General features: G+C 43.2%; 40 protein-coding genes, 1 tRNA gene and 1 pseudogene. 18 read left to right on the top strand and 24 right to left on the bottom strand.

The window, feature by feature from the left end:
* Together MSG38_RS23415 and orn are read right to left on the bottom strand one after the other, a co-directional pair.
* Nucleotides 1–76 (bottom strand) — tRNA-Gly (locus MSG38_RS23415).
* A 180-nt stretch (nucleotides 77–256) separates the two neighbouring features.
* The gene (gene orn, locus MSG38_RS23420) at nucleotides 257–802 is read right to left on the bottom strand and encodes an oligoribonuclease (protein WP_010434065.1); all 546 of its coding nucleotides are present in this window, start codon (nucleotides 800–802) and stop codon (nucleotides 257–259) included.
* A 150-nt stretch (nucleotides 803–952) separates the two neighbouring features.
* Here orn and rsgA point away from each other — a divergent pair, with 150 nt between their 5' ends.
* From rsgA to MSG38_RS23445, 5 genes are all read left to right on the top strand, one after another.
* Entirely contained in the window at nucleotides 953–2,008 is a 1,056-nt protein-coding gene (gene rsgA / locus MSG38_RS23425; RefSeq protein WP_017061306.1) for a small ribosomal subunit biogenesis GTPase RsgA, read from the top strand.
* 125 nt (nucleotides 2,009–2,133) lie between these two features.
* Nucleotides 2,134–3,054: an archaetidylserine decarboxylase gene (asd, locus tag MSG38_RS23430; RefSeq protein ID WP_050633683.1), complete on the top strand. Its 921-nt coding sequence runs from the start codon at nucleotides 2,134–2,136 to the stop codon at nucleotides 3,052–3,054.
* A 308-nt stretch (nucleotides 3,055–3,362) separates the two neighbouring features.
* A complete protein-coding gene (locus MSG38_RS23435) occupies nucleotides 3,363–4,778 on the top strand; it encodes an SLC13 family permease (protein WP_017061303.1) in 1,416 nt (471 codons plus the stop codon).
* Nucleotides 4,779–5,070: 292 nt separating this feature from the next.
* The gene (locus MSG38_RS23440) at nucleotides 5,071–6,951 is read left to right on the top strand and encodes a methyl-accepting chemotaxis protein (protein ID WP_248402748.1); all 1,881 of its coding nucleotides are present in this window, start codon (nucleotides 5,071–5,073) and stop codon (nucleotides 6,949–6,951) included.
* Between the two features lie 162 nt (nucleotides 6,952–7,113).
* Entirely contained in the window at nucleotides 7,114–8,001 is an 888-nt protein-coding gene (locus MSG38_RS23445) for a DMT family transporter (protein ID WP_248402749.1), read from the top strand.
* A gap of 109 nt (nucleotides 8,002–8,110) precedes the next feature.
* Here the strand turns inward: MSG38_RS23445 and epmA are convergent, their stop codons facing one another.
* Nucleotides 8,111–9,082: an elongation factor P--(R)-beta-lysine ligase gene (gene epmA, locus MSG38_RS23450; RefSeq protein WP_248402750.1), complete on the bottom strand. Its 972-nt coding sequence runs from the start codon at nucleotides 9,080–9,082 to the stop codon at nucleotides 8,111–8,113.
* Nucleotides 9,083–9,533: 451 nt separating this feature from the next.
* Between epmA and frdA the strand changes: the two genes are divergently transcribed.
* The 4 genes from frdA to frdD are packed head-to-tail and all read left to right on the top strand — an operon-like array spanning nucleotide 9,534 to nucleotide 12,905.
* Nucleotides 9,534–11,357, top strand: coding sequence for a fumarate reductase (quinol) flavoprotein subunit (gene frdA / locus MSG38_RS23455; protein WP_065677188.1), 1,824 nt, complete (start codon nucleotides 9,534–9,536; stop codon nucleotides 11,355–11,357).
* Complete coding sequence (locus MSG38_RS23460; protein WP_009847917.1) at nucleotides 11,357–12,121, top strand: succinate dehydrogenase/fumarate reductase iron-sulfur subunit; 765 nt, start codon at nucleotides 11,357–11,359, stop codon at nucleotides 12,119–12,121. The genes frdA and MSG38_RS23460 overlap by 1 nt, the downstream gene beginning before the upstream one ends.
* A 1-nt stretch (nucleotide 12,122) precedes the next feature.
* Nucleotides 12,123–12,506 carry a fumarate reductase subunit FrdC gene (frdC, locus tag MSG38_RS23465; protein WP_248368721.1) on the top strand — a complete coding sequence of 128 codons (384 nt, stop codon included), beginning with the start codon at nucleotides 12,123–12,125 and terminating at the stop codon, nucleotides 12,504–12,506.
* A gap of 12 nt (nucleotides 12,507–12,518) precedes the next feature.
* Nucleotides 12,519–12,905 carry a fumarate reductase subunit FrdD gene (gene frdD / locus MSG38_RS23470; RefSeq protein WP_059021694.1) on the top strand — a complete coding sequence of 129 codons (387 nt, stop codon included), beginning with the start codon at nucleotides 12,519–12,521 and terminating at the stop codon, nucleotides 12,903–12,905.
* Nucleotides 12,906–13,394: 489 nt separating this feature from the next.
* Here the strand turns inward: frdD and efp are convergent, their stop codons facing one another.
* Nucleotides 13,395–13,961 (bottom strand): elongation factor P, encoded by a 567-nt coding sequence (efp, locus tag MSG38_RS23475; RefSeq protein WP_019822013.1) that lies wholly within the window; start codon nucleotides 13,959–13,961, stop codon nucleotides 13,395–13,397.
* Nucleotides 13,962–13,994: 33 nt separating this feature from the next.
* Here efp and epmB point away from each other — a divergent pair, with 33 nt between their 5' ends.
* From epmB to MSG38_RS23490, 3 genes are all read left to right on the top strand, one after another.
* Nucleotides 13,995–15,017: an EF-P beta-lysylation protein EpmB gene (gene epmB / locus MSG38_RS23480; RefSeq protein WP_248402751.1), complete on the top strand. Its 1,023-nt coding sequence runs from the start codon at nucleotides 13,995–13,997 to the stop codon at nucleotides 15,015–15,017.
* Nucleotides 15,018–15,030: 13 nt separating this feature from the next.
* A complete protein-coding gene (locus MSG38_RS23485) occupies nucleotides 15,031–15,576 on the top strand; it encodes a prepilin-type N-terminal cleavage/methylation domain-containing protein (RefSeq protein ID WP_052880184.1) in 546 nt (181 codons plus the stop codon).
* A gap of 105 nt (nucleotides 15,577–15,681) precedes the next feature.
* Entirely contained in the window at nucleotides 15,682–16,170 is a 489-nt protein-coding gene (locus MSG38_RS23490) for an MgtC/SapB family protein (protein ID WP_059021701.1), read from the top strand.
* Nucleotides 16,171–16,235: 65 nt separating this feature from the next.
* On the opposite strand, the gene MSG38_RS23495 is transcribed toward MSG38_RS23490, so the two are convergent.
* The 6 genes from MSG38_RS23495 to MSG38_RS23520 form a co-directional block, all read right to left on the bottom strand.
* Complete coding sequence (locus MSG38_RS23495) at nucleotides 16,236–17,714, bottom strand: sensor domain-containing diguanylate cyclase (RefSeq protein ID WP_248402752.1); 1,479 nt, start codon at nucleotides 17,712–17,714, stop codon at nucleotides 16,236–16,238.
* A gap of 192 nt (nucleotides 17,715–17,906) precedes the next feature.
* Nucleotides 17,907–18,464: a hypothetical protein gene (locus MSG38_RS23500; protein ID WP_017068001.1), complete on the bottom strand. Its 558-nt coding sequence runs from the start codon at nucleotides 18,462–18,464 to the stop codon at nucleotides 17,907–17,909.
* Between the two features lie 457 nt (nucleotides 18,465–18,921).
* Complete coding sequence (locus MSG38_RS23505; RefSeq protein ID WP_086972024.1) at nucleotides 18,922–19,263, bottom strand: four helix bundle protein; 342 nt, start codon at nucleotides 19,261–19,263, stop codon at nucleotides 18,922–18,924.
* Between the two features lie 281 nt (nucleotides 19,264–19,544).
* A complete protein-coding gene (groL, locus tag MSG38_RS23510) occupies nucleotides 19,545–21,182 on the bottom strand; it encodes a chaperonin GroEL (RefSeq protein WP_248402754.1) in 1,638 nt (545 codons plus the stop codon).
* Nucleotides 21,183–21,233: 51 nt separating this feature from the next.
* Nucleotides 21,234–21,524, bottom strand: coding sequence for a co-chaperone GroES (locus MSG38_RS23515; protein WP_017061289.1), 291 nt, complete (start codon nucleotides 21,522–21,524; stop codon nucleotides 21,234–21,236).
* Between the two features lie 162 nt (nucleotides 21,525–21,686).
* Nucleotides 21,687–21,926 carry a hypothetical protein gene (locus MSG38_RS23520; protein WP_248402755.1) on the bottom strand — a complete coding sequence of 80 codons (240 nt, stop codon included), beginning with the start codon at nucleotides 21,924–21,926 and terminating at the stop codon, nucleotides 21,687–21,689.
* A gap of 39 nt (nucleotides 21,927–21,965) precedes the next feature.
* Here MSG38_RS23520 and MSG38_RS23525 point away from each other — a divergent pair, with 39 nt between their 5' ends.
* Both MSG38_RS23525 and MSG38_RS23530 read left to right on the top strand, forming a co-directional pair.
* Nucleotides 21,966–23,309 carry an MATE family efflux transporter gene (locus MSG38_RS23525; protein WP_248402756.1) on the top strand — a complete coding sequence of 448 codons (1,344 nt, stop codon included), beginning with the start codon at nucleotides 21,966–21,968 and terminating at the stop codon, nucleotides 23,307–23,309.
* Nucleotides 23,310–23,447: 138 nt separating this feature from the next.
* Complete coding sequence (locus tag MSG38_RS23530; RefSeq protein ID WP_248402757.1) at nucleotides 23,448–23,930, top strand: methylated-DNA--[protein]-cysteine S-methyltransferase; 483 nt, start codon at nucleotides 23,448–23,450, stop codon at nucleotides 23,928–23,930.
* Between the two features lie 1,166 nt (nucleotides 23,931–25,096).
* Here MSG38_RS23530 and gpmM read toward each other — a convergent pair.
* On the bottom strand, nucleotides 25,097–26,629 hold the full coding sequence (gene gpmM / locus MSG38_RS23535) for a 2,3-bisphosphoglycerate-independent phosphoglycerate mutase (RefSeq protein WP_248402758.1): 1,533 nt from the start codon (nucleotides 26,627–26,629) through the stop codon (nucleotides 25,097–25,099).
* A 350-nt stretch (nucleotides 26,630–26,979) separates the two neighbouring features.
* On the opposite strand from gpmM, the gene wecA (MSG38_RS23540) reads away from it, so the two are divergent.
* A complete protein-coding gene (gene wecA / locus MSG38_RS23540) occupies nucleotides 26,980–28,044 on the top strand; it encodes a UDP-N-acetylglucosamine--undecaprenyl-phosphate N-acetylglucosaminephosphotransferase (RefSeq protein WP_248402759.1) in 1,065 nt (354 codons plus the stop codon).
* Nucleotides 28,045–28,332: 288 nt separating this feature from the next.
* On the opposite strand, the gene wecA (MSG38_RS23545) is transcribed toward wecA (MSG38_RS23540), so the two are convergent.
* The 13 genes and pseudogenes from wecA (MSG38_RS23545) to MSG38_RS23605 form a co-directional block, all read right to left on the bottom strand.
* The gene (gene wecA, locus MSG38_RS23545; RefSeq protein WP_248402760.1) at nucleotides 28,333–29,436 is read right to left on the bottom strand and encodes a UDP-N-acetylglucosamine--undecaprenyl-phosphate N-acetylglucosaminephosphotransferase; all 1,104 of its coding nucleotides are present in this window, start codon (nucleotides 29,434–29,436) and stop codon (nucleotides 28,333–28,335) included.
* Nucleotides 29,437–29,538: 102 nt separating this feature from the next.
* A complete protein-coding gene (galU, locus tag MSG38_RS23550) occupies nucleotides 29,539–30,405 on the bottom strand; it encodes a UTP--glucose-1-phosphate uridylyltransferase GalU (protein ID WP_248402761.1) in 867 nt (288 codons plus the stop codon).
* A 188-nt stretch (nucleotides 30,406–30,593) separates the two neighbouring features.
* Nucleotides 30,594–31,760: a nucleotide sugar dehydrogenase gene (locus MSG38_RS23555; protein WP_248402762.1), complete on the bottom strand. Its 1,167-nt coding sequence runs from the start codon at nucleotides 31,758–31,760 to the stop codon at nucleotides 30,594–30,596.
* Between the two features lie 46 nt (nucleotides 31,761–31,806).
* Nucleotides 31,807–32,625: a glycosyltransferase gene (locus MSG38_RS23560; protein WP_248402763.1), complete on the bottom strand. Its 819-nt coding sequence runs from the start codon at nucleotides 32,623–32,625 to the stop codon at nucleotides 31,807–31,809.
* Between the two features lie 38 nt (nucleotides 32,626–32,663).
* Entirely contained in the window at nucleotides 32,664–33,734 is a 1,071-nt protein-coding gene (locus tag MSG38_RS23565) for a polysaccharide pyruvyl transferase family protein (RefSeq protein WP_248402764.1), read from the bottom strand.
* A gap of 23 nt (nucleotides 33,735–33,757) precedes the next feature.
* Nucleotides 33,758–34,657, bottom strand: coding sequence for a glycosyltransferase family A protein (locus MSG38_RS23570; protein ID WP_248402765.1), 900 nt, complete (start codon nucleotides 34,655–34,657; stop codon nucleotides 33,758–33,760).
* A gap of 39 nt (nucleotides 34,658–34,696) precedes the next feature.
* Nucleotides 34,697–35,710 (bottom strand): glycosyltransferase family 2 protein, encoded by a 1,014-nt coding sequence (locus tag MSG38_RS23575; RefSeq protein ID WP_248402766.1) that lies wholly within the window; start codon nucleotides 35,708–35,710, stop codon nucleotides 34,697–34,699.
* Nucleotides 35,711–35,832: 122 nt separating this feature from the next.
* Complete coding sequence (locus tag MSG38_RS23580) at nucleotides 35,833–36,558, bottom strand: O-antigen ligase family protein (RefSeq protein ID WP_248402767.1); 726 nt, start codon at nucleotides 36,556–36,558, stop codon at nucleotides 35,833–35,835.
* A gap of 430 nt (nucleotides 36,559–36,988) precedes the next feature.
* Nucleotides 36,989–38,212 carry a glycosyltransferase family 4 protein gene (locus MSG38_RS23585; protein WP_248402768.1) on the bottom strand — a complete coding sequence of 408 codons (1,224 nt, stop codon included), beginning with the start codon at nucleotides 38,210–38,212 and terminating at the stop codon, nucleotides 36,989–36,991.
* Nucleotides 38,213–38,214: 2 nt separating this feature from the next.
* Complete coding sequence (locus tag MSG38_RS23590) at nucleotides 38,215–39,588, bottom strand: oligosaccharide flippase family protein (RefSeq protein ID WP_248402769.1); 1,374 nt, start codon at nucleotides 39,586–39,588, stop codon at nucleotides 38,215–38,217.
* Complete coding sequence (gene wecB, locus MSG38_RS23595; RefSeq protein WP_248402770.1) at nucleotides 39,585–40,703, bottom strand: UDP-N-acetylglucosamine 2-epimerase (non-hydrolyzing); 1,119 nt, start codon at nucleotides 40,701–40,703, stop codon at nucleotides 39,585–39,587. Before wecB ends, MSG38_RS23590 begins: the two co-directional genes overlap by 4 nt.
* Before the next feature lie 423 nt (nucleotides 40,704–41,126).
* Nucleotides 41,127–41,376, bottom strand: a pseudogene (locus MSG38_RS23600) (hypothetical protein).
* A gap of 163 nt (nucleotides 41,377–41,539) precedes the next feature.
* Complete coding sequence (locus MSG38_RS23605) at nucleotides 41,540–42,616, bottom strand: helix-turn-helix domain-containing protein (RefSeq protein ID WP_248402771.1); 1,077 nt, start codon at nucleotides 42,614–42,616, stop codon at nucleotides 41,540–41,542.
* Nucleotides 42,617–42,902: 286 nt separating this feature from the next.
* On the opposite strand from MSG38_RS23605, the gene MSG38_RS23610 reads away from it, so the two are divergent.
* From MSG38_RS23610 to MSG38_RS23620, 3 genes are all read left to right on the top strand, one after another.
* Complete coding sequence (locus MSG38_RS23610) at nucleotides 42,903–43,376, top strand: hypothetical protein (RefSeq protein WP_248402772.1); 474 nt, start codon at nucleotides 42,903–42,905, stop codon at nucleotides 43,374–43,376.
* Nucleotides 43,328–43,936 (top strand): N-acetylmuramoyl-L-alanine amidase, encoded by a 609-nt coding sequence (locus MSG38_RS23615; protein WP_248402773.1) that lies wholly within the window; start codon nucleotides 43,328–43,330, stop codon nucleotides 43,934–43,936. The genes MSG38_RS23610 and MSG38_RS23615 overlap by 49 nt, the downstream gene beginning before the upstream one ends.
* 127 nt (nucleotides 43,937–44,063) lie before the next feature.
* Nucleotides 44,064–44,399 carry a hypothetical protein gene (locus MSG38_RS23620; protein ID WP_016784030.1) on the top strand — a complete coding sequence of 112 codons (336 nt, stop codon included), beginning with the start codon at nucleotides 44,064–44,066 and terminating at the stop codon, nucleotides 44,397–44,399.
* The last annotated feature ends 188 nt before the right edge of the window (nucleotides 44,400–44,587 follow it).

Here is a 44,587-nt window from a genome sequence, read left to right on the forward strand (position 1 = left end):
TGGAGCGATACATCGGGTTCGAACCGATGACCTCAACCTTGGCAAGGTTGCGCTCTACCAACTGAGCTAGTATCGCAATCTGAAAACGTCTTTCGCCGTTCAGGGCTGCGAATTATAAGAGCATTTTTTTGTGATGCAAGTCCTTAATGCAAAATTACGAAACTTTTTACTCAACTGCTGTAAAAGCACACAAATTTGCAAAAAAAACGGCTCTTATGTCCCTGAAAAGTTAGATAAACGTGATCATTTTATTCGACTAGATGTTAATAATCGTTTTTCGGTAGTACTGCAGCTCGGCGATCGACTCTCGAATATCGTCTAACGCAAGGTGACTTCCCGACTTAGAAAAACCATCTAACACTTCAGGTTTCCAGCGACGAGTCAGCTCTTTCAGAGTGCTTACGTCAACATAGCGGTAGTGGAAGTACTCTTCTAACTCTGGCATGTGCTTGTATAGGAAACGGCGGTCTTGACCAATGCTGTTGCCACAAATTGGTGACTTACCTTTTGGTACCCATTTTTCAAGAAACTCAATCGTTTGTTGGATGGCATCTTGCTCTGAAACCGTACTTTCTTGAATTCGCTTCACCAGGCCGCTGCCAGTGTGCGTCGTTGTGCACCACTCGTCCATCTTGTCCAATTCACTCTGAGGTTGGTGAATAGCCAAAACAGGTCCTTCAGCCAGGATGTTAAGCTCACTATCAGTAACGATAGTAGCAATTTCAATGATTTTATGAGTTTCAGGATCAAGTCCTGTCATCTCTAGATCAACCCAAATAAGGTTCTGATCGCTAAAGGACATAAGGCGTCGCCTATTTGTTTATGTGTAAAAGAGGTACTATACCCAAATAACTATACTCAAACTAGCATTAGGACCATCGAAATCACGTGGTACCAACAACATCCTGTTTGAGTCCCCAATCATCAAGTTAGATGTGTTAAGTGAAAAATTGTGGCTAAAAAAAAGAAGTTAACCAAAGGTCAAGTACGTCGTGTACGTAGCAACCAGAACAAGCGACTCAAGAAAGAAGATTCTATCCAATGGGATGAGAACATGCTTGGCGGAACCAAAAGCGGACTCGTGATTACGCGCTTTGGCCAACATGCTGATATCGAAGATCTTGAAACTAACGAAGTTCATCGTTGTAACTTACGCCGTAGTATCGAGACTTTAGTTTCTGGTGACCGAGTGACTTGGCGCGCAGGCTTAGAATCCATGGCCGGCATTTCTGGCGTTGTGGAAGCGGTTGAGCCGAGAACTTCAATGCTGACTCGCCCTGATTACTACGATGGCTTAAAGCCGGTAGCTGCAAACGTCGACCAAATGGTTATCGTTTCGGCAGTGCTACCAGAGCTATCACTTAATATTATCGACCGTTACCTAATTGCTTCAGAAACAGTGAACATCGCGCCACTTGTTGTACTGAACAAGGTCGATCTACTGACTGATGAGCAGATTGCTGAATATCGTGAAACACTTAAAGAGTACGAGAAGATCGGCTATAAAGTGATGTTCGTGAGTAAAGAGTCTGGCTACGGCATCAAAGAGCTGGAAGCTGAACTCAAAGACCGTATCAACATCTTTGTTGGTCAATCGGGTGTGGGTAAATCAAGCCTAGTGAATGCATTAATGCCTACGCTAGACATTGAAGAAGGCGAAGTCTCTGAGAACTCAGGTCTTGGTCAGCACACAACCACGGCAGCTCGTTTATACCACTTCCCTTCTGGTGGTGATCTGATTGATTCACCAGGAGTACGTGAATTCGGCCTATGGCATTTAGAAGCTGACGAAATCACTGAAGCCTTTATCGAGTTTAAGCCTTACCTTGGCGGTTGTAAGTTCCGTGACTGTAAACACATTGATGACCCAGGCTGTATCCTGCGCGAAGCCGTAGAAAACGGAAAGATCAGTCGATTACGTTTCGACAACTACCACCGCATCATTGAAAGCATGGCGAGTAACAAAGATAACCGTCAGTATTCACGCAACAAAAAAGCCGATCTCTAATCGCGTTTTTGTGAACAAATGTGTGCATTTACTGACAATTGGCGCGAATTTAAGTAACATCTCGCGCCCTAAACCGTCATCGACAGGTTTAATTGAAAAACAATTAGCATTGGAAAATTAATACAATGGATAAGATTAAAGTTGGATTGCAGTACTGGATTCCACAACATGGATTAACTCGCCTAGTCGGCAAACTTGCGTCTGCTAAAGCGGGCGGCTTAACGACAGCGATCATCAACTGGTTCATCAAGCAATACAAAGTGAACATGGATGAAGCTCTGCATAGCGATCCAAAACACTTTAAAACATTCAATGAATTCTTCGTGCGTGAATTGAAAGAAGGCATGCGTCCTATCGCTGAAGGGGAGTCTGTTATTGTTCACCCTGCAGATGCACGTGTAAGCCAATTTGGCCCAATTACTGACGGTCAACTGATTCAAGCGAAAGGCCATAACTACTCAGCTCGCGAGCTATTGGGTGGTGATGCTGCGCTAGCGGATGAGTTTACAGACGGTGAATTCGCAACGCTTTACCTGTCTCCAAGTGATTACCACCGCGTGCACATGCCATGCGACGGCACACTGCGCCAGATGATCTACGTTCCAGGTGACCTTTTCTCAGTTAACCCGTTAACGGCAGAAAACGTTCCAAACCTATTCGCACGTAACGAGCGTGTGGTTTGTATCTTTGATACTGAGTTTGGCCCAATGGCACAAGTGCTGGTTGGCGCAACTATCGTTGGCAGCATCGAGCAAGTATGGGCTGGTACCATTACTCCACCTCGTGGTAACTCAGTTTACAAATGGGATTACCCTGCACAAGGTGACAAAGCAATCATCTTGAAGAAAGGCGAAGAGATGGGCCGCTTTAAGCTTGGTTCAACCGTTATCAACCTGTTCGCTAAAGATGCGATCAAGTTTGACGACACGATGAAAAATGGTGAGAAAACGGTTCTTGGTACACCTTTCGCGCACATTGCAGGCAAAGAAGCACAAGCAACTGATAATGCTGCTGCCGACTCTACTGAGAACACAGACCAAGCGTAACTCTCAGAGTTAATTCATTAAGCTTTCAAGGCGCGTTACTTTTTCTATTTCAGAGAAGAACGCGCCTTTTTCTTAGCTCCACCGATTCGTTTGCTACTCAAGCTCTAACAACCCAAGCTTTCAAACCTCAAGCCCAGACACCTGTTGCTTCTCACTCTTGCTTCTAACTGCCTAGAAAAAGATTGACCAAAAACAAAACAGTTGCCGAAACCTTAAACAACTTTTTGATTTTCCAACCCGTCTCCAAGTACCAGAAATCCAGATAACTTACTCTATTTGAAGATATTTTATTTATAGGGTCTTTGTACATGCCTAAACTCAATGTTGGCGTTCTGGTCAAGCTGTTGATTTGTTTTGCGATTCCCTTAGGCGTGTTATTCATGCCGATAGATTCAATACCAATCGATGATCTCACGCTGATTCAACATCGCTTGTTGGCAATATTCTTGTTGGCCGCTCTACTGTGGGTGCTTGAACCTGTTCCGGTATTCGCCACTTCAATTTTGATCATTGCGCTTGAACTGGTGATGATATCTGACAAAGGTTTACACCTATTTAGAAATCCACCAGCGGGGCACGATCTCGGTGAGTTAATCAAATATACCGACATCTTCGGTGCATTTTCGTCACCGATCATCATCCTTTTCATGGGTGGTTTTGCTCTTGCGATATCCGCATCCAAGTATGAACTCGATAACAACCTAGCGCGAGTATTACTCAAACCATTTGGCACAGAGCCGCGCTTCATTATGCTAGGTTTAATGCTGATCACCGCCGTGTTCTCAATGTTCATGTCAAATACCGCAACGACGGTAATGATGCTTGCGCTGTTAGGCCCGATCGTAGCTTCTGCACCAAAAGGTGATATGGGGATTAAGGCGCTCGTATTGTGTATTCCAATTGCTGCCAACACCGGTGGTATTGCGACACCCATCGGTACACCACCCAATGCCATCGCGCTGCAATACCTAACCGGTGAAAACACCATCGACTTCCTCAGCTGGATGATGATGGGCTTACCCTTTGTGATCATCCAACTCACCATCGCTTGGTTTCTTCTACAAAAACTCTTCCCTTCTAAAGAAAGAAACATGGTGCTCAAGCTCGATGGACAATTTAGAAAAAGCTGGCGAGCGATTGTGGTTTACATCACCTTCGCTGCGACAATCTTATTGTGGATGACCACCAAACTGCATGGCATGAACACCTATGTGGTCTCTATTATTCCACTGGCTGTGTTTACGCTCACAGGCATCATGGGCAAAGAAGAGCTCAAGCTGATCAACTGGGATGTGTTGTGGCTGGTCGCAGGTGGTATCGCGATTGGTATCGGCCTTGATAAAACAGGCTTAGCCGCTGCACTCGCACACGCGATTGACTATGAGTCACTGTCACCGGCGGCTGTGGTACTGACGTTATCTATTGTGTGTTGGTTAATGGCGAACTTCATGTCAAACACTGCGACTGCCAACTTGCTGATGCCGATAGCCGCTGCAATTGGTGCATCCATGGAAAGCCTAGTTGCGATTGGTGGCCTGCAAGGCTTGCTGGTTGTGGTCGCCTTCTCTGCGTCACTTGGTATGATTTTACCCGTATCGACACCACCAAACTCACTGGCCTACTCGACCGGGCTTATCGAAAGCAAAGATATGGCGAAGATGGGCATCATCTTAGGTATTGTTGGCTTGCTGATGGTTTACCTCGCCTTGTTTATCATCACCTAGTAAGCGTTAACGCTCACCTTTAATCCTAACTAAAGCGCTGAATGTAGATTTAGCGCTTTTTTCGATCTATACCACTCCATCTCAAGCAATTAACTGACATTTCAATCAATAGTTAACTGTGATATTACTTCACTGTTTTACAAAAATCAGAGTAAATATATTTAGAATTTATGATTTTAAACACAGTCATTCATCCTAAGACAGCGGCACTATACGCCTATCAGAGACACACCAATTCACCATCAAGTACGTCACTGTCGTTAGCATTTGTCTAATAAGAGAGGAATAAGCTGTGAGACATACTATTAAGTTTAAAATTCAGATCGCAATTGCGGTCATTATTGCCGTCGTGAGTGGCGCTCAAGCCTGGATATCTGTTAATCAGCTGACTCAAGAGACTGAAGTCGCGATCAACCAAGAAATGAAAAATGTCAGTGCTGGCACGACGAATTATATTGCCGATTGGCTCTCGACTCGCAGTGATATGATGCTTGCCAATGAATCGACTATTTCAAGCAACAGTAACTCTGACCGCGAGTTATTGATCACTAAACAAGCCGGGCAATTCTTGTCTGTTTATGCGGGATTCAGCGATGGCACTATCGCGTATGGCGACAAAGGTGAAGATTGGCCAGCAGGCTACGACCCACGCACCCGCCCTTGGTATAAAGATGCCAACGCAACATCAGACCTCGTCATTACTGAACCTTATCAAGACTTTGACGGCAGCATTGTCATCAGCTTTGCAAAAGCATTCAACGGTGAAAGACAAGGTGTCCTCGCGGCAGATTTAACTGTGACCAGCATTATCGACACCGTACTCAACGTGAAACTGGATAACGATGGCTTTGCGTTTTTAGTTGACGGTAACAACAACATCGTTGCCTACAGTGATGAAGAGCTAAGTCAGAAACCACTAACCAGTTTGAATCCGGAACTAACAGCCAACAAAGTGTCACAACTGATCCAAGGCCAAATGATCACTACGCTAACTTGGCCTGGCCAAGAGGATAAAATGGTCTACATTGCCAACGTCCCGAATACCGATTGGTCACTGGGTATTGTTATCGATAAAGAAATGGCGTTTTCCGCGGTATCTGACGCGATTCAGTTCATCTCCCTGACTTCTTTAATTTTGTACATCGTCATTTCGATTGCGAGCACAATGGTGATCAACCGCCTACTTTCCCCATTACAAACCTTATCAGAAGCACTGACTCAGCTTGCTCAAGGCAGAGGCGACCTCACTCAACGCATTGATATCACACGCATGGATGAGATAGGTAAGCTTGCTGAGCTTGTAAACCAGTTCTTAAGCCAAATGCAAAGCATGTTAAAGGGCGTTATTGAACACAGCCACGATTTAAACAATCATGCAGAGAAAGCCAATCAACTGGCGACCCAATCATCCATTCGAGTTGAGAATCAGCAAAACGATATCAATCAAATAGCGACCGCGATTCATGAGATGTCAGCCACGGCAGCTGAAGTGGCTAGCCATGCCGAACTCACGGCATCCGCTTCTCAAGCGTCAGCCACCGCTTGTAACGAAGGCCAAGAGGTTATTCAACAAAACCGCGATGCGATTACTGGCCTTGCAACTCAAGTTGAAGACGCTGCCAATGTTATTCGAGAACTGGAAAACAACGCGCAAAGCATCAATCAGATCCTATCCACCATTCAAGGCATTGCCGAACAAACCAACTTGTTGGCATTGAATGCCGCGATTGAAGCGGCGCGTGCGGGAGAGCAAGGTCGTGGATTTGCGGTTGTAGCCGATGAAGTTCGAGTGCTCAGCCAACGAACGCATGGCTCGACCGAAGAAATCCGCGTGATGATTGATACGCTGCAGAAGAATACCGAACATGCCGTTGAAAGCATGACCACCAGCACTAAACTGGCAGAAAACAGCGTTGGCTTCGCAGAGCAAGCTCATGGCAGCCTGACTAAAATCACTCAGGCAATCTCTGAAATCAACGATATGGCGCTGCAAATAGCGAGTGCTGCGGAAGAGCAACGCGCAGTAAGCGAAGATATCAGTCGCAATACGCAAGGGATCAAAGATGCCTCCGACGATCTTGCACAACAAGCTGAAAGCAGCCGCAATAGCTCAAATGAAATGAGTAGCGCTGCTGAGTCGATGCGCCGAGATGTGGAGCGCTTTAAGGTATAACTCATCTCAAGCAACATAAGTTAAACCTCACCATCGAGCGGCCGGTGACGTAAACCGATAACTGAAACAAAGTGGTTCTTTTCATAAGAATCACTTTGTTCTCAGTCCGGTTTAATGCATATTGATGAGCTTATTTATCCCAGACACAAGGATGTTATTCAGATGGGATTCGAATGGTTGGCTCTTGCTGCCGCTTTTCTTTGGGCCATCGCGAGCCTGATGTCAGTAAAGCCTGCTCAACACTTAGGTTCTTTCGCCTATAGCCGATGGCGCATGGGTTGCACTGCTATCATCTTATCGAGCATGGCTTGGTTTACTGGCGGTTGGTCAACGGTCGAAGCAGACCTCGTCACGCCGATGATGCTGTCTGGGCTAATTGGCATCTTCATTGGTGATACCGCCCTATTTGCTTGTTTGAACAGAATGGGACCGCGCCAAGCAGGTTTGCTGTTCTCTTGTCACGCTGTGTTCTCGGCGATTCTTGGTTACTTCCTGTTTAGCGAAAGTATGACTTCGGTGGAGCTGATTGGCTCAGCTTTGGTGTTCAGTGGTGTATTAACCGCGATATTCTTTGGTCGTCGAGGACAAGCCAACAACCAACTCGAAACCATCAAGGGCACTGTGTGGATTGGTGTTGCACTGGGAATTACAGCTGCGATTTGCCAAGCACTGGGTGGCATCATCGCAAAACCCGTGATGCAAACCAGCATAGACCCTGTTGCCGCTTCAGCAATTCGTATGATCACCGCTTTTGTTGCTCACTCCGCATTTCGCTTAACGGGCGCCAAGCTCTCACGCGCAATCAACCCGATGAATGGTCAAATATTTGCGATTACCGCAGTGAACGGATTTTTAGCGATGGCGGTGGGAATGACGCTGATCTTGTATGCGCTTCAGGAAGGCAATGTCGGCATGGTTGCTCTGTTATCTTCAACCACACCAATCATGTTGTTACCAATACTTTGGCTGTACACCAAACAGAGACCAAATGCCTACGCTTGGATAGGTGCCATTGTTGCAGTGGTCGGCACTGGTATTCTTGTTAGATAGTGGTACTGGTATTCTAGTCAGCTAGCTAGTGAAGTTAATTGGCAGCTGATTGGAAACTGAGAATTAATAGCTAATGACTATTCACTCTCAGTAAAACAAAATCAAAAAGCTAAGAGCGCGGGAACGGAAAAGCCGTCACATCATCGATATGGTCATAACCTAATGCCAGCATGATCAGACGATCAATACCTAAAGCAACACCCGCACAGTCTGGTAAGCCCGCTTTTAATGCCTCAATCAAGTGATGGTCAATCGGTTGAGGCGATAAGCCCATCTCAATACGTTTGGCATTGTCATCTTCAAAGCGCTTGAGCTGCTCTTGTGGCTTGTCTAGTTCATGGAAGCCGTTTGCCAATTCAATGCCTTTGAAATACACCTCAAAGCGATCGGCTACTCGCGAATCATTCGGGTTAATCTTGGCTAATGCCGCTTGTGAAGCCGGAAAGTCATAAACAAACGCAGGGACTTGTTGTCCTATTTTGGCTTCAACCCCAATACTAAACAGCAACTGCAGCAAGGTATCACGATCTTCTTCAGGGTCAGCTATATCGCTGAGCCCAAGTTTTGCTGCGGCTTGCTTTAGCGTAGCCATCGAATCTTCCAGGGGACACACACCTAACACGTCAATAAAGGCTTGTTGGTAAGTCATTCGCTCTGCTGAGCCCGATTTAAGTACCTGCTGTAACAGCAGATCCATTTCATCCATCAGGTCATGATGATCAAAGCCAACTCGATACCACTCCAACATAGTGAACTCAGGGTTGTGATAACGGCCATTTTCTTCGTTACGGAAAGATTTACAGATTTGGTAGATACAGCCACTGCCCGCCGCTAATAGACGTTTCATATGAAACTCAGGGCTGGTCATAAAGAACAGTGGCTGACCGTGTGCATAACCCGGTCCTACGAATTCAGTTTTGAACGTATGCAAATGCACGTCAGTCACCGTGGCGTGGCTCATCGCCGGCGTATCCACTTCCATCACGTTTCGCTCAGCAAAGAACTGACGAATTTGATTAAGGATATCAGCACGTTGCTTTAACTGTTTAATGGTTGCGGCCGGTTGCCATGTAGAGTGCATTATTGAGTTCCATATTACTGAATTCTAGGCGACGAAAATTACCACCTTTCATCGCTTTTGTAAGCTTCTATCTTTCTATTCGTGAAAGCAAAATGTTGTTTTAATGAAGCCAGAAAATTACGTTCTACAATACAATTATCGATACAGATTTCACATCGACATTGATAACAAAAATCATACTCAACAAGCCGTTAACACCCGTCCTGTGGGTTAATCGTTATCAACAATTCATTGCCGTGATTGCAGTCACATAACCTATAATTTCTATGCCTCCATATGCATTACCGACCTAAAAACCCAAATGCATCAACTTTTCGAATACCTTCCTCTCTTACACTGAACCTACCACTTAAGGCTTAGGGGCGCTAAATGGTTCCTACGATTTAGAACCTCCTAAATAGGCTTTTTATAATTACAAGCGGAATACTCCGCATCACACTGGAGAATAACTGTGAAGACAATTACCACAGATATCGCAGTCATCGGCGCAGGCGGCGCTGGTCTTCGTACAGCTATTGCTGCGGCTGAAGCTAATCCTGAACTGGAAGTAGCACTGATTTCTAAAGTTTACCCAATGCGTTCGCACACGGTAGCGGCAGAAGGCGGTTCAGCAGCGGTAATTAAAGACGAAGATAGCCTAGATAACCACTTCAACGATACTGTTGGTGGTGGCGACTGGCTATGTGAACAGGATGTTGTTGAATACTTTGTTGAAAACTCGACTCGCGAAATGATCCAAATGGAACAATGGGGCTGCCCATGGAGTCGTAAAGAAAACGGTGAAGTAAACGTACGCCGATTCGGCGGTATGAAGGTAGAGAGAACGTGGTTCGCAGCGGATAAAACCGGCTTCCACATGCTTCATACTCTGTTCCAGACTTCGATGAAGTACGACACAATCAAACGATTTGATGAGTACTTTGTGGTGGATTTGCTCGTTGAAGATGGCGAAGTACAAGGCCTAATCGCGATTCACATGTCTGAAGGTGAGCTTGTTACCATCAAAGCAAAATCTGTTGTTCTAGCAACCGGTGGCGCAGGTCGTGTTTACCACTGTAATACCAACGGCGGCATCGTAACTGGTGACGGTATGGCAATGGCTTATCGCCACGGTGTACCACTGCGTGATATGGAGTTCGTTCAATACCACCCAACAGGCCTACCGGGCACTGGCATCTTGATGACCGAAGGTTGTCGTGGTGAAGGCGGTATCATCGTCAACAAGAACGGCTACCGTTACCTGCAAGATTACGGCATGGGCCCTGAAACTCCAGTGGGCGAGCCGAAAAACAAATACATGGAACTGGGTCCTCGTGACAAAGTTTCTCAAGCATTCTGGCACGAGCAGCAGAAAGGCAACACCATCAAGCACCCACTTGGTGATGTCGTACACCTTGACCTTCGCCACCTTGGTGAAGAGTACCTGCAAGAGCGTCTTCCGTTCATCTGTGAGCTGGCAAAAGCGTACGTAAACGTAGACCCAGCAAAAGAGCCAATCCCAATTCGCCCTACCGTTCACTACACCATGGGTGGTATTGAAACTAACGGTACCTGTGAAACTCGTATTAAAGGCCTATTCGCCGTTGGTGAATGTGCTTCAGTTGGCCTACACGGTGCAAACCGCCTAGGTTCTAACTCTCTGGCTGAGTTCGTAGTATTTGGTCGCGTAGCCGGTGAAGAAGCCGTGAAACGTGCAGCTGAATTCAAAGGCTGGAATGAAGAGTCTATCGCTAAGCAAGTTAAAGCGGTTGAAGATCGCATAGCCGGTCTACTAAACCAAGAAGGTGATGAGAACTGGGCTGATATCCGTACTGAAATGGGTCACACCATGGAAGCGGGTTGTGGTATCTACCGTCAAGAAGACTTGATGCAAAAGACCATCGACAAAATCACTGAACTGAAAGCGCGCTACAAGAAGATCAGCATTAAAGACAAAGGCAAAGTGTTCAACACAGACCTACTTTACGCTATCGAAGTGGGTTACGGCCTTGAAGTTGCAGAAGCGATGGTTCACTCAGCGATCCTTCGTAAAGAGTCTCGCGGTGCACACCAACGTCTAGACGACAACTGCACAGAACGTGATGACGTGAACTTCCTGAAACACTCTCTATCTTTCTACAACGAAGATGCAGCACCAACCATCGACTACAGCGGCGTTAAGATTACTAAATCTCAACCTAAAGCTCGTCTATACGGTGAAGCAGCCGAGAAAGCCGCTGCCGCTGAAAAAGCAGCAGAAGAGAATGCGAAGAAGAGCGAAGAGGAGCAAGCATAATGTCAGCGAATCGAATCCAAAAAATTGAAATCCTGCGTTATGACCCTGAGCACGATGCAGAACCTCACTTTCAAACCTTTGAAGTTCCGTTTGATGAAACCATGTCAGTGCTTGATGCGATCGGTTACATCAAAGATAACCTAGATAAAGACCTGTCTTACCGTTGGTCTTGTCGTATGGCGATTTGTGGTTCTTGCGGCATCATGGTTGATGGCGTGCCAAAACTGGCATGTAAGAGCTTCTTACGTGACTACCCGAATGGCTTCAAGATTGAGCCTTTGGCTAACTTCCCAATCGAAAAAGATTTGATTGTCGACATGACGCCGTTCATCGAACGCCTTGAAGCAATCAAGCCTTACATCATTGGTAACGACCGTAAGCCAGAAGACGGCACTAACATTCAGACTCCTGAGCAAATGGCGAAGTACAAACAGTTCGCTGGCTGCATCAACTGTGGTTTGTGTTACGCAGCGTGTCCTCAGTTTGGTCTAAACCCTGAGTTCATTGGTCCTGCGGCACTTGCTCTTGCTCACCGCTACAACCTAGATAGCCGTGACAATGGTAAAGCTGAGCGCATGAAGCTTATCAATGGCGACAACGGCGCTTGGGGCTGTACGTTTGTAGGTTACTGTTCTGACGTTTGTCCGAAGAAAGTAGACCCAGCAGCAGCTGTAAACCAAGGCAAAGTTGAGTCTTCAATGGACTTCGTTATCTCGATGTTCAAGCCAGACGGATCGCAAGTAAAAACAGCAGAGGAGGCATAATATGAGCAATCGTAAGCCTTATGTTCGTGAGATGAAGAGAACGTGGTGGAGCAACCATCCGTTCTACCGCTTCTACATGCTACGTGAAGCGACTGTACTGCCTTTGATTCTATTCACTCTGTTCCTAACCTTCGGTTTGGGTTCGCTAGTGAAAGGTCCTGAAGCGTGGGAAGGTTGGTTGAGCTTTATGGCTAACCCTGTCGTTGTTGGTATCAACATCGTGGCACTGCTAGGCAGCTTGCTGCACGCTCAAACCTTCTTCAGCATGATGCCTCAAGTGATGCCAATCCGTCTTAAAGGCAAATTGGTTGATAAAAGAATCATCGTACTGACTCAGTGGGCAGCGGTGGCTTTTATTTCTTTAATCGTTCTTGTTGTGGTGTAAGGAGCTTTCGTTATGAACACAAATTACAAAGTAAAACCTGTTAACCACAATCCGAAGCGCTCTGATGAACCAATCTGGTGGGGCCTATTCGGCGCTGGCGGTACTTGGTTCGCGATGATCACACCAATCACGATTTTAGTGCTGGGTATCTTAGTGCCTATGGGCATTATCGATGCAGATGCAATGAGCTACGAGCGTGTTTCTGAATTCGCCACCAGCATTATCGGTGCGTTATTCATCATCGGTACGCTAGCACTGCCAATGTGGCACGCAATGCACCGTCTTCACCACGGCATGCACGACCTTAAGTTCCACGTCGGCGTTGCGGGTAAAGTGGGTTGCTACTTCGTTGCAGGCCTAATCAGCGCGTTATCTGTTATTTTCATCTTTATGATCTAAAAGCAGATACGGGATTCGAGCAATCGAGTATCGAAGAGCTAAAAGCAGATGCGAGATTCGAGTAATCGAGTATCGAAGAGCTTAAAAGCAGATGCGGGATTCGAGTAATCGAGTATCGAAGAGCTTAAGAGCAGATGCGGGATTCGAGTAATCGAGATTCGAAGAGCTTAAAAGCAGATGCGGGATTCGAGTAAACGAGTATCGAAGAGCTTAAAAGCAAATGCGGGATTCGAGTAATCGAGTATCGAAGAGCTTAAAAGCAGATGCGGGATTCGAGTAATCGAGATTCGAAGAGCTTAAGAGCAGAAAATAGAAAGCAGAGCTAGGTTATCCAGCTCTGCTTTTTTATTGTTTGTCGAATATCTCGCATCCCGTTTACTCGTATCTGCTCTTCCCGCTCTTCGTATCCCGCATCTCGTTTACGCGCATCTGTTCTTAAGGTACAAAAAAAGGCCGCATAAGCGACCTTTTTCAGATACTTGAAGTAAATTACTTCACACGACCAACGTATTCGCCAGTACGAGTATCAACTTTAACAACTTCACCGATAGCGATGAATAGAGGTACGCGAACTACCGCGCCTGTTGCTAGAGTTGCAGGCTTACCGCCAGTACCTTGTGTGTCGCCTTTAAGGCCAGGATCGGTTTCAGTTACTTCGATCTCAACAAAGTTTGGCGGAGTAACAGTGATAGGGTTATCATTCCACAACGTTAGAGTACAAACATCATTTTCAACTAACCATTTTGCTGAGTCAGCGACTGCTTTTACGTCTGCTGCAATTTGCTCAAATGTTTCGTTGTTCATGAAGTGGTAGAATTCGCCATCGTTGTATAGGTAGCCTAGTTCAACGTCAACAACATCTGCAAGCTCAAAGCTTTCGCCTGATTTGAATGTTTTCTCTAACACTTTGCCTGACAGCAGTTTACGAAGTTTTACACGGTTAAACGCTTGGCCTTTACCTGGCTTAACGTATTCATTGTCGATAATTGAGCAAGGCTCGTTATCTAACATGAATTTTAAACCGCCTTTGAATTCATTGGTGCTTACTGACGCCATGATTTTCTCTTCCACATCTTTGAGTTAATTTCAATGCCGCATATCATAACCCGAAAAGTCGAATCTGTTGAGCAAAACTGGCTCAAACAACTATCGAATGCGATCTCTGACCCGACAAAACTGCTTGAGGCATTGGAAATAGACCCAACACCGTGGCAAGCAGGCTTCGCTGCTCGTGAGTTATTTGCACTTCGGGTACCTCTTAGCTTTGTCGAACGAATGGAAAAAGGCAACCCACACGATCCATTGCTACGACAGGTTTTACCGCTAAGCGAAGAGTTTGAGGTACACCAAGGCTATTCCGCTGATCCACTGGAAGAGCAAGAGAACGCAATTCCGGGCTTACTGCACAAATACAAAAATCGTGCACTGATGATTGTGAAAGGCGGTTGCGCAATTAACTGCCGCTACTGCTTCCGTCGTCATTTCCCTTACCAAGATAACAAGGGCTCGAAGTCTGTTTGGCAAACCAGCCTCGACTATGTGGCGGCTCACCCAGAGATCAACGAGGTTATCTTGTCAGGTGGCGATCCACTGATGGCCAAAGACAGCGAACTAGAGTGGCTGATTCATGCCATCGAACAGATTCCACATGTAAAGACCGCTCGAATTCATAGCCGATTACCGGTTGTGATTCCCGCTCGAGTAACGGATGAACTGTGCCAATTGTTAGCTCAAACTCGCCTTAATGTGATGATGGTCAGCCACATTAACCATGCTAACGAAATCAACTTAGAGCTCAAACAAGCCTTCCACAAGCTTAAGTTAAGCGGTGCTACTCTGCTCAACCAAGGCGTGATGCTTAAAGGCGTAAATAACAGCGCTAACTCATTGAAAGAATTAAGCGAAAAGCTATTCGACGCCGGTGTTTTACCTTACTATATGCATGTGCTTGATAAAGTTCAGGGCGCCGCTCATTTCTATATTTCTGATGAAGAAGCCAAGCGTCACTTTAAGGGATTAATCTCTGAGGTTTCTGGCTACCTCGTACCTAAGTTAACTCGTGAAATTGGCGGACGCAGCAGCAAGACACCGCTCGATCTACACATTGAATAGAGAAGTTGTATCAATGAAACACAATACCTCAGTGACTCCACCAGCAATCACATCTCAACCAGCGCTTAAGTTCAGCTCAAGAGGTTTCACCATCATCGAGCTGGTCGTGGTGATCGTAATTCTAGGTATTGTGTCGGTCACTGCTGCTTCTAAGTTCCTCAACCTGCAAACTGATGCGCGCATCTCGACATTAAACGGCCTTAAAGGCGGAATGGAGGGTGCAAGTGCTATGCTTTATGGTAAGACATCAGCACTAGGCTTGGATAAGGCTGTCAGCGCATCGATTAACGTTGAGGGTGACGATATATTGGTCGCTTACGGTTACCCTGCAGCGATGAACGATCAAACTTGGTCAATGCTTATCGAATCCACGTTCTTGGATGCGGTTTGGGATACGGGCAGAGCTGACTGGTTCTTTACCAACACTGACGCGAACGATGGCATTATTCTTTATGCGCCTTCGAGCCGAAAAAATCAGGCTGATAACTGCTACCTTGAGTACCAAGAAGCGACAGAGACCACGACACCAGTCTTCACCTTAACAACAGACGGCTGCTAGACTTTACGTCACCTTTATCAATCGTTAAGACAAAAAGTTTTTGTTCGATCGTCCGGTCTATTATTAGCATACTCGGCTCTATTCTAAATTTTTAGGAGGGGTGATATGACACAATTTATAGAACAAACTCTCAACCTTGCCCCCTTTAGCTGGGCAGGACTTGCAGCATGCACGCTGTGTGGTTCGTTAATCGGCATCGAGCGACAAACACGTGGTAAACCGGTAGGGATCAGAACATCGATTCTGATCATCAGTGGTACCTATTTCTTCCTTACGATGGCGATTAGCCTTTCCCCTAACACGCTCGATCAAGCTCGTGTGCTTGGTCAGATCATTACTGGGGTTGGTTTCCTTGGCGCTGGGGTCATGATGACATTGGATGGAAAGATTCATGGCGTGACTTCAGCCGCGATTATCTGGGTGCTCGCTGCATTAGGTATGATGATCGCACTTGGTCACCTTTCGCAATCGGTCATTATCACGCTAATGGCGCTAGTGATTCTGCTTGGTGTCGATAAAGTGGAAAACAGTTTCCAAAGCCTGCGCCGTGGTGTTCACCAAAAGTGGATGAGAAAAGGTCGAGTGAAGAAGTAACCTCAATCTGAGACAGACATTAAGAAGGCCTAGTCACACGACTAGGCCTTTGTGTATCCAACTCATTAATACACCTGAATGCACACCTGATTCTTACCTGCAGCCTTTGCCTTATAAAGCTGCTCATCCGAGGAGCGAATACTTTGGTTTTCCCACAAGTGCCCTACGCTGTCGAACTTATACAGAGAGTAGAGCGTCGCGCCACCAGACACTGAGATACTAATCTTGTTACCCGTAGGGCATCGATAACTCTGTAGGCTAATGTCGTTTTGAATTCGCTCAAAGATCGATGAAAGCAACTCAGACGATTCACCCGTAATCGCGACAACAAACTCTTCGCCACCAAATCGAGCCACGATATCTTGCTGTCTAACGCTGTTCAGCATCAACCGAGCAACATGGCAAATCACCTCGTCCCCCACTTTATGGCCATGCTGATCATTAACGACTTTGAAATCATCGATATCAAACACGCCAACACCAATAATCGGCTCTTCATCTTGCGCCAGTAATCGAGCCTCAAAGCCACGTCGATTCAGCAAGCCCGTTAATGGGTCGCGCATTGCTAGCTCATTTAAACGCTGGTGCTCTTGTCTTGTATAGAAGCGCCATAGCCATAAAACCGAGAGCAGATACAAAACCAACAGTATCGAAAGCTGAATCTTCTCCATTTCCAAGATATGCAGAAAGTGCTCGCTCTTGTCTTCTTCAATACTCAGATATAACTGGGTGTCAATGTCATCAACATACAGAGGTTTGGAATAAGTAAAGTCCATAAAACCGTATTTGTTTGCGCCTCGCGTACTGGTGACTTTGTAGCCATGGGTAGGGTTTGAGACTAGGTTAGAGACATAGCCATCGACACCCAACACCCCTTTAAACTCACCATTAACGTAGATTCCTTTGGTTAAGGTCACCACTTTCTGACCTGTCAGGTAGTCATCATATTGGCCGGTATACACCACTTGGTCTTGCCCTTGAGCTAAGCCAAAGCGAATCGTATTCACCCAATAAGGCCTGCTATTCACAACCGAATCAAAGGTGTCGCCCTTGATGTAACTGGCAAAATCAGAAGGCGAAGAGATAATGAATTTCTCTTTTGAAATGAAGTAAATCGCAGAAATGGTATCTATGGTATTGGCAAAATAAGCCATGGTCGGCGCGATGAACAGGCGCTTACCCGCTTCGGTATAAAGGTCCGATTTCGGGTTGCACATCTCGCGAGGGCCAGAGAACATAAAATCAAAACGAGGGGCATGTTGCTCCTCACTGGTGAAGTAACACGTCTCACCCTCGATCTTTTTGTCATGCGAGAATACGTAGGTATCCCCATGCAGTGGATAAAGCGCAGTGATGTTGTAATCAAGCGCATTTATGATCTGTGTGAGCTCCGCTAAAGAGCGTGTCACGCCTTGGTTTTCCATTCCATACTGCTTATCTGATTCTTCCGCTGAATCAACGAGCAACAAGCTCAAAACTACTAAAAAACTGGCGGTCAGGCCTAAGAAAGCCTTTTTAAAATCGACGGTATGGTGGTTAATCAAAGCATATAAATCATCATTGGGAATTTATCGCACATTGTACTTATAAGTAAAAATACTGCAACAGGAAATATAAAACAATATGCTTATCCATTTTGGAGGGGCGTTTGGAAATCTATAAGAAAATGCTGAGTTGCAATAACGCCTAAGTCAGATGCACTTAGGCGTTATGAATCACTATAGTAACACTAAGCCTTACTTAGCAAAGTTTACAATCGGGAAGCACGGGAAGAAACCGTTATCAGCACAGTTGATCAGACCAACTTGTACACCTTCGATTTTGTTGGTTTTGTTGAAGATACCAACCTGAACCGTAGACACTTCTGAAAGGTTCGCTGCACCAACATCAACCATAGTGTTACCTTCTGAGTAGTTTACAAAACTCACGTTCGCGCCTTTCACATCATTAGTAATGTTCACAGCACCAAGGTTAACACCGGTTGTTTTACCCGTATTCCAGTTGAAGAAACCCAGAGATGCACCGGTCATTTCTTGGTTCACTTTTGATGCACCAAAAATACCCAGGTTCACACCTGTGGTCGTTTGCGTCTCAGACATACCAACAACGGCAAGATCGACACCTTTAAGGTCGTTTACTTGTCCGTGAAGCAGAGCCAAACGCACACCGCCAACCGCATCTGAATCAGGTGCGTTGAAACCGTTAATCGTTGAAAACATAACAGGCGAAGAAGCAAATGCCGCCGGTGCCATTACTGCTGCAGAAACAGCAAGTACTGAAAGTAGTTTTTTCATTGGGGGAGTCTCCACTGACTTATTGTTGACTTGATTAATCCATTTTCAATCAAGCATTTATTATCCTTTATTCAACAGCTATCCATGTTAGATCAATGTCATAACTGTACTGTTGAATATAAGCCGCTAAATCATAAAGAGCAATGGAAAAGCAGATACGGGATTCGAGTAAACGAGATGCGAAAGGCAAAGAACAGAGATAAAAGCAGATGCGAGTAGACGAGATGCGAAAGGTTAAGAGCAGAGATAAAGCAGATGCGGGATTCGAGTGAACGAGATGCGAAAAGCAAAGAGCGGAGATAAACGAAGATACGGGATTCGGGTAAACGAGATGCGAAAGGCAAAGAGCGGAGATAAACGCAGATACGGGATTCGAGTGAACGAGATGCGAAAGGCAAAGAGCGGAGATAAAAGCAGATACAGGATGCGAGTGGCGAGATGAGAAAAGCAAAGGAAATTATTGTTCTAGTGACTTGATTAAAGCTCCTAACATACGTGAGATTTGAAGCGCTTCAGATTGCCATTGCTCACCAACGTCCCTAGGAATAAATCCAACTTCAACGCCTATATCGGCTTGAGTTGCAAATTCACCTATAGAGCCCTTAGCGATAGCGAAGAAATGCCGACGTTCTTTGAGAGATTTTCGCTCGCAACCTTCAGCGATATTACTGGGTACAGATAAAGCACTGCGAGTAATCTGGTCTTTGAAACCAAAATCTCTACACATAGACATTCCCCGATAAACATTTATCGATAATTGCCGGCTTCGTTGCCAAACATCAAGTTTTCTATAAAGCACAATTCTACCTAAAGACCGAAAACATAATCATCTCAAAAGCACCCAACAGAAAAGTTCTAGAAAAGCACCAAACCTAGAGACTTCTGTTCAGTGGTCGCTTGTAATTTCGAACTTGCTCTTAATCTTTTCGTATCCCGCTCACTCGAATCTCGTATCCGCTCTTACGCTCTTCGCATCCCGATTACTCGCATCTCGTATCTGCTCCATAAAAAAACGGAGACCGAGGTCTCCGTTGTCTAAAGCTTATGTATGGCTCTCTCTGTTACGAGAAAGGGGGATGATTACATCATGCCGCCCATACCGCCCATGCCACCCATATCAGGCATTGCAGGAGCTGAATCTTGAGGCTTGTCTGTGATCATCGCTTCTGTTGTGATCATAAGACCAGCAACTGATGCAGCGAACTGAAGTGCGCTGCGAGTTACCTTAGTTGGATCTAGGATACCCATAGCAATCATGTCACCGTATTCGCCAGTCGCCGCGTTGTAACCGTAGTTACCTTCGCCAGCACGAACGTTGTTAGCAACCACTGATTCTTCATCACCAGCGTTCTTAGTGATTTGACGAATCGGAGCTTCCATTGCACGTAGTGCAACACGGATACCGACGTTTTGCTCTTCGTTGTCGCCTTCAAGGCCAGCAACTTTAGACGCAGCGCGGATAAGTGCAACACCACCACCAGCAACCACACCTTCTTCAACAGCAGCGCGAGTTGCGTGAAGTGCATCTTCAACGCGGTCTTTCTTCTCTTTCATTTCAACTTCAGTCGCAGCGCCAACTTTGATTACTGCAACACCGCCAGCTAGCTTAGCTACGCGCTCTTGAAGTTTCTCTTTGTCGTAGTCAGACGTTGCATCTTCGATTTGTTGACGGATTTGAGAAACACGACCTTGGATCATTGTCTCTTCACCCGCACCATCGATGATAGTCGAGTTTTCTTTAGTGATAGTAATACGCTTAGCTTGACCTAAGTCTTCTAGCGTTACTTTCTCAAGGTCTAAACCGATCTCTTCAGAGATAACCGTGCCGCCCGTTAGGATAGCGATGTCTTGTAGCATAGACTTGCGACGATCACCGAAACCAGGCGCTTTAACAGCCGCCACTTTCACGATACCGCGCATGTTGTTCACAACGAGAGTTGCAAGCGCTTCGCCTTCTACATCTTCAGCGATGATTAGAAGTGGACGAGATGCCTTAGCAACCGCTTCTAGAGTCGGAAGAAGTTCACGAATGTTCGAAACTTTCTTATCGATAAGAAGGATGAATGGGCTTTCTAGATCAACAGAACCGGCTTCTTGGTTGTTGATGAAGTAAGGAGATAGGTAACCGCGATCGAACTGCATACCTTCGACTACGTCTAGCTCGTCTTGTAGAGCCTGACCTTCTTCAACGGTGATAACGCCATCACGACCTACTTTTTCCATCGCTTCAGCAATGATGTTACCCACTGTCGAATCCGAGTTCGCAGAGATAGTACCTACTTGCGCGATAGCTTTAGTATCTGAACATGGAACTGAAAGACCTTTTAGCTCTTCAACCGCTGCGATAACCGCTTTGTCGATGCCGCGCTTAAGATCCATTGGGTTCATGCCAGCAGCAACGGCTTTTAGGCCTTCAGTGATGATAGCTTGAGCAAGAACGGTTGCTGTAGTTGTACCGTCGCCCGCTGCGTCATTCGCTTGCGAAGCCACTTCTTTAACCATTTGTGCGCCCATGTTTTGGAACTTGTCTTCAAGTTCGATTTCACGTGCAACAGAAACACCATCTTTCGTGATCGTTGGTGCGCCAAATGATTTGTCTAGAACAACGTTACGGCCTTTAGGACCTAGCGTTACTTTTACCGCGTCAGCCAGAACGTTTACACCTTCTAGCATTTTAATACGTGCGTCGTTACCAAATTTAACGTCTTTAGCAGCCATCTTTATTTCCTTTAAATTCTTTATTCAGTCAGTTCAGGTTTATGGGTCGGATTACTCAACGATCGCCATGATGTCGTTTTCAGACATGATCAGAACTTCTTTGCCGTCGATTTTTTCAGACTTAGTGCCGTAGCCTTCAGCGAAGATAACAGTGTCGCCAACTTTAACGTCCAATGGTTGTACTGAACCGTTTTCTAAAATGCGGCCTTTGCCAACAGCTAGAATTGTACCGCGAGTTGATTTTTCAGCGGCAGAACCAGTTAGAACGATGCCACCAGCAGATTTAGATTCAACTTCTTGGCGCTCAACGATAACTCGGTCGTGTAGAGGACGGATATTCATCGGTCAGATCTCCTGATAATTTCCATTTAATTTGATAGTTGCCACGATTGGCATGGGGTTAAAGAGTATGTTGGGGCGATGTGAAAGATCCCAAGGGGTGAAAGGGAAAAATTGTGATCGAAAGAGCAGATTCGGGATGCGAGTAAACGAGATGCGAAGAGCTTAAAGATAAGAGCAGATACGAGATACGGGTAAACGAGTAGCGAAGAACTTAAGAGCAGTTGCAGGATGCGAGTGAACGAGTAGCGAAGAGAGGAACACAAGAGAATCGCCTTCTTTGTTTTTGCTTTTCGTATCTCGCATCCCGTTACCCTCATCTAATTCTTTGTATCTGCTCTTCAAGCTCTTCGCATCCCGAATCTCGTTTACTCGCATCTGCTTTTCTTCCCTTCCCGCCCGCATCTGTTTATCCTACGCTTTTAGATTCTATCGGCGCTTTACATGCAAGATAAGCACGGGCTATTAACTGCCCCAATTGAGAGTACATTGCGTACCATGACCATACCGACCATATTCGGCATGGTGGCGATCTTGATGTTTAATCTCGTCGATACCTTCTTTATCTCATTGCTGGGCACGCAAGCCCTTGCTGCGGTGAGCTTTACCTTTCCAGTCACCTTTGCCATCAACTGCATCACCATGGGGATTGGTATTGGCTTATCGACATGTATCGGTCGATTGCTTGGCCAAGGCAGCGCACAAAATGCAGCACGCTTTACTTGTCACGGTTTATTACTTGCGGTGCTTCTTGTTGGTTTTGCATCAACTCTGGGGCTAGTAACACTAGAGCCTATGTTTACCCTGTTAGGGGCAAAGCAAGAGTTGTTGCCGCTGATATCGGAATACATGACAGTCTGGTATCTCGCGATCCCATTGTTGGTCATTCCCATGGCAGGCAACAGCGCGATTCGAGCGACCGGTGATACAAAAACGCCCGCCAAGATCATGCTACTGGCTGGGCTTATCAATGGTGTTTTAGATCCGCTACTTATCTTCGGGTATGGGCCTTTCCCTGAACTGGGGATTCAAGGCGCTGCGATTGCCAGTGGTTTCAGTTGGTTTGGTGCGTTGTGTGGCTCACTGTATGTGTTAACCATACGAGAAAAACTGCTTGCACCTCCTAAGCTGACAAGCATCGTCAGTGACTGGCGACAGATTCTAAAAATAGGCACCCCAGCGGCTTTGTCTAACGCGCTCAATCCATTAGCCGGCGCCATTATTATGATGATGTTGGCCAAACAAGGAACTGAAGCCGTTGCTGCTTATGGCGCTGCCCAGCGTATTGAATCCATTCTTATCATTGTGTTGATGTCTCTGACCTCTGCCCTTACGCCTTTTATGGCGCAGAACTTTGGCGCAAACAACCCACAGCGCAGCTTTAAGGCACTGTTTCTGAGTATGCGTTTTGCTGTGATGTTCCAAGGTTTGATTTTCTTAATGATGGTGCCGTTGAGCATTCCTTTGGCTGCCCTGTTCTCTCAAGAAGAATCCGTCCGAGGCATATTGTGGCATTACCTGTTAGTCGTTCCCTTTAGCTATGGATTCCAAGGCATTGTGATGATGCTGATCAGTGGGATGAATGCCATGCATCAACCACTCAAAGCCTTTCAATGGAGCTTCATGCGTTTGTTTGTCTTTACCTTGCCCTTTGCGTGGATAGGCAGCCAAATTGATGGTGTCGAAGGGTTGTTTATAGGCTTAGCCTTGGGGAACATTGTCGGCGGTATTTCAGGGTATTGTTTTGCACTTCGTGTAAGGGCTAAAGCAGATACGGGATTCGAGTAATCGAGATGCGAAAAGCCTAAAATGGCAGATGAGAGATTCGGGTATCGAGATTCGAAGAGCCTGAAAATCAGGTACTAGATACAAAAAGATTAAGAGTAGATAAGAGATACTAAAGACTATAAAGAGGGAAAACAGCCCATGGAAGACAGCACTTACAAACAGCTTTATGACGCACCGATTGGCAAGATGATCATTGTGAGTAATGGTGTGTCGCTTATTGAAATTGACCATGTAAATCATGAAGAGCTAATGACTAGCAATCCAGATGACCTTTGCCAACTGGCGACGAAGCAGTTAGATGAGTACTTTGCAGGTCAACGAACAGAATTCGATTTGCCATTAAGAGCGATAAAAGGCACGGACTTTCAAAAAGCCGCTTGGCAGGCTTTGACAACCATTCCTTATGGTGAAACCATCAGTTACGGTGAACAAGCAAAGAGAATGGACAACCCAAAAGCCGTAAGGGCAGTCGGTGGTGCGAACGGCAAGAACCCATTTAGTATTGTCGTTCCCTGCCATAGAGTCATCGGCGCGAATGGAACATTAACCGGCTACACCGGCGGCATGAGCCGCAAAGAATGGTTGCTCGATTTTGAGCGTTCGGTTTTGAAAGCGAGATGAGAGTAAACGGGGTGCGAGATACGAAAAGCATATAGCTTAGATGCGAGTAAACGAGCGGCGGGATACGAGACGAAAAGTAACAAGATAATACAAAAAGACACGACTCATACTTAAATCCAATCCCGCATCCGCTCTTAAGCTCTTCGTATCTCGTTTACTCGTATCCCGTATCTACCCTTTGTTTGACAACGTCATTCCCTACAGCGAGGCACGAGCGTGATAGGGAATCTCTCTTTATGTTGAACACCGAATATGACAAGTAATACGTGGCATGAGATTCCAGATATTTCGTTCCTCAATTCTGGAATGACAGTCTAGAGCAGATGAGAGTAACGAGACTCGAGATGCGAAAATATATAACAGCTCTCATTCTGTTAGTGACCCGCTTACTCGCATCATGCACCAGCCCTTAAGCTCTTCGATATTCGCTTACCCGAATCCCGAATCTGCTTTTAAGCTCTTAGAATCTCGTTTACGCGCATCCCGTATCTGCCCTTAAGCTCTTCGCATCTCGCCTACCCGTATCCCGTATCTACCCTTAAGCTTTTCGAATCTCGTTTACTCGTATCCCGAATCTGCTCTTAAAGCTCTTCGAATCCCGATTACTCGAATCCCGCATCCGCTCTTAAGCTCTTAAGCTCTTAAGCTCTTCGTATCTCGTTTACTCGTATCCCGTATCTACCCTTTGTTTGACAACGTCATTCCCTACAGCGAGGCACGAGCGTGATAGGGAATCTCTCTTTATGTTGAACACCGAATATGACAAGTAATACGTGGCATGAGATTCCAGATATTTCGTTCCTCAATTCTGGAATGACAGTCTAGAGCAGATGAGAGTAACGAGACTCGAGATGCGAAAATATGCAACGGCTCTAACTCTGTTCGTGACCCGTTTACTCGCATCCCGTACCTGCCTTTAAGCTCTTCGCATCTCGCCTACCCGTATCCCGTATCTACCCTTAAGCTTTTCGAATCTCGATTACCCGCATCCCGTATCTGCTCTTAAGATCTTCGAATCCCGTTAACACGAATCCCGCATCTGCTCTTACGCTCTTAAGCTCTTCTCATCCCGTTTACTCGCATCCCGTATCTATACTCAAATTCCAGATACAAAAAAACGGCCACACTCGCGTGCAGCCGTTCTAGTATTCGATGAAAGTTAAAAGCTATTTAACGATCACATCACCTGACATTTCAGCTGGAATATCAATACCAGACAGAGAAAGCATCGTTGGTGCTAAGTCAGACAGCTTACCGCCTTCTTTGAACTCAACGTCTTTGCTACCTACATAGATAAGTGGAACAGGTAGGTTAGTGTGCGCCGTGTGGATGCCGCCCGTTTCTGGGTTTACCATCATTTCCGCGTTACCGTGGTCCGCAGTGATAAGCAGTTGGCCATCGGCCTCTTTGATTGCTTCGACCACTTTACCAAGACATTCGTCTAGCGACTCTACCGCTTTAACTGCTGCATCGTAAACGCCAGTGTGACCAACCATGTCACAGTTAGGGAAGTTACAAACGATAGCGTCGTATTTGCCGCCTTTGATCGCTGCAACTAGCTTTTCAGTTAGCTCTGGTGCGCTCATTTCTGGCTGTAGGTCGTACGTTGCTACTTTTGGAGAAGCAACAAGCTGACGCTCTTCGCCTTCAAACTCGTCTTCTTTACCACCGTTGAAGAAGAACGTCACGTGTGCGTATTTCTCTGTTTCAGAAATACGTAGCTGCGTTTTGCCTTCTTTCGATAGCCATTCACCGTAGGTGTTCTCTAGAGAAGCCGGTGGGAATGCACATAGAAGCGGGATGTCGGCTGCGTATTGAGTCAGCATCACGAAATCGATCGCTGGGAATACGTTACGAGCAAAACCGTCGAAGCTAGGTACGAACGCACGTGTGATTTCACGAGCACGGTCGGCACGGTAGTTCATGAAGATAACCGCATCGCCATCAACGATAGCGGCAGACTCTTCGCCTTCTGCTTTGATTTCAGTCGCTTTCACGAACTCATCGTTTTCGTCACGAGCGTAAGCCGCTTCTAGGCCAGCAACAGCTGTGTCGAATGTGAATTCTGCTTTTGCTTGAGTCAGCAGGTCGTAAGATTCTTGAACGCGATCCCAGTTGTTATCACGGTCCATTGCGTAGTAACGACCAATCAGCGAAGCCACACGGCCTTTGCCTAGCTTAGCGAACAGTTCTTGGAAACGTGCCAGTGTGTTTTCTGCGCTACGTGGCGGCGTATCACGGCCGTCTAGGAATGCGTGTAGGTAGATTTTCTCTGCGCCACGCTCTGCTGCCATTTCAACGGCTGCGTAGATGTGATCTTCATGAGAGTGAACGCCACCTGGAGACATAAGACCCATGATGTGAACCGCTTTCTCGGCTTTAACCGCTTTGTCGATAGCGTTCACTAGCGTTTCAGTTTGGCCGAACTCGCCGTCTGAAATTGACTTAGTAATACGAGTAAGATCTTGGTATACCACGCGACCCGCACCAATGTTGGTGTGACCCACTTCAGAGTTACCCATTTGGCCATCAGGTAGGCCTACATCTAAGCCAGAAGCCGAGATTAGCGTGTTAGGTTGGTTAGCAATAAGACCGTCTAATACTGGTGTTTTAGCGTTCGCGATAGCGTTGTCTTGGTTGTCTTCACGGTAACCGTAACCGTCAAGGATCACTAAAGCCATTGGCTTCTTAGCTGACATAGGACTGACCTCGTTCAATTCAAAATAAATCGGTATAAAAACAAATTAGCGTAATTTTACTACAGTTTACAGTCAAAACTGTAGTGGAAGATCAAGAAAGGGCGCAGGTAGGATGATCGAATGTGAAAAAAAGCGTCATTTTGTGTTTAAGGGTCGCACAAACCTTGAGCAACAGTATTTAGGGAAATATCGCTGTCGTCATTCTGTATTAACACTGAGTTACATACTAAAACCCAATATCACACTCAAAAAACAACGAACAAAACATACTCAACTGAGTGTACACATTGATGGTTTTAACGTAAGATACACGCAAATAAAATTATCATAAAAACTGGCTAGAGTTCATTATGTTATTAGAGCTATCATTTGTTGGCTTCTTCTCCTTTTCCTCACTCTTTTTGATGAGAAAAGTGGCAAAATCCATTGGCTTAGTGGATAAACCGAATGAGAGAAAGTTACACACTGGTGCGATCCCATTGGTAGGTGGTATAGCGATCAGCTTAACCATTGGCCAATTCATCGTTACCCATCCAGACGTCATCCCGCATAGCCCACTCTTTTTAGCTTCTGTTATTGCTCTTATTATTATCGGGGCGCTTGATGACAAATTCGACATTAGCTTCAAAATACGACTGGTGGTGCAAGCAATACTCTCCATCGGCATGATGTATTTCGCCGACATTCGATTAGATAACATTGGTAACCTGTTTGGTACTGGCGACCTGCATTTAGGCTTCCTGAGCCCTGTAGTAACCATACTCGCAGTGATTGGCGCGATTAACGCGTTCAATATGGTGGATGGCATTGATGGGTTGTTAGGTGGGCTTGCTATTGTAACTTTTGGCGGTATCGCCGTTTTACTTCAAGTCGACAGCCAACATGGCTTAGCGTATTTATGCGTGGTGTTCATTGTCGCAACCATTCCTTATATCATGATGAATCTTGGTATTCTTGGGCGTGAGCGTAAGGTTTTCATGGGAGATGCTGGCAGCATGATGATTGGATTTACTGTGATTTGGCTACTGTTAGGCGCAAGCCAGGACCCATCAGAAGCCATGATACGACCGATCACTGCATTGTGGTTGATTGCTGTCCCGCTAATGGATATGGCCGCGATCATGTTCAGACGTGTGCGCCGCGGTGACTCTCCCTTCAAGCCCGACAGAGAGCACCTACACCACATATTCCAGCGCCTTGGTTTTACATCACGCCAAACGCTCGCCATCATTTGTGCTATCGCAAGTAGCTTTGCTGGCTTCGGTATCTACGGTGAATTCCTAGCGATAGCTGAATCGACCATGTTCATCCTATTTATGATTTGTTTTGCTTCATACACTGTAGCCATGAGCTATGTTTGGCGCATCACCAGCTGGATTAGAAGTTTGCGTAACCTTCCAGAGAAAGTGTACTAGTGATTAACAGTGTATTAATGGTTTAGTTTCCAGAAAGTACGTTCAATGAACGAGCTTTCAAGTCAAAAATTCTCAAGCTAAACGTAAAAAGGGCCCAAACTCGTATTGAGATTGGGCCCTTTTGCTCATTATAGCTTGAGTTATGGCAACCAGAAAACTGAATGGGCTAATCATCATCAACAACAACAACAACAACAACAGACAACGATGAATGAAACAGGCGATAAGGGGAGCTAACTGCCGCTGATATAAACATGAGAATGTTGGTATTTCTTCACTCCCATCACCTTATAATACTGCAGCTTCCTCAGATGGTTTTTCCTCTAGCTTCTTCCACTTTCTTACAATCTTCGCCATTTTAAACGAGTGTGTCATCGCGTAGGTGTGGAATGTGAAACACGCCATAATGGTGTAGAACATGATGTATTCAGGCACTTGGAAGTATTCGCCCAATAACCCCAACGTTGAGTACAGCAACTGCACCAAACAGATCACCACTAACGACTCACGAGGGGTAAAGCCGATACGCTGCATAATGTGGTGAAAATGCTCGCGATCCGGTTTAAACGGAGAATGCCCTTTGCGAATCCGACGGATCATAATGGCCATCATATCAATCAAAGGCACTGCGATTAGCCACAAGGCGGTGACAGGGCGAATAATATAAGGCCCCTCTTGAGACTGCGTACCACCAATCAACACCCAAATCACAATAAAGCCGATCATCATGCTACCTGCATCGCCCATAAACACTTTACGCAGTTTGCCAAAATACCCTAAATTGAACAGAACAAAGGGTAATAAGATCACCACCATCACAGCCATAAAAAAGGTGTAAAACTCGAGTTCATAAGCAAAGAACACCACACCCAACGATGCAAACACTACCATGCTTAAGCCACCCAGCAGCCCATCAATACCATCGACCATGTTAAAGGCGTTAATCGCAGCGATCACGGCAATGACAGTAATAATGCTATCGAGCATCACAGGGAAATCTAGTACGCCTAAGCCGAACACATCACCAACATGAGAGAGGGTTAATCCAGAATAATGCATGATGATCATAGCTAAGATGGCTTGCACACCCATTCTAAGCTTAAAGCTGATATCAAAACGGTCGTCGGCAACCCCAATCAATACCAGTACCGTTAAGCACGCTGCCGCTATCTCTACATTATTGAACTCATCTGCATTCACGTAAAGGAAGTACAACACGGTGATGCAGAGAGAGAGCCCGCCCACCAGAGGAACCACACCATCATGGTGTTTTCTGGCATTCGGTTTATCGACTAGACCAATGGCGTAACCCACTTTACGCATGCAGTACAACACCGAAAAGGAGAGAAAGAAGAACAGAGAAAGTTCGACAAAGTATTCAAACAATGACATTAATTTAAGCCTTGGGGATTGTTAGAAAAAGATGATTCAATGGAACAATCAAGCGACAGCAATAAAGATAAAAACTATCGCAATTCATCGAATCTATATGCGCTACACCTTTTCAGTAGCAGTTTGGTCCATTTCTGCTTTGCTGCCTTTCAAGTAGACATTTTTATAACAGTAGTTCGTCGCCTCGATGTAGCCATCGACGCTACCGCAATCAAAACGCTTACCTTTAAACTTGTACGCAATCACACAACCCTTTTGGGCTTGCTCTAACAACGCATCCGTAATTTGGATTTCGCCGCCTTTACCCGGTTGAGTGTCTTCCAAAATATCGAAGATGTCTGGGGTTAAGATGTAACGCCCAATGATCGCGAGGTTACTTGGCGCTGTACCTTGATCAGGCTTCTCGACCATATCGGTAATACGAATCAGGTCATCACTTAAGTGCTCACCGGCAATCACGCCGTACTTGTGCGTTTCAGATTCTGGCACTTCTTCTACCGCGACAATAGAGCAGCGGAACTGACGATACAGCGCCGCCATTTGCTCAAGTACGCCTTTATCTTCGTTAATGCACAAGTCATCAGCCAGAACGACTGCAAACGGGTTATCACCAACCAATTCTTTGCCCGTTAAAATGGCATGCCCAAGCCCTTTCATTTCGCGTTGGCGAATAAACGTGTACTGAGCTGAATCAATCAAAGAGCGAATGTCATCAAGCAAAGGCTCTTTGTTAGTACCTTGGATCTGGTGCTCAAGCTCGTAGTTTTTATCGAAGTGGTCCATCAATGAGCTTTTACCACGACCAGTGACAACGGCCATACTGTTCATGCCCGCTTGAATCGCCTCTTCAACGCCATACTCAATAAGCGGCTTATTAACGATAGGCATCATTTCTTTCGGCATGGATTTAGTTGCAGGTAAAAAGCGCGTGCCATAACCAGCTGCTGGGAATAAACAGTGTTTAATCATGAATAGTTTTCTTTATAGGTTTTAACTGACGGATATATAAAATATTGCGGATGATATTGAGGCATTTGCGCCCCAAAATAGAGCCTCGAGCTAAGCTGAGGCACAATAATTATTAGAGTTTTGATGTCTACTTAAATATGAACGGCCCAAAGTAATGCACACTTGAGGCACTACTGGAAAGAACAGAACTAGTCGCTGCCGAATAGATCTCGGGTATAGACCTTATCAGCCACATCTTGCAGCTCTTCCACCATACGGTTTGAAACAATCACATCCGACATCGCTTTAAACTCGGCCAAATCTTTGATCACAGCAGAGTGGAAGAACTCTTTTTCTTCCAGTACAGGTTCATACACAATTACTTCAATGCCTTTGGCTTTCAGGCGCTTCATGATGCCTTGGATGGAAGATGCTCGGAAATTGTCAGAGCCTGACTTCATGATCAAACGGTAAATACCAACACATTGTGGGTTACGCTTGATGATGGAATCAGCCACAAAGTCTTTACGGGTAGTATTGGCATCCACAATCGCGCCAATGATGCTGTTTGGCACATCTTCATAGTTGGCACGCAGCTGTTTAGTATCTTTCGGTAAGCAGTAGCCACCATAACCAAATGACGGGTTGTTATAATGCGAACCGATACGAGGGTCTAAGCCAACACCTTCAATAATCTGACGTGCGTCTAAACCATGAGACTCTGCGTAAGAATCGAGCTCATTAAAGTAGGCAACGCGCATTGCTAGATAAGTATTCGAAAACAGCTTAACCGCTTCCGCTTCGGTTGAATCGGTAAACAAGACTTCAATATCTTGTTTAATAGCGCCTTCAACAAGAAGGTTCGCAAACACCGTTGCACGCTCACTACGCTCACCAACGATAATACGAGACGGGTGTAAGTTGTCGTACAGCGCACGACCTTCACGCAAAAACTCGGGTGAGAACAGCAGATTTTCGCAACCTAACTCGTCTTTAATACGTGCGGTATAACCCACAGGTACAGTCGATTTAATTACCATCACCGCATTGGGGTTGATCGCCATTACCTCTTTAATCACCGCTTCTACTGAAGAGGTATTAAAGTAGTTAGTTTCTACATCGTAATCAGTAGGTGTAGCAATAATGACATAGTCAGCGTCTTTATAGGCTAACTCTTTATCGAGTGTGGCAGTGAAATTCAGCGATTTATTGGTCAAGAAATCGGTGATTTCCGTATCCACAATTGGAGACTGCTTATTATTCAGCATCTCTACTTTTTCAGCTACGATATCAACCGCAACGACGTCATGATGCTGAGCAAGCAGCATCGCATTTGACAGACCTACATAGCCTGTGCCAGCAATAGCAATTTTCATGGTTTAATACTCCAAAAAATAAAAGTATTTGAGGTAGGAAATGAAATTAACGAAAAGCTTTATATGCCAACTTCAACAAAGGTACTGGAAGAATATGAAATAATAATCTAGAGGATATTTTTATAAAATTTGAAAGAGATACTTTTTTCAAAATAAACATATATTTAAATCGTATTATAAATTCACTCATCGCCTTGTCCCCTCCCTTTCTTCGACTGACCGTATCTTCGGTCAAGCGATAATCTAACAAAGGTTCACTAAGGTTCGCGAATTTAAAGCCTAATTGAAGTAAGTGAAACCAAAGAGCCATATCTTCTGTAAGAGTTGTATCAACTGGATACCGAATCCCTGTTTTGAATATTGAACTTCTAAACATTACAGATGGATGAATAAAAGGGCATCGCGCAATACTAAAATTCAATAAACTTTGATGATCTGTTGGCAAACACTTTGTATCTAAAGCATATGATGCTCCAAATTCATGACAAAAAGTCCCACAAACAGAGATATCAGGGTTATTATCTAAAAATCCAATCTGCTTTAAGAATCGATGATCCCGACAAATGTCGTCACTGTCCATTCTTGCGATGAACTCATATTTACTATTTTCGACCCTATCAATTAAAGCATTTAACGCAAAAGCGAGTCCAAGATTTTGTTCTGAATAAACACATTGAACCGAATCATTCGTCTCATAATTTTCAAGTGTAGACTGTAATTCATCACCGATCGGCCCATCTCTGTATATATACAGATCGACAATGTCTTTTTGCGCTAAGACACTTTCGATTGCTTGTACTAGAAATTCAGATTTATCAGATCGATAAACGCTCATAATTACAGCAACTCGCTTTGTCTTGAACATATAAAACTCCTGTAGTTTAAAAGAGTAAATGTAAAAACTTAAGACAAATTAGATTTCAAATAATCGAGTGAGCGTTTTTTCTCAACTGAAATTATTTTATTTGTATTATCATAGTCAATCGGAGAAGTTAAAACATCTTCCAACATGTTAATATCTTTAACAACTCGATCTGATTTATCCATAGTATCCAATAGTGAGGATAATTTCTCGTTATTAGAGCTTCTGATTAATGTGGCAAACTTTTGATTAGTAATAATTGAAAATATACTTCCATGAAAAGTATCTGTAATCACAAAATCCGCATTTTTTACATAAGAAAGAACTTCAAAAGGGTGAGGTGTTACGACTTTATCGCACCAAGAAAAATAAAACCCAATAGAAATAAGCTTCTTCTTATGCTTTTTTGCAAACCGAACAATCTCATCAATCTCATCACGGCCAGAGATTCTATTGGGATAAGTGTAAATCAATATATAGTTACTCTCATCTATATCAACTAAGTGTTGACTAAAATCATAAATAAATACAGGGTCGACATTCATTATAGGATTTACACCTAATAACTCATTGACTACCTTTACTGAGTTTTTATCTCGGACAGAAATCGAAGACATTTTTGACATTGAGTTTGATATTTCTGATTCTAGATTATATTGTTTAATATCAGAAATTCTGGTGTTACTAAATGACCCTGCATATGATATCACCTTAGAAGCTTCAGGAATTGAGCCATATAATTGCTTTGTGAATCCCCAAGGGGTAGGTTGTGCAAAGTGAAAAACCTCATCACTGCCTATAACTGCGATATCATAAGAGTCATACTTTTTTTTATTTAGTCCTAGTTCTTCAAAAAACTCCGATTTAAATCTTGAATTTAGTTTTCGATGTTGTTTGTAAATTTTAAAAAAGTTAATATTTAAAAACCTCTCTACAAACTTTTTAAAATATAAACTTTTACTTCGTTCAAGTCCTTCTAATTGAACTCCCGGAGTAATATCGAGATATTCACATTCATGCCCTAAAGATTCGATTGTTTTTCGCAGAGCAAAAGACTGCATAAAAGAACCATAATTAACGACTCTTTGCATTGATAGTATTGCTATTTTCAATTTCGATTCCTACTTTTTAGACTTTAGATTTTAGATTTTATTTTTAATACTAGAGAAGGCTTAACAAATGAAGCGATAAAAAATTTCACACTATTTGAATTTGGGCTCAGCCTAAACGATTTAATAAAAAGGGACCGAGCTTGAGAATTATTCCCACTTTTCATTAATCTTTTTCCCATCGCATTATATCGTTGACAAAATCGTTTTCTCTGCAACTTTAAAGGTAAATCATTAATTAGATGAGCATGTTTTTTATCTATATACTCTATTGCAGATTTATTTTTATCAGCACTAGAGGTCAGTTGACTGATACTTTGGTGTACATAATAATAAATCAAGTCATCCGATATAAAACCAACTTCACAAATTTGTGCAATTCTAATCCAAAGATCATAATCCTGTAACTGAGGAAGGTTTTCATCAAATCCTCCGGCTTTTTCAAAAACTTTACGACTTAAAACAACAGTGGAAGTTGTGCCTATACAATTATCTGTCAAAATTATTTTTGAAATATCGCCATTGAACTTAGGCTTGATGCTATAACGTATATCTTCACCTTCCGTAACAACTTCGATACCAGTATAGACTAAGCCCAAATTAGAATTATTTTTCAACATTTCGACTTGCAAAAACAGTTTGTTAGGAAACCAAATATCATCATCATCTAAGAATGCAACGTATTCACCATTTGAACTGCGTACACCGGTATTACGAGCAAAGTTTGCTCCTTTAGAGTTCTTGATCTTAATATAAGAAACCCTAGAATCTTGATAACTAGATACTAAGTTTTCTGTATCATCTGTTGAAGCGTCATCGACAACAATAACTTCTAAGTTCTCATAAGTTTGTGTTAAGACACTATTAATAGCCCTATCAAGCATTATTGAACGATTATGGGTAGGTATAACGACACTTATAAGCATATAAACCCCTCACTAATTTTATTCAGATTACAGCACAAATCAACTATCAACACTATTTTTAACTATTCTATTTTGTCTGATTATTTCAAGTCTAGATATCAAGTAAGGACTTATAGATCCGAAAATTAAAAGGCTCTTACGATAAAAACTTAAATCAGCATTTCTTAAAAAAGAAAAACAATTGAATCGAACAAATGAAAGCCACTGTCGGTATTCACTATAATACGAATTATGGACTCCATTTAATCTAAGCTTTACTAGCGCACCTAAGCGATATAAACAAAGATGGTATTTAAACATATCCAAAACTCGAGCACTTTGATTTATTAGGCTATCACCAATAATAATCAGAGACTTTTCTCCATTTCTCACTTTGGATATATCAAATTCGCTCGTGGCAGAAGATGCATTATTTTTTCTATAATAATAAACCTTTTTATTTCCGACAACAGCTCTATTTATTGATTGAGAGACTTCTATAATAAATTTCAGCCCTTCACCATAAAATAGATTTTTGTCGAAAAATATATTATTATCGACTAATAATTTTCTGCTATATATCTTGTTCCAACAACCAACCGTAACACTTGGTGATAGCAACAATGTAATAGCCTCTTCAGAAGAGATCTCACCAACTAGATCTGACTCTATTTGTTTTTCATTCTTACCCACAAAACAATTAGTAGAAAAAGCAAACTGTGCTTGTGATTCTCCAATCAGACCTAGCATATATTCAACATGATCTAAGGATATATAGTCATCACCATCAATAAATATTAAAAAATCCCCGCTAGATTCTTTAATTCCAGTATTTCTTGCAACACTAACACCGGAGTTGTTTATGTCTATGAGTCTTGCTCGTTCTTCACCTTTAATTGTGCTAATAATTTTATTTTTAGAGTCATCAGTTGAACCATCATTAATTACTATCAACTCTATATTTTCATAACTTTGACCAAGAATTGATTGTATACATTTCTCTATATATTGATTAACATTATAAACTGGGACTATAATTGAAACAAGAGGTGTATTTACTTGTTCTTTTATCATAAAAATACCATTTTAATTTTAGATTGAGAGTTCACTAATATGGTTGAAATTCATATCATCAATAGTTGCTCAGAATGCCGAATAAAATGTAAAGACTTACTTTTATCAACTAATAACAAAAGTTAAGCTTTTCTCTGTTGTTCTTTTGAAAAGACTAAAGCAAAAATCAACCAAATATAATAACCTTTGAAGGAGAAATCTTCTACAAAGAGCATTACTATAAAACAAAAAAATATGGCCGCAGACGAGTTACTTACACTCTTACATTTCTTTAAGATTGATGCCAACAATGTTAGAAATACCGTCAAACCCAAAAAGCCATATGAGACAAAAACATTGAGATATGCATTATCTAATATCGTCCTCCAGATCGTTCCATTAAATAAATATTCGCGCTGAAAATTTAGACCACTTCCGAGTATAACATTTGAATTAATATACCCTAATGCATACATAAACAACTCTGAACGACCGGACCCACTCAAAATAGAATCTATAGAAAACCTACTATCTGAGTTTGAATAAAAACCCAAAAATGGAACAATAATCATTCCTATTGCTAGTAAGGGAATCAAATAAATAATATTTTTCTTGTTACTGAGAACACTAAATATTATTAACATTAAACAAATAGCAATTACTGACGTTCTGCTTAATGACATGTAAGATAGAATCATAGCAAATAAAAATAAAAATAGCGCCATGACTCTTTTATGTTTCCCGTAGAATAATAGTGCAAATGACATCGTCAAAAAGGAAATAAAACCTAGGATATTTGGATTATTTGTTGCACCACACATTCTTCTATTCCAAGATTTGCCGCACTGCCACAACGCATCTTCATGCATTGTAAGTCTTGGAAGCCCCAAAAACTCGGTAGCTATCGAGACCAAAAAGAATACCGTTATTACAATAAACGACAAGTTCAAATAGTACGATTGATTTTCTACTCTATAAAAATATGATAACGTCCAATATACCAAGAATCCAAAAATAAAGTTTAATAAATAATGTGACACTCTACTATTGTCATCACTAAATAAATAACCAGAAAATAGATATAAAGAGATTAATAGAAAGTAAACTAAAACTAACGGCTCCATGTGCTTTACTTTATAACTTAAGAGAACAACCCATAGAATAAAGAAAAACACTCTTATTATATTTAATATTGGAAAACCAGATATATATAAATTTTGAGTTTCATAAATGTAAGAATCAAAAAACACCAAAACTAGGCAAAATATGAACAATGCTGTTTGAATTGCTATTTTCATATTACTTAATTTTATTGTATAAACAGAATGCTAACTTATATAAAGATTTAAATCTATATATATATGGGAATTTTTTTTCGTTAAATTTTATACACTTATTTATCAAACTTTCATCAAAAGTAGATACCTTGACTTTCAATATCTCATCCACTAGTTTTATCGAATTCATCTCCCAATCAAATGACTTTGTGGCAAGTTCTCTAATTCTAGTCTGGATTTCCGGATTATTTATATAATTATTTTTTGATTTTATCATTTTATCTTTCAAATCAATATAACAAACTTCATTTTGAGGCCAATAATAACCATCATATCTGGCAAATAACTTCTCAATTTTTACTACTTCATCATATTCAGAATGTACAAACTCGTTCATTGGTCCATCGTCAGGCACTATAATCGGCATCCCGCAAGAGATAGCTTCACAAACAGTTAACCCAAGGCCATCAAGTCTGGATGGGTAAACATAGATATCACCATAGTGATAAGCGCCAGGGGCTGCTAAAGTTTGGTCAATAATAGTAATATTTTCGCCCAGAAGCATAGAGTATCTAGCAATTTCTTCTTTTGTTAGTTCAGATGTTAAATTAGAACTATCTAACTGAGTATGTATAATTAATTCAGTACCAATCAACTCTTCGTCTGAAAAACTTAAATATGCTTTCAACAATAGATCAGTACCTTTTCTATGTGGATTCATTCCACACGAATGAAAGAACCTTACATTATCACTGCAACTCCTTGCTTCAGATGCATCAAATAGAGTTACATCAGTACCCCATGGTATAAAAATAGCATTCTTGTGATGTTCAAACGCTTTCAAATGTTTCTTCGTATTACATACAACGAAATCATAAATATCAAAACAAGGAATCATCAACTCTGTGTAATAGTCAATATATGCACCGGTTCTTAAACCTAATTTTTTACAGTATATTATAGGCTCAAACCAGACTTGTTCATTAAAAAGTATAAAGTCAAACTGATTTTGATCAATCCACGACTTAAACTCTCTCATTTCAACATAGTTATATATTGGGAATGAATTGGACTCCTGCCAGTATACATCTTCACTATCCCAGTTAGGGTTTCCTTTAGCAAAACCCTCACCACCTCTAGCATAAATTTTGACTTCATGTCCATCATTTTTAAATGTTTGCATGTATTGTCTTGATACATATGCGGCTCCACGCTCAAACCACGTAGTAACGATACCGATTTTCATTGTCAGACTAACTCTCTTATTTTTTTAAACATGTAAGCACCCGAAAATATTGATAGTGCAATATAGTATTCTTTATATTCCAAAAAAAATGGGGAGACAATTATAATTACAACCCCGAATGATGCAGCCTTTGTAAATGAGTTTTTCCAACAAACAGCTGAAAATAGGCTTCTAGAAGCAAACATTAAGAAGTAGGCAACAGCGACAGATATAGTTGCTCCTTTAGCCCCGTAATTGGGTACAAGATAATATAAGCATAATAAAACGACTGAAACTGTTATCATTGAACTATAAAACGAATACCTAGTCTTGTTACTAAATATAATACCAATACCAGAAACTTCAGCAATCATGTAAAAAAGAGGATATACCATTAATATAGGTACGAGTTCCATTGATTTATAGAACTCATGATCGATGAAAAATTTGACAAAAGGAAGGAACAATATGAGAACAGAGTAAAACAGCACACATCCATAAACAACTATAGTCAGAATATCACTATATAATTTAAAATCAGCATTTTCTTTATGTAACCTTAACAAATTTGGCAATAAAATCGTTGAAACTAACCCTTGAACAAGCAGAGCAACACCCGCAAATTTAAAAGCGTTTGTATACAGCCCTAGCTCATACTCTCCGCTAAAAACTTTAATAAACACTTTGTCCAGAGACCCCATTGCCCATATTATCAAGATTGAAAACAAAAGAGGAATAGAATATGACAAGCTTTCTTTTAGTAACCTAAAGTTAATGTTGACGACACTTATTCTTATATATCCGTAATGGTAGCAGATATACTTTTGAAATACTGAAGCTAACAAGACAGATGCCATGTAGGATATGGTAAATTCATGCCAGGACAATTTATCTTGCGTTATTGAACCAAACAAAACTACCATTAGTAAAAATATTAGTTTTTCTATGATCTGCCCGATTGCAAAGTGTAGCGATTCAGATTCCATTCTCAGAGTTATTGAAGTGAACTTTTTGGACAATGTTGCTAACACACTGAGAAGTAAAAGTAACAAACCAAATGTACTATCTTGAGAAAAAATCCAATTTGACATTTCAGAACTAAATACAATTATAATTATTGAGAATATAGCTAGAACAAGTAGGCTCAAAAAATAGAATGATGTAAACATTCGACTTTTTCCACTATCATCTAAATCATAGTAATTCCTCAGCACATATTGCTCAAGAGCCATAGAACTCAATACAGTAAGTAGGTTAACAGCAATAATAAATAAAGCTCCTACACCTATATCCACCACACTAAAATACCATGTGAATAATGGGATGGAGATGACTGATATTAACCCAGACACCCCCGTTCCCAATACATAATATATGTTTTTTTTTCTTAATATCATAACGCGTCTAGAATTCTTGAACAAGCTTTACCATCACCGTATGGATTGTGTGCAAAACTCATCGCTTGATAGGCGCTTTCATCGGTTAGCAGTTCATTTAAACTATCAACAATCATATCAACATCAGTGCCAACTAACTTTACCGTCCCCGCTTCAACTGCTTCTGGTCGCTCGGTTGTATCACGCATCACCAATACAGGCTTACCTAATGAAGGCGCCTCTTCTTGAATGCCACCCGAGTCGGTTAAAATGATGTTTGCACGGCTCATTAAGTAGATAAATGGTAGATATTGCTGAGGCTCAATAAGATGAATGTTATCAATGTCAGCAAGAATACGATTTACGGGTTCGCGAACATTTGGATTGAGGTGCATTGGATACAGAATTTGGGTTTCTGGGTGCGCTTTAGCCGTGATAGCAAGCGATTCACAAATTCGCTCAAAACCACCACCAAAACTTTCACGGCGATGACCTGTTACCAAAATCAGCTTTTTGTTTTCATCTAAAAATGGGAACTGTGCAGAAAGCGTTTCATTCAAATCTTTATCTGAATCAATTTTGTCTTTTACCATCAACAACGCATCAATCACGGTATTACCCGTCACTGAAATACTGGCCGGATCGAAATTTTCTCTGAGTAAGTTTTCTTTTGACGTTTCAGTTGGCGCAAAGTGATATTTCGTCAGCACGCCAGTGAGTCGGCGGTTCGCTTCTTCCGGCCACGGCGAGTAAATGTTACCAGTTCGAAGGCCTGCTTCAACATGTCCCACTTCAATTTGCTCATAGTAAGCCGCTAGGCTTGCCGCGAATGTCGTTGCGGTATCGCCATGGACAAGCACAACATCGGGCTTAAATTCTTGAAGTACGGGTTTGAGTTCTTGAACAATTCGAGCGGTGACATCGTTCAGGGTTTGTCCGGCTTTCATTAAATTGAGATCATAGTCAGGCGTGATTTCAAAAAGCTCTAATACTTGATCGAGCATTTCACGGTGCTGAGCGGTTACGCAACACTTCGCTTCAAAGCGATCATCTTCAGCAAGTGCATGAACGAGAGGCGCCATTTTTATGGCTTCTGGACGCGTACCAAAAACCGTCAGGATCTTTTTCTTTGACATGATATAACCAACTTAAAGGAAGAAATTGAAGATATGTTGTCACTTTAATGTGACAATTTTATATTGATTTGTCTCAGAGATAGAGAATGACATGAGACACTTTTTATTCATTTTGAGACAGTCGATTCTCGCCCATCCCTTATAAAGCCTAGATTTTGCTTGTTTTCCGAAAAATGCCCCAATAGGCCACAAAGTCTACCTTTCTGTGGCTTGTGGCGCTTTTGACTTGCTAACTACTAACTTGCAACCCACCCACATTTATGTACGCTACCGCCCTTAGGTTTGGCTCCTACAGGCAATGAATCACAATTTCTCACTGTGTTTCAGGTTTATGCGTTTTTCATACGGTTTTAATTTGCTGCGTAGTCTAGCAAATCAAGTGCATATTGACCAGTTTGCAATTTACCTAATTCTGACAAGGCTTCACAAAGCATTGACCCAGCGGGAGCATTGTACGTCTTGCAGGTACTGAGTGCCTATGTGGTAGCGGTTTTCTTGTGCTGCGTCGCAGTAGCGCTTTTCTATATCAATGAAAATATTGCCGTTTCTGTAAAGCGAGACGAAGCTCGGGTTATTGTTTACCGCCAATACGCCCTTCTACTCGCGCTATCTCTTTTTCTAAAATGGTGACTTTTTCTTCCGTTGTCAGTTTTTTTAGGCTGATATCGTCCATTTGCCCTCTCCCTAATTCTACTTTTGTTTCTTGACGTTTTTTGTCTGTATTCGCGCTTGGTTTGCCCTAGCCTTTTGGTTTCCTAAGATCTTGGTTTTCTAAGCTATTTTTTTAATAGCTTTGGCTGTGTGAACAAGCGCTTCATCTGTGAAAAATTGAATGGTCACTTTTTAGAATCCGTGCCGGGCGATTTGGATTGAACTAGGGCCTTGATACGTGCTTCGAACGGGTTGGTGGTGCTTTTGGCTTGGTAGTCCGCTAGCGCCTGAGAGACAGGTGTGGGTTGTTTGGGATCCATGGGTTTGGCTGCCGATTGGGGTTTGGCTTCCTTGGTCGATGTAGAAGCAGAAGCCCTTGCTGGTTTAGCCGTTCTTGTTTGCTTAGCCGCTCTAGCTTGCTTAAAGACTGGCGATGAGTCTCGCTTCGCTTTGGCTTGGGCGCTTCTTCTTAGCCAGCCATTCACAAAGTGGCCAATGTGCTCAAAGGGTTTGCGCTTATCGGGGTTGATGTACAGCCAGGCTTGCATGGCATGCAGTTCTTGCAGCACATCTAACTTGGGGTAGGTGCGTTCTAATATGGTGGTGAACTCATGATAAATCGGCGCGCTGCCCTCTTTGGTGAGCAGGTGAATCACGGCTTCATTTTTGGTTTTGCTTTTGGGTTTGAAGGTGAGGGGGGAGAACTCATGTTGTTCAGAACCGCTTGGGGGATCAAGCACATCGGTATCATCCAAGATGCCATTTTCCAAGCTCAACTCTGTTTTATGTTCTTTATGAAAGATTATGTGTGCCAGGTGATCACTCTCCGTGTTGGATCTTGAGTCACCCAGGGGAGTGTCTGAATGGTCGGTTTTCTGCGCATGTTCTGTCTTCTGGGGATATTCCGACGAAGATGACGATAAACCTGTTTGTTCTACATTGGCGTTCTCTTGATTCGCTTGGCCTAGATCGGTCTGCTGAATGTGGCTGTCGCTGGGAAGGCGCAGCTGATATATGTTGCTGCGCTGGCGTCCTGAATCATCAAACCGCTTTATCCGCTTCACAAAACCTTGCTTTTCGAGCTCGTTAACGTGTCGTTTCACGGTTCTTACCGACACTTCACAATATTGCGCCAAGTAATTTAGGGAAGGAAAACACACGCCGCGCGCGTCTGCGTTATCGGCTAATTTCAATAACACTAACTTGCTTATTGGCGAGCCGGTTTTTAAGGGGATAAAAGAAAGAATAAGAGAAACACACATGCTTAACGCTCCTTGTTAAATGATCATTCGTACTGAAATCCATTGATATAAAGGGCATTAACAACACTTTTTGGTGCTTTAGGGGCGAAAGGCTTATGAGATAAGTTGTAAGAAAAGATGTTTGGTTAATCGCCTCGGAGATATATGCAACATCAACCTTATTAATCAATGACTTTTCGAAGCACCTCTCACTTTTCTGCGTTCCTCTGTTTTCGCGCTATTCCCGCCAACCCCAATCAAGAATGTTGAAGTACATTGCCCTCCCCATGCAGCAATAAGGTGCTTAATGAAGGCGATAGTTTCTCTTTTTATTTCAGTGTATCAACCCGGTATGGCGAGCATCGAATGCCGACCTTATTCCCTCACTCAATCACGTCAGCCGTTATTTTTTAGTGATAGCTACGGGTGTAGCCAAGTACTGAGCTATGAAGCTAGCGGTTATAAAGAAAGCCAAATGGAAGGTTGTCATTTTAATGAGGATGAATGCGGTGGCGCCCCAAGCTATGAAGATATTTGTTGGATGATAAGCCGAGCACGGCGCGCCCAACCATTAGGTTATTGCGTGATGTATTTACGCTATGTAAGCCACCACTCTGGTTATGCCAAAACCTTAGCCACCAGTTTGCGACAACACGTCGCGCTGCACCCTAATTTAAAAGAATCGTTATCAACGTCTTTAATCACTTGGTTACAACAACACGAGGATTTATTTTGTCAAACACTCCACCAGCAACTGATCGAGTTCCACACCAGCCGTTAAAAGCGCCTGCTGATTCACAAGAACTGGCTGACTCGGAAGAGCGGGCTAGCAAGGTGGAACTTATCCCCTCGTTAGAGCCTTGTTTGCCATCAGCGTCCCCTTTTCTGTTAACTCCGTATGCTTTCAGTCTGGTTTCGGTTTTACTCCGCTTACCTCATTGCCCGCCCTATTCCTTTATTACAGTGCATTGCAGCGCCACGCCGCCACAGCAAGATGTAGGCGTAGCCGAGATTCGCCAATGGCATAAAAAGAGAGGCTGGCGCGATGTGGGGTATCACTTTGTTATTCGTCGCAATGGGGATGTCCAATTGGGGAGGCCGCTGTCGCAAACTGGCGCACATGTGAAAGGACACAACAAGGGTAATATTGGGATTTGTTTGGTCGGAGGTTGTAATGCCGATCTGCAACCAGAAGACAACTTCACACTTGCGCAGCGTAAGGCACTGTTTGGTTTGATGGCTGCGTTGCAAGAGCAATTCTTGATTTCAGATGAGAATGTGAAGGGGCATAAAGATTGGGGAGTGAATAAAGCGTGTCCGGTTATGGTTTTAAGAGCTTGAAGAGCAGATGCGGGATTCGAGTAAGCGGGATGCGAAGAGCGGAAAAGCAGTAGCGGGATGCGAAGAACTAAAAGAGCGGGAGTGACGAGAAAGGCGTTATATAACCATCAATAAACCAAGGAGCAGTATGACATTGTTCGGAAGAATATTCGGGAGTCAGTCTTCCATTAACAAAGGGTTAGATGCACTCACCAACACAGGAGATGCGATGTTTTTTACTGATGAAGAAAAAGCGAAGCACAAGCTGGCACTGCTTAAAGCGTATGAACCTTTTAAGTTGGTACAACGCTACATTGTGTTGTTGTTCACCATTCCTTATGTGGCACTGCATGTAATGGTGATTCTGGGCTGTATGCACGGTTACGATTGGAAGCCATTAGGGGAAATGACGAATGAAGCGTTTGGTTATCCGGTGTTAGCGGCGATTGGGTTGTATTTAACGGGTGGCGTGGTGAAGAAGTAGAAGTGCAGATGCGAGTAACGAGTAAGCGAGATGCGAAGAGCTTAAAAGAATAGATGCGGGTAGCGAGTAAACGAGTAACGAAGAGATGAAGAAATGAAGAGCGGATTCGAGGACCCTGTAAATAATTCTGTGTAACTGTCAGGGTTACATATATTCAGTGAGTCGGTCTTCGAACATAATCATAAAGC

The organism is Vibrio sp. 1CM24A (assembly GCF_023161725.1).
Lineage (GTDB): Bacteria > Pseudomonadota > Gammaproteobacteria > Enterobacterales > Vibrionaceae > Vibrio > Vibrio coralliirubri.

Bases quoted from the DNA above. Each gene is read 5' to 3' on its own strand.
- wecB (WP_248402770.1), bottom strand. From the start codon at position 40,703: ATGTCAAAGAAAAAGATCCTGACGGTTTTTGGTACGCGTCCAGAAGCC.
- wecA (WP_248402759.1), top strand. From the start codon at position 26,980: ATGTTATTAGAGCTATCATTTGTTGGCTTCTTCTCCTTTTCCTCACTC.
- MSG38_RS23575 (WP_248402766.1), bottom strand. From the start codon at position 35,710: ATGATAAAAGAACAAGTAAATACACCTCTTGTTTCAATTATAGTCCCA.
- galU (WP_248402761.1), bottom strand. From the start codon at position 30,405: ATGATTAAACACTGTTTATTCCCAGCAGCTGGTTATGGCACGCGCTTT.
- MSG38_RS23460 (WP_009847917.1), top strand. From the start codon at position 11,357: ATGTCAGCGAATCGAATCCAAAAAATTGAAATCCTGCGTTATGACCCT.
- MSG38_RS23445 (WP_248402749.1), top strand. From the start codon at position 7,114: ATGGGATTCGAATGGTTGGCTCTTGCTGCCGCTTTTCTTTGGGCCATC.
- MSG38_RS23555 (WP_248402762.1), bottom strand. From the start codon at position 31,760: ATGAAAATTGCTATTGCTGGCACAGGCTATGTAGGTCTGTCAAATGCG.
- wecA (WP_248402760.1), bottom strand. From the start codon at position 29,436: ATGTCATTGTTTGAATACTTTGTCGAACTTTCTCTGTTCTTCTTTCTC.
- MSG38_RS23610 (WP_248402772.1), top strand. From the start codon at position 42,903: ATGAAGGCGATAGTTTCTCTTTTTATTTCAGTGTATCAACCCGGTATG.
- frdD (WP_059021694.1), top strand. From the start codon at position 12,519: ATGAACACAAATTACAAAGTAAAACCTGTTAACCACAATCCGAAGCGC.
- MSG38_RS23570 (WP_248402765.1), bottom strand. From the start codon at position 34,657: ATGCTTATAAGTGTCGTTATACCTACCCATAATCGTTCAATAATGCTT.
- MSG38_RS23530 (WP_248402757.1), top strand. From the start codon at position 23,448: ATGGAAGACAGCACTTACAAACAGCTTTATGACGCACCGATTGGCAAG.
- MSG38_RS23585 (WP_248402768.1), bottom strand. From the start codon at position 38,212: ATGAAAATCGGTATCGTTACTACGTGGTTTGAGCGTGGAGCCGCATAT.
- MSG38_RS23500 (WP_017068001.1), bottom strand. From the start codon at position 18,464: ATGAAAAAACTACTTTCAGTACTTGCTGTTTCTGCAGCAGTAATGGCA.
- MSG38_RS23620 (WP_016784030.1), top strand. From the start codon at position 44,064: ATGACATTGTTCGGAAGAATATTCGGGAGTCAGTCTTCCATTAACAAA.
- MSG38_RS23590 (WP_248402769.1), bottom strand. From the start codon at position 39,588: ATGATATTAAGAAAAAAAAACATATATTATGTATTGGGAACGGGGGTG.
- MSG38_RS23560 (WP_248402763.1), bottom strand. From the start codon at position 32,625: ATGTTCAAGACAAAGCGAGTTGCTGTAATTATGAGCGTTTATCGATCT.
- MSG38_RS23580 (WP_248402767.1), bottom strand. From the start codon at position 36,558: ATGCATGAAGATGCGTTGTGGCAGTGCGGCAAATCTTGGAATAGAAGA.
- MSG38_RS23515 (WP_017061289.1), bottom strand. From the start codon at position 21,524: ATGAATATCCGTCCTCTACACGACCGAGTTATCGTTGAGCGCCAAGAA.
- epmB (WP_248402751.1), top strand. From the start codon at position 13,995: ATGCCGCATATCATAACCCGAAAAGTCGAATCTGTTGAGCAAAACTGG.
- MSG38_RS23520 (WP_248402755.1), bottom strand. From the start codon at position 21,926: ATGCGGGCGGGAAGGGAAGAAAAGCAGATGCGAGTAAACGAGATTCGG.
- epmA (WP_248402750.1), bottom strand. From the start codon at position 9,082: ATGCACTCTACATGGCAACCGGCCGCAACCATTAAACAGTTAAAGCAA.
- groL (WP_248402754.1), bottom strand. From the start codon at position 21,182: ATGGCTGCTAAAGACGTTAAATTTGGTAACGACGCACGTATTAAAATG.
- MSG38_RS23490 (WP_059021701.1), top strand. From the start codon at position 15,682: ATGACACAATTTATAGAACAAACTCTCAACCTTGCCCCCTTTAGCTGG.
- MSG38_RS23525 (WP_248402756.1), top strand. From the start codon at position 21,966: ATGCAAGATAAGCACGGGCTATTAACTGCCCCAATTGAGAGTACATTG.
- efp (WP_019822013.1), bottom strand. From the start codon at position 13,961: ATGGCGTCAGTAAGCACCAATGAATTCAAAGGCGGTTTAAAATTCATG.
- orn (WP_010434065.1), bottom strand. From the start codon at position 802: ATGTCCTTTAGCGATCAGAACCTTATTTGGGTTGATCTAGAGATGACA.
- MSG38_RS23485 (WP_052880184.1), top strand. From the start codon at position 15,031: ATGAAACACAATACCTCAGTGACTCCACCAGCAATCACATCTCAACCA.
- asd (WP_050633683.1), top strand. From the start codon at position 2,134: ATGGATAAGATTAAAGTTGGATTGCAGTACTGGATTCCACAACATGGA.
- gpmM (WP_248402758.1), bottom strand. From the start codon at position 26,629: ATGTCAGCTAAGAAGCCAATGGCTTTAGTGATCCTTGACGGTTACGGT.
- frdC (WP_248368721.1), top strand. From the start codon at position 12,123: ATGAGCAATCGTAAGCCTTATGTTCGTGAGATGAAGAGAACGTGGTGG.
- MSG38_RS23605 (WP_248402771.1), bottom strand. From the start codon at position 42,616: ATGTGTGTTTCTCTTATTCTTTCTTTTATCCCCTTAAAAACCGGCTCG.
- MSG38_RS23435 (WP_017061303.1), top strand. From the start codon at position 3,363: ATGCCTAAACTCAATGTTGGCGTTCTGGTCAAGCTGTTGATTTGTTTT.